Genomic DNA, 55,341 nt, shown 5'->3' with positions numbered 1-55,341 from the left:
GCTCGGGGACTGGTCAAGTGGCAGTTCGCCATGTATAAGCGCGCCAAATTTCCGTGATTAACATCTGTTTTATACGGCCATTTCGGCTGCTGAACAGTGTTTTGCCCGATAAGTGGAGAATGAAATGGCTGTACCTAAAAGAAAAACGAGCCCGTCCAAGCGTGGCATGCGCCGTTCTGCCGACGCCCTGAAGACGCCGACCTACATCGAAGACAAGAACTCCGGTGAACTGCGTCGTCCGCACCATATCGACCTGAAGACCGGCATGTACCGTGGTCGCCAGGTTCTGACCCCGAAGGAAAGCGCATAAGCGCTGACATTGGCGGACCGAGTTAAAGGGCTGGCTTTGCCAGCCCTTTTCTTTTGCGGGGCCTGACACCGTATCGACGGAGACGTTGGGTTATAGCAATACCGCTTGGTCCTGCAGCGCTGCGCGACCGTTCAGACGGGCAAGGATCGCTGTGGCACTTTGATTTGCTGCGCCATGCAGCAAGGAAGCTGGTGATCTCGGGCGTCACGGGGCGCATGGCGATCACGCATCGAAGAGGGAGCGCATTTTTCCATGCTTGCCGCCATTCCATTGCTGATCCTGCCCTTTGCCATCTACAATCTCGCCATGCTCGGCCTCTTTGGCGGCACGGCCGGGCTTGATGCCGGCGTGATGTCGCTGTCGATGCTTTCCGGCGCGACATGGGCGATGAGCTTCGGCGACCTCCTGATCGTCGTGGCCCTGCTTCTGCTTTTCGCGGAAATTCTGAAAGCGACCCGGACCGGCACGCGGGCACTGATGGACCATCTGCTGTCGATGGTGCTGTTCATCGCGTTTCTGGTCGAATTCCTGCTGGTTGCGCCTGCGGCCACCCAGATCTTCTTCATCCTGATGACGATCAGCTTCATTGACGTCATCGCCGGTTTCTCCGTGTCGATGCGCACGGCCGGCCGGGATGTCTCGATCGGTCTTTGAAGTGGACTGAGGAGCGTTCACGCCGCGCCTCGATGAGGATCGCGGCGTTGTCGCGACTGGCTTAGCCGAGATTGTCGAGTTTGGTCTGAAGGGCGCGCAATTGCTCCTTCAGTTCGTCGATATCCTTGGCTTCCGCCTTCTTGGTCTCCTTGACCGGAGGCGAAGCGATGAACGGCGAAAACATCTGCATCGCCTGATGGAACATCTCGGTGTTGCGGCGAACCTGTTCTTCGACCAGTTGCAGCGGGGCCTGCAGGTTCTTGCCAAGCGGCGTGTCGCCGAAGGCCTTGTTGATCTGCTCGCGCATCTGCACCTGCTGCTCGGTAAAGGCCTGCATCGAGTGCTCGAGATAGCTCGGTACGACCATCTGCATCTGGTCGCCATAGAACGAAATCAGCTGGCGCAGGAATGAGATCGGCAGCAGCGTGTTGCCGGTCTTGGATTCCTGCTCGAAGATGATCTGCGTCAGGACCGAATGGGTGATGTCTTCGCCTGATTTGGCGTCCTGTACGGTAAATTCGTCGCCCTTCTTCACCATCACTGCCAGGTCGTCGAGCGTGACGTAGGTGCTGGTCCCGGTGTTGTAGAGCCGCCGGTTCGCATATTTCTTGATTACGATCTGGCCGTCATTCTTCGCCATCAGGCTCTCCTCAATTACCCGCGGTCCGTCTTTTTCTACTTTTCAGAGTATCCGCAAACGAACACCGCTGACAATGTCTTTGTGCGATGCGACGACGCAAGTGCGAAATCTCACGGTCGGCGCGCCATGACGGTTTTGCGGCAGTGCATCAAGGCGTTTGACTTGCGCTCCGCGCTTTGCCAGTCTGCTGCCTGACCGCAAGAAAATCTGAGGAAACGTCCCCATGAGCAATCCCTCCATCGTGATCGCCAGCGCGGCCCGTACCGCCGTCGGATCCTTTAACGGTGCCTTCGGCAACACGCCGGCCCACGAGCTTGGCGCCGCCGTCATCAAGGCGGTGCTCGAACGCGCCGGCGTCGAGGCAAGCGACGTCGACGAAGTTATCCTCGGACAGGTGCTGCAGGCAGGCGAAGGCCAGAACCCGGCCCGCCAGGCCGCGATGAAGGCGGGCATTCCGCCGGAAAAAACCGCCTGGGGCATGAACCAGCTCTGCGGTTCGGGCCTGCGCGCCGTCGCGCTCGGTATGCAGCAGATCGCCAACGGCGATGCCGATATCATCATTGCCGGCGGCATGGAATCGATGTCGATGGCGCCGCACTGCTCGCACCTGCGTGGTGGCGTGAAGATGGGCGACTTCAAGATGGTCGACACGATGATCAAGGATGGCCTGACGGACGCCTTCTACGGCTACCACATGGGCATCACGGCAGAGAATGTCGCGCGCCAGTGGCAGCTCACCCGCGAGGAGCAGGACCAGTTCGCGCTCGCTTCGCAGAACAAGGCCGAGGCCGCCCAGAAGGCCGGCCGCTTCGCCGACGAGATCGTTCCCTTCGTGGTCAAGGGCCGCAAGGGCGACGTCGTCGTCGACCAGGACGAATATATCCGCCACGGCGCCACGCTCGACCAGATGACCAAGCTGCGCCCGGCCTTCGACAAGGAAGGCACGGTGACCGCCGCTAACGCGTCCGGCCTCAATGACGGTGCCGCCGCCACCCTGCTGATGACCGAGGCCGAGGCCGCCAAGCGTGGCATCAAGCCGCTCGCGCGCATCGTTTCCTGGGCAACGGCCGGCGTCGATCCGCAGGTGATGGGCACGGGCCCGATCCCGGCATCGCGCAAGGCGCTTGAGAAGGCCGGTTGGGCGATCGGCGACGTCGAACTCGTCGAAGCCAACGAAGCCTTCGCGGCCCAGGCCTGCGCAGTCAACAAGGACCTCGGCTGGGATCCGTCGATCGTCAACGTCAACGGCGGCGCGATTGCGATCGGCCATCCGATCGGCGCCTCCGGTGCCCGCGTTCTCAACACGCTGCTGTTCGAGATGAAGCGCCGCGGCGTTTCCAAGGGCCTCGCGACGCTCTGCATCGGCGGCGGCATGGGTGTTGCCATGTGCGTCGAGCGCCTCTGACCGGCCGCCGCATGCGTCATGTCAGCGGATTGATCCTTTCAGTCCTGTTCGTCGCCTCTTCGACGGGTCATGCGTTTGCGGCGTCCTCGCCGTTCGACCAGGAAAAGGTGGTACAGTGCATGCTGGACCACACGACGGCCGACGACGAAACCGTGTTCAAGAACCTGCTGGTCGCGGCGCTCAACGATGACACCAGCGGCGTCAAATCGCATATCGTGCAGGTGAGCAGCCTGTTGATGAACCTCGCGCTGACTAAGTGCGAGGTCGCAATGTCCATGCTTGCTGATCCGCAGTTTCAGGCCGCAGCCGCGACCTACGGGCAGCATCTGGGCGAAAAATTGATGAAGAAGGCCTTTGATAAACTGAATTAATCAAGCGGGAGGCGAACATGAGCAGGGTAGCATTGGTTACGGGCGGGTCACGCGGCATTGGCGCTGCGATTTCCATCGCGCTGAAGAATGCCGGATACAAGGTTGCTGCCAACTACGCCGGCAATGACGAGAAGGCAGAGGCCTTCAAGGCGGAGACCGGCATTCCGGTCTACAAGTGGGACGTCTCCAACTATCAGTCCTGCGTCGAGGGCATCGCGAAAGTCGAAGCCGACCTCGGACCGGTCGAGGTGCTCGTCAACAACGCCGGCATCACCCGAGACGCCATGTTCCATAAGATGACGCCGGAGCAATGGGGCGAGGTGATCAACACCAACCTGACCGGCCTGTTCAATATGACCCACCCGGTCTGGACGGGCATGCGCGACCGCAGCTTCGGTCGCGTGATCAACATCTCGTCGATCAATGGCCAGAAGGGCCAGATGGGACAGGCGAACTATTCCGCCGCCAAGGCCGGCGATCTCGGCTTTACCAAGGCGCTCTCCCAGGAAGGTGCTGCCAAGGGCATCACCGTCAACGCGATCTGCCCGGGTTACATCGGCACGGAGATGGTGCGGGCGATACCGGAAAAGGTCCTCAACGAGCGGATCATTCCGCAGATCCCGGTCGGTCGCCTCGGCGAGCCGGAGGAAATCGCTCGCTGCGTGGTTTTCCTCGCATCCGACGATGCCGGTTTCATCACCGGCTCGACGATCTCTGCCAACGGCGGACAGTTTTTCGTCTGATCCGCGCGATCGCTCACAGTTTCGACGGCGCTCCGACGTGGGCGCCGTTTTGTTTTTCAGCGGCTACTGCAGGCGACGTTGGAAGGTTAACGGCACACAGGAATTCCATCCGAGATCGGGAGAAAATTGGTCCTGGGCCTGTTACTCGCCATGGCACTGGATACTATATCTTGTGGAGAACAAAAATCGAACGTTGGGATGTCAGCGATTCGTCTCCGATTCGTTCCGGCTTTGGTCGATGTGTTAACGCAGCGATTCGCATTCCCCGATTCCGATGAATCAGCGAGATTCTTCGGTTAAAATTTCCTAAACTTTCCAGAGTCTTGGATTCCGAATCCTTTGCCTCTTTTAACGCTTCGGCAATAGCGATTAACGCCTGCCACACGCTCGGCACACCCCGTTGGCGAAGTGATTCAGCATCTGGTGCGACATTGGCAGTTGAAATCTATATGTAGCCGTGAACATACAGTGAATCGACTGGAGTCAGCGATTCGTCGCCGATTCGTTCCATGGCTGTTCCAGACCTTAATTTCGCACGTCCAGATATGGTGGTGCGGACTGGTTCGGATTTGTCTGGAAATGGTTTTAGTTGTCGGCGCCCCTTGCGTTTGCTGCGGTGCGTGGGCATGTGTTTGCCGCCGGCGCGTAAAGGCGCCTCTTATGTTTCTGAATGCCCGGGATCGATGACGTGTCCGTTCACCCCATGATCCTGAGCGGCCGCGGTGTCACCGCGGTGCTCGGGCCAACCAATACCGGCAAGACGCATTATGCGATCGAGCGCATGATCGCGCACGACAGCGGCGTCATCGGGCTGCCGCTGCGCCTTCTGGCGCGCGAGGTCTATACGCGCCTGGTCGAAAAGGTCGGTCATCACAACGTCGCGCTGATCACCGGTGAGGAAAAGATCACCCCGCACCGTGCCCGCTATTCGGTCTGCACCGTCGAGGCGATGCCGCGCGAGACGACGGCATCTTTCGTCGCCATCGATGAAGTGCAGCTTGCCGGCGATCTCGAGCGTGGCCACATCTTCACCGACCGGCTGCTCTATCTGCGCGGCCGCGGCGAGACGTTGCTGCTCGGGGCTGCAACGATGCGGCCGATCCTCGAGCAGCTGTTGCCGGGCATCACCGTCGTCGAGCGCCCGCGCATGTCCCAGCTGCTCTATGCCGGATCGAAGAAGATCACCCGCCTGCCGCCTCGTACGGCGATCGTCGCCTTCTCGGCCGACGAGGTCTATGCGATCGCCGAGCTGATCCGCCGCCAGCGCGGCGGTGCCGCCGTCGTGCTCGGGGCGCTGTCGCCGCGCACGCGCAACGCCCAGGTCGCGCTCTACCAGGAAGGCGACGTCGAATTTCTGGTGGCGACAGACGCGATCGGCATGGGCCTGAACCTCGATGTGGACCATGTCGCCTTTGCGCAGGACCGCAAGTTCGACGGCTACCAGTTCCGAAACCTCAATCCGGCCGAGCTGGCGCAGATCGCCGGACGCGCCGGGCGGCATCTGCGCGACGGTACCTTTGGCGTCACCGGCCGGGTCGATCCGTTCGACAACGAGCTGGTGCACCGCATCGAGGCGCATGAGTTCGATCCGCTCAAGGTGCTGCAGTGGCGCACCAAGGCATTCGACTATGCGTCGCTTGCCGCCCTGAAGCGTAGCCTCGATGCCGCGCCGACAATTTCGGGGCTTGCGCGCGCACTACCTGCGGTGGATCAGCAGGCGCTCGAACATTTGTCGCGTTATCCCGAAGTGGCGGATCTCGCGACCACCCCGGACCGGGTCGAGAAATTGTGGGAAGTCTGCGCATTGCCGGATTATCGCCGCATTACACCGGCTCAACACGCCGATCTGATCTCGACGATCTATGCCGATCTCGTTCGTCGCGGTACCGTGAACGAGAATTTCATGGCCGAACAGGTCAGGCGGGCGGATTTTACCGATGGCGAGATCGACACACTTTCGGCGCGAATCGCGCAGATCAGAACCTGGACTTATGTGTCGAACCGGCCCGGTTGGCTTGCCGATCCGACACACTGGCAAGAAAAGACGCGGGAAATTGAAGATCGATTGTCCGACGCACTACATGAACGGTTGACGAAACGCTTTGTTGATCGCAGGACATCTGTGCTCATGAAGCGCCTGAGAGAGAATGCTATGCTGGAAGCTGAAATCAGTGTGAATGGTGACGTCTTCGTTGAAGGCCATCACGTAGGACAACTAACCGGTTTCCGGTTTACGCTGGCGACCGGCGGAGACGGACCGGACGCCAAGGCTGTGCAGGGTGCTGCGCAGAAGGCGCTGGCGCTCGAGTTCGAAGCGCGTGCGGCGCGTCTGCACGCCTCCGGCAATGGCGACCTTGCGCTGTCGTCCGACGGCCTCGTGCGTTGGCTCGGAGATCCCGTGGCCCGGCTGACCGCCAGCGACCACGTCATGCGTCCGCGCGTCATCCTGCTTGCCGACGAGCAGCTGCAGGCCAATGCGCGCGAGCATGTCGTCGCCCGTATCGAGCGCTTCGTGAACCATCATATCGGCACCGTGCTGAAGCCGCTCGACGATATTTCGCGCGCCGAGGATCTCGAGGGTCTCGCCAAGGGCCTGGCATTCCAGCTCGTCGAAAATCTCGGTGTGCTGTTCCGTCGCGACGTCGCCGAGGATGTGAAGTCGCTGGACCAGGACGGCCGCGCTTCGATCCGCAAGTACGGTGTCCGCTTCGGCGCCTACCACATCTTCCTGCCCGCTCTGTTGAAGCCGGCTCCGGCCGAGCTGATCACCTTGCTCTGGGCGTTGAAGAATGACGGCCTCGACAAGGCGGGCTACGGCGACCTGATTCCGATGCTGGCTGCCGGTCGCACGTCTGTTGTCACCGATCCCTCGTTCGAGCGGACCTTCTACAAGCTCGCGGGTTTCCGTTTCCTCGGCAAACGTGCCGTTCGCATCGATATCCTCGAGCGTCTGGCTGATCTCATCCGTCCATTGCTGCAGTGGAAGCCGGGTGTGCAGCCGCGTCCGGAAGGGGCCTATGACGGACGCCGCTTTACCGCGACCACCTCGATGCTCTCCATTCTCGGCGCAACGCCTGACGATATGGAAGAAATCCTCAAGGGTCTTGGCTACCGTGCAGACAGCGTGAAGGCCGAAGACGCAGCCGCGTTCCTGGCAAGCCAGGGCGGCGCTGTCGCCGCTCAGGCAGAGCCTGCTGCCGAAGTGGCTGCCGATCACGACGATGCGGATGCAAGCGCAGACGCCGAGCCTGCGGCCGAAGCAGAGGCATCAGCCTCTGCCGAACCTGCGGCCGTCGAAGGCGAAGCGGTCGCTGTTCAGGCGCCCGCGGAAGACGGGGCCGAGGCTGTCGAAGCCAAGCCGGTACTCCTCTGGCGTCCAGGCACCCGCCAGGACAACCAGCGTCAAGGCGGCCGTCCTCAGGGCGATCAGCGCCGTGGTGGCGGTCCGCGCCAGGGCCAAGGTCAAGGCGAAGGACGTGAAGGACGCGAAGGCGGCCGCAAGGGCGGTGCACCCGCCCGCGGCAAGCGCCACGACGGCAAGCCCGAGGGTGGCCAGCGGCAGGATCGCCACGATCGTCACGATCGCGGCGGCAAGCCCAACGCTGCCAAGTTCGAAGCCCGGCCGCCGCGCAAGGAGAAGCCGATCGATCCGGATTCGCCCTTTGCCAAGCTTGCTGCTCTCAAGGAGCAGATGAAGAAGTAGGATCGCCATGGAGAAACAGTCAGCGTCCAACCCGGCATCACGCCAGCGTCTCGACAAATGGCTGTTCTTCACGCGCCTCGTGAAGTCCCGCTCGCTCGCCCAGAAGGCGATCGAGGCGGGGCATGTCACCGTCAATGACGAACGGGTCAAGCAATCCTCCGCCCAGGTGAAGGCGGGCGATATGCTGACCCTGTCTCTCGAGCGCCGCGACGTGATCGTGCGCGTGCTTCTGCCCGGCGAGCGCCGCGGTCCTTACGAGGAGGCGCGGTTGCTCTACGAGGACCTGACGCCGAACGAGCCGCGGGAAAAGCTGTCGGCTTTCGACCTGGCGACGCGCGAGCCTGGGGCCGGGCGCCCCACCAAGAAAGAGCGGCGTGAAATCGACCGGCTGAAGCCTGGTTTCAATCCGCTCGACGATTAGAAAACTCTGCCTTCAGCGCGGCGTTTCGCGCATTGAATATTCTTGCAAAGGGTCCATAAAGCCTTTACCTGACAACCCACGTTGGGTGCATCGGTCCTGCTTCGGCAGCTATGCGCGCCGGACATTCCTAGCATGCGCGGACACGAGCATCACCATTGATTGCGGTCTGCCATCAAACGTGAGCATTGGCTGGAGTACCTCATGACGTATGTCGTGACCGACAATTGCATTCGCTGCAAGTACATGGATTGCGTTGAAGTCTGCCCCGTGGACTGCTTCTACGAAGGCGAGAATTTTCTCGTCATTCACCCCGACGAATGCATCGATTGTGGCGTCTGCGAGCCGGAATGTCCCGCCGAGGCCATCAAGCCGGATACCGAGCCGGGCCTTGATATGTGGTTGAAAGTCAACGCTGATTTTGCCACCAAGTGGCCGAACGTCACCATCAAGCGCGATGCGATGCCGGAAGCCAAGGAAATGGACGGGGTCGAGGGCAAGTACGAGAAGTACTTCTCTGCCGAACCCGGCCAGGGCGACTGAGGCGTCCGGTTCCGGCCCGCTGATCGGGCGTGACGGAACCAAGACGGCCCCGGCGTCAAATCTGGGGAAAATCACACTCCGCCCTCGCAGATGCGAGAATGGCGGCTTGATGGCTGCCCTGCAGCAAATTATTGATTTCCGCAGTTTTTTGTGATAGGGTCCTTCTACTGATCCACACAGGGTGTTTTTGCGCGCCCGAAAACCTCACGAAAGCAAACGTTCTCCACACCGCGGCTTTTCTAGATACGCACCGTTGCGTTTCTCTTTTGTGACCGCGTTTGATGGGATTGTTTGCGTTCTTGGACGGACCAGGATGGACCCACCCGGCGGTATCCCCGTCTATCCCGGGCCTCACTGACCCGGCCCCGGCCAACAATGGCCGGGTGCGAAACAGGGAGTTTTTGAAACGAATGACGACCCAGCAGAAAAAATCTTCGACACGCCACGGCTTCAAGACCGGTGAATCGATTGTCTATCCGGCCCATGGCGTCGGACAGATTGTTGCTATCGAGGAGCAGGAAGTTGCCGGCATGAAGCTTGAGCTTTTTGTCATCGATTTCGAAAAGGACAAGATGCGCCTGAAGGTGCCGGTCGCAAAGGCCGTCAGCATCGGCATGCGCAAGCTCTCGGAGACCGATTTCGTCGATCGCGCGTTGAAGGTTGTGCAGGGCAAGGCTCGCGTGAAGCGGACCATGTGGTCGCGCCGCGCACAGGAATACGATGCCAAGATCAACTCCGGCGATCTGATCTCGATCGCAGAGGTTGTGCGCGACCTCTACCGCGCAGAAAACCAGCCGGAACAGTCCTATTCCGAACGCCAGCTCTATGAAGCTGCGCTCGACCGCATGGCGCGCGAAATCGCGGCCGTGAACAAGATGTCGGAGACCGAGGCGGTTCGCCTCGTCGAAGCCAATCTTAACAAGGGTCCGAAGCGGGGCAAGGCGATCGAAGAAGACGACGCACAGGACGAGGCAGCTTAAAGAGCGCCAGTCCTTCCCACCACGACAAGAAAAAGCCCGGCCATCGCGCCGGGCTTTTTCGTTCTCAGCGTTATCGCTCGCAGCTTTCTCGTCCGGGCGAGGGAACTTTTTCCGCCGCCGCGCATTTACCAAGGCCGGCAGGGATGCGCCGCCTTCCTGCCGGGGCGATCTGGGTCCTGTGATCTTTTGTCAGAATTCAGCTTCGTAGTTTGGAAGTAGGGCGCCTCACCGTTTCTTCAAGTTTCGGTGTCGCCGCATACGCCGCCGCCGGTCGGGTTTGCCCGTCCGGCCCTTGGACTTCACCCGCAAGCGGCGTCCAGGCGCCCGCCATGGAGCGATCGATGAGGACTCTCACAGCAGACAGGCGCATGATCAAGATTGCGATGGAGGCACCTTATCTCGAGCGTGAAGAAGAGCACGCCCTGGCAAAGGCCTGGCGCAACGATCATGATCAGGACGCCCGCAACAAGATCGCCATGTCGCATATGCGGCTGGTCATCTCCATGGCGGCAAAATTCCGCAATTTCGGCCTGCCGATGGGCGACCTCGTCCAGGAGGGGCATATAGGCCTGCTCGAAGCCGCAGCGCGCTTCGAACCCAGCCGCGAAGTCCGCTTCTCCACCTACGCCACCTGGTGGATACGCGCCTCGATGCAGGACTACGTGCTGCGCAACTGGTCAATCGTTCGCGGCGGCACCAGTTCGGCGCAAAAGGCACTGTTCTTCAATCTTCGCAGGCTGCGCGCGCGGCTGGCGCAAGGGGATCGTCAGCTGACATCGCAGGCGATGCATGAGGAAATCGCCGTGGCACTCGGCGTCAGTATCGCCGACGTGCAGACCATGGATGCTCGCCTGTCCGGCAGCGACACGTCGCTGCAGGCGCCCGTCGGCGGCCCGGATTCCGATGGCGGAGAGCGCCTCGACTTTCTTGCAAGCGATGCGCCCCTGCCTGACGAACAGGTGAGCGAGATGATCGACGGCGAGCGTGCCCGCATCTGGCTCCATGACGCCATGGGTGCGCTGACCGAGCGCGAAATGAGGATTATTCGCGCGCGGCGCCTGTCGGAAGAGGGGGCCACGCTGGAAGAGCTCGGTCTCGATCTCGGCATCTCCAAGGAGCGGGTCCGCCAGATCGAGACGCGGGCACTCGAGAAGCTGCGGGCGGCACTGGCAACCAAAGCACCGGCGCTGACATCGGTCGTGCATTGAGGCATTTCCGGAAGTTTCCGGGCGGCCCTCCGTCAGCGACGGATGGCGCATGCGAGGCAAGGCTCGTGATTGCGGCTGGACGCGAACGCGAAACGGCAGTGTGCGCAGCTCAAATGCATCTTCACGGCAAAGACATGGGACGGCGTCGAACCTGAGATGGGTGCGGCGCCGTCTGCGTCTATTCGGAAATGATCTTGACCCGATCGCCCGGCTTGATCGTCGAGGTGACCTGCATGGCGTTGATCAGCCGGAACAGATCGAGCTTGCGGTCGGTGCCCATCATCCGTGCGGCCAGGGTGGCGATCGTTTCTCCGGGCTTGACCACGGCGACGCGGATACGCAGCGGCTTCAGCGACTGGGCTTCAGCCGGGGTCATCTTGCGGAACGAGGTGCGCAGCTGGTTGGCTGTCGGCTCCAGCGCGCGCGATCCCTTCGGAACGGCGGTCAGGAAGCGGTAGATGCGATTGTCGATGCGGACCACGGTCACGTCGAAATCCCAGCGATCGGCGGACGCGCGCGCGGTTGCGGCCTCAAGGCCGTTGACGCTGATCGGGCGGATGGTTTCGGGCTGCAGGCCCGTTACCCAACCGCTGGCGATGTAGTCCGTCAGGCTCTTGCGGGCCGTGTCGGCAATGCCGTCGAACCGGACCGCCACGTCGCCGGGGCCTGTTGCCAGGACAGCCTCCGCCTTGTTGTCGATCTGGAAGCCGGCCGGCACATCGAAGCGGATGCCGAGCTGCCCGTGCATGAAAGTCTGGCCGCGGACATAGCCCTCCTGCGGGCTGTCGCCATAAAGCAGTCCGTCAATGCCGGCGAGGTAATAATCGCGCCCGCGGTCACCGCTGGTGCCCTCGGCGCCAAAGGCGCGCGCGTGTCGGCGCGCGAGATCGACGCGCTGCGGCGCATTCGGGTGGCTCGAGAGGAAGTCGAGGCTCTGGTCGGCTTCCGGATCAACGGCGGAGAAGCGGCTGTAGGCGGCCATCGAATCGAGGAAGCGCGCCGCCGCATAGGGGTCGTAGCCCGCCTCTCCGAGCATGCGCACGCCGATGACGTCGGCCTGGAGCTCCTGGTTGCGGGAGAAGGCGGCCAGCCGCAGTTTGCCCCGTGCCAGCGCCTGCTTGCCGGCGAGATCCGAGGAGAGCACTTCGGAGACGACGCGGCTGGCGATGACTTCCGCCTCCTCGCGTTGCTGGCGCTCGATGCCGTGATTGGCGGTGACGTGTGCCATTTCATGCGACAGCACGGCTGCAACTTCGGACGCGTCATTGGCGAGCGCTAGCAGGCCGCGAGTGACGTAGAGATAGCCACCGGGCAGCGCAAAGGCGTTGATCGCCGGAGAATTGAGAATAGTGATGCGGTAGGACTGCTGCGGATTTTCCGAAACGGCCGTCAGCGCGCCGGCGATGCGGGCGACCAGCCGCTCCGTCTTTGCATCCTTGTACTCTCCGCCGTAGCTGGCGACGATGCGCGGGTGTTCGCGCGCGCCGAGCTGGGCACGGGGGTCGTTCTTCTGGACTTCGTCGACGATCTGCGGATTGGAGGACGGCGATACGGTCGGCTCGTAAGTCTGCTCGATCACTGACTGGCAGGCGGAAAGCAGCGTTGTCGCGAGCAATGCAACCACAGCACGTGTCCGGAGGCCTCCGCGCTTGGGCGGGAACCGGTCGTTTCTGACTGTATGACTTTCCATGCCTCAGCCCGTTTCCCGTCCAACGCCACTCCACCCTGGGAACTCTGTGGCGTTGAAAGTCTTACTTTTTCAGCCGGATAGGTCCGCTCCGGCACGCGTATTCCAGCCCAGGTCTTGCTGTATCCATTTCAGCGCCACCTGCCTAGTTTACCCCCACAGAAATAGTTGCCCCGTGGTATCACGGCAACGGATACGCGAATATTCGTGCCTCGTGCGCCGGATAATCCGCGCGTCGCATGGCGCGACGGTCAAATTGTGGCGAAGTGCCTCGTACGGCACGATTCTAAGCCGCATTACTCGTTGCCGAGAAAGCGGTTGATCGCCGCCATGTCGCGACGCTCGAGGAAGCGTTCGACCGGATCATGGGCGATGATACGCCCCTGGTCCAGAAAAAGCACGCTATCGGCCAGCGCCCTCACGTCATCGGGATGGTGCGTGATCATCAGGATCGTATTGTTCTCCTGGCGATGCAGGTCCCGCAGCAGCGCCCGCATGCCGGCCCTCATGCCGGGATCGAGAGCGGCAAACGGCTCGTCCAGCAGCAACAGCGGGCGATGTCGCACCAGGGCGCGGGCCAGCGCCACACGCTGACGTTCGCCGCCGGACAGTGTCGGCGGCAGCCGCTTGCCGAAACCGTCGAGCCCGACGCGGCCAAGGGCATCATCTATCCGCGCCCGATCACCCGCGGAAAGGCGAAGCGAGGGGCTTATGCCGAAACCGACATTGGTGGCGATGTCGAGATGTGCAAACAGGTTGTTGTCCTGGAAGATGACGGATACCGGCCTTTCCGACGGTGCCTGTCCCGACATCGTCTTGCCGAGAATGCGAACCTCGCCCCGATCCGGCTCCTCGAAGCCGGCGATGACGTGAAAGAGCGTCGACTTTCCGGACCCGGATGCGCCGGCGACCGCGACGATGCCGCCGGGCGCAATGGCGCAGTCGAAGTGAAGCGCCGTTGTGTCGTAGAGGATATCGACGCCGACGAGCTCGACCGCGCTTCCCGGGTTCATGTGTTACGTCCTTCCGGCACGCGCCTGTCGCCGGCCGTGCCGAGCATGGTGAAGATCAGGCAGAGCAAGCCGAGGAATAGCGCCAGCCCGGCTGCATCCGCTGTGCGATAGCTGCCCATCCGGCTATAGAGCAGCCATGGCAGCGTGATCATGTCCTGCGAGCCGAATAGCGCCACGGCGCCAAGGTCGCCGAGGGATAGCGCCATGGCGAAGGAAAAGGCCATCAGCAATGGTTTCTTCAGCGGCGGCAGATCGATCCATCGCAGGCGATGGAGGCCGCGGATGCCGAGGCTTGCTGTCAGCCTGTCGGTGCGCGCCGCATGGGTTGCCATCGCCGGGGCCAGGATCCGATGGACGAAGGGCAACGCCATCAAGGCATTGATGGCAACAACGATGGCGGGGGCAAAACGGGCGACATCGCCGAAGGGGCGCAGAAGCAGGAACCAGCCCGCTCCAAGCACGACCGGCGGCACGAGCAGAACCAGGGAGGTGCTGGCCGTGACTGCGCCTGCAAAAAACCTTGCCAAGGTGGGTGCGTGGCGACCCGCCGTGACGGTACCAGCGGCCCGGATCATTGCAGCGGCGATACCGACACAAAGCAACGCTGAACCGACAGCAATGGCGATGCTGGTGATGAGGGCGCGATGCACGGTCGGATCGCCCGCCAGCTTCGGCAGGTCGGCGCGCAGGCCGGAACCGACAACGGCGGTCAGTGGCGCACCAATGAAGACGAGCGCGAACAGGATCCAGCCGGTATCGGACAGGCGGGAGAGGCCGGTATCTGCATCGTACCGCATTGACGCTCGACCGCCGGTGACGCTTTGCGCCGGCTCCGTCGCGACACGGGCGAGGACCAGGAGCAGCGCGCCGGTCATGACAATCTGCAGGGCAGAGAGTGCAATCGCCCTCTGAGGATCGAAGTCGAAGCGTAGCGCCTGATAGATTGCAACCTCGATGGTGCTGGCGGCCGGCCCGCCACCGAGCGTCAGCACCAGCGTGAAGCTGGTGGCGCAAAGCATGAAAACGAGGCCGGCGGCACCTGGCAGCAATCCGCGCAGGATCGGCCACTCGACAAAGCGGAAGAGTGCGGCGGGCGGCATGCCGAGATTGGCGGCGGTTCTCCAGTATTCCGAGGGGATGCGCTCCAGCCCGGCAAGGAAGAGGCGTGCGACCAGCGGCATGTTGAAGAAGACGTGAGCAAGCAGGATGCCGAAGAGGCCGTAGATGCTGACAGGCTGTTGAAGCCCGAGCCCGGCCAGAGCCGTATTGAGTACACCCTGCCGGCCCCAGATCTCGATTAAGCCCAGGGCGCCGACCAGAACAGGAAGGCCGAGCGGCAGGGCCATGAGCCGCAGCACCCAGACGCGGCCGGGAAAACGCGCCCGACGTGCCAGTGCGCGGGCGATCGGAATGGCGAGCAGAACCGAGAGCAGCGTCGAAAGGCTCGCCTGCAGCAATGTGAAGCGCGTCACCCGCCAGATATAGGCATCGAACAGCACGCCATTGCCGAAGCCGCCGCCCTGAAACAGAAGCGCTGCGACCGCCAGACAGACGAACAGAAGGATGCCGCCGAGACTTAAAGTCCCGGCGGTGATCGTGATCCTGTTTTCGGCAGGCGCGAACAAGCGCGCCTCAGTTCTTGCTCATGGCCGCGAGCCATTCGTCGATCCAGGCCTTGCGGTTTGCCGCCACGTCTCCCGACGGCAGCAGGAAGGTCTTGGCCGGATTGACCAGCTTGCCGAAGGCTTCAGGCAGCGGTTCCTTGGTGGCGGCGACAGGCATCATCCAGTTGGTGGTCGGGATGATCGACTGGAACTCCGGACCGGTCATGAAGCCGAGAAATTGCTTGGCAAGCTCCGGCTCCTTGGCGCTCTTGGTCATGCCGGCGACTTCGATCTGGATGTAGTGGCCTTCCGAGAATTCGGCCGCCTGGTAGCGGTCGGTGTTCTCAGCCACCATGTGGTAGGCGGGAGACGTGGTGTAGGAGAGCACCATCGGTGCTTCGCCCTTGGTGAAGAGACCATAGGCTTCCGACCAGCCTGGCGTCACGGTCAGAACCCGATCCTTGAGCTTGGCCCAGGCGGCACCGGCTTCGTCGCCATAGACGGCCTTGACCCACAGGAGCAGGCCGAGACCCGGCGTCGATGTGCGCGGATCCTCGATGACGATCTTCTGCGACGGGTCGCCTTCGACCAGGTCCTTCAGGCTCTTCGGCGGGGTTTTCAGGGTCTGGGTGTCGTAGACGACGGCGAAATGGCCGTAATCATAGGGAAGGAAGGTGTCGTCGGTGAAGTCGCCGGGCACCTTGACGTCCTTGGCCTCGATGCCGTGCGGCGCGAAGAAGCCGGTGGCCTTGGCTTCGGCGACGAGGTTGGTGTCGAGGCCAAGCACGATGTCAGCCTTGGAGGCAGCACCCTCGAGTTTCAGGCGGGTCAGAAGCTCCACGCCATCGGCGACGCCGACATAGGTGACCTTGCATTCGCAGGTCTTCTCGAAGGCTTCGGCGACCTTGGCGCCCGGGCCCCATTCGGTGATGAAGCTCTCATAGGTGTAGACGGTCAGAGTCTTGTCTGCGGCAGACGCGCCGGTCGTAAAGACAAGGCTGGCGGCAGCGGCAAGCGCTAGCCGGCTAAGGAACTTCAGTTGCGATGATTTGGACATGGCAGGCACCTCTCCCTAAAAATAATGTTGCATGGGAAAAGGGCGTATCGATCCGATCGCGTCTAATCCCTCCGCCGGTATGAGCCGGATCAGGTTCCGCGGGTTGGCGTTAAACGCCTCTCAGCCTTCGGCCAGCATGTGGTCGGAAGGCACCCCGTTAGAGCGGGTAGAGATTTACCGCCGTGACGGTTTGATGGCAAGCGGAGTTTGAACGCGGTATCCGGCAGCCCGACGCTCGCCGATGCTGCCAAGCCTGATGACATCAACGCAAAATCGCCGGATCGCCCCCTCGTTCGGTTTTCTTGCTTTTCCTTGGCAGTGCCTTTGCGCTATGGGCTTTGCCATGGCCCGATCCACCTTCACCATTCTGCTCGGCGGTGCACTGACCCTTACCGATCGCCTTGCGCGCCAGCTTGCCGGCAGCCGCTTCGTTGCGGCCGATGGCGGCATGCGGCATGCGCGCACCCTGTCGGTAATCCCCGACGTCTGGGTTGGCGATTTCGATTCGACCGAGGAGACGCTGCTTGCCGAGTTTGCCGGCGTCCCGCGCGAACCCTATCCCGCCGCCAAGGCTGCAACCGATGGTGAAATCGCCGTCGAGGCTGCGCTTACGCGCGGTGCGGGAGCCCTGATCTTTGCCGGTGCGCTCGGAGGATCCCGCAGCGATCATGCCTTCCTGCACCTGCTTCAGGCCGCTTCGCTGGCCGAACGCGGCTTGCCGGTGTTCATGACGTCGGGCGAGGAAGAGGCCTATCCGCTGCTTTCAGGCGAGATCGAGATCGATCTGCCGAAGGGCAGTCTGTTTTCGATCCTCGGACTGACCGATCTCTTCGGCCTGACGATCGTCAATGCGCGCTATCCGCTCACCGATTTCACCTTGCCGTTCGGGTCGTCCCGCACCGTTTCCAATGTTGCGGAGGGTCCCCTTCGCATTTCCCTCGACACCGGCCGGGCGATTGTTCTCGCTCGCCCCTATGACCTTTCCGGAGCCTGAGCCTTGGCGCCTCCCATTCTGAAACTCGACGATATCTTCCTCACCTTCGGGGGCACGCCGCTTCTGGCCGGCGCCAACCTGCAGGTGGAGCCGGGTGATCGCATCTGCCTTGTCGGGCGCAACGGTTCCGGCAAATCGACGCTGATGAAGATCGCTGCCGGTCTTGCCGAGGCGCAATCGGGTGAGGTGTTCCGCCATCCGTCCTCGACGGTCCGTTACCTGCCCCAGGCACCGGATTTCGAAGGCTACGACACGGTGCAGGCCTATGCGGAATCGGGTCTTGGTCCGAGCGACGATCCGTACCGCGTCACCTATCTGCTGCAGCATCTGGGCCTGACCGGCGAAGAAGACCCGTCGCGCCTTTCCGGCGGCGAGGCGCGCCGCGCAGCACTTGCGCGCGTGATGGCGCCGGAGCCGGATATTCTTCTGCTCGACGAGCCAACCAACCACCTCGACCTGCCGACGATCGAATGGCTCGAAGACGAGCTGACCCGCAGCCGCTCGGCCCTGGTGCTGATCTCGCACGACCGGCGGTTCTTGGAAAAAGTATCGACAGCAACCGTCTGGCTCGACCGCGGCCAGTCGCGCCGGCTCGACCGGGGTTTCGGCCATTTCGAAGCCTGGCGCGACGAGGTGCTGGAGGCCGAAGAGCTGGAACAGCACAAGCTCGGCAAGGCGATCGAGCGTGAGGAGCACTGGCTGCGCTACGGCGTGACCGCCCGGCGCAAGCGCAACATGCGCCGTCTCGGCGAGCTGCAGGACATGCGCTCGCGCCATCGCGGCCACAAGGGGCCGCAGGGCTCCGTCCAGGCGACGGCCTCCGACGCCAAGGAATCCGGCAAGCTGGTCATCGAGGCGGAAAAGATCACCAAGGCTTACGGCGATCGGACGATCGTCGCGCCGTTTTCGATCCGTGTGCATCGCGGCGATCGGATCGGCCTCGTCGGCCCGAACGGTGCCGGCAAGACCACGCTGTTGAAAATGCTGACCGGGCAGATCGAGCCGGATACCGGCACTGTGAAGCTCGGCACCAACCTGGAGATGGCGACGCTCGACCAGAAGCGCGAGGATCTCAACCTCGAGGACACGCTGGCCCATTACCTGACCGACGGACGCGGCGAGAGCCTGATCGTCAACGGCGAGCAGCGCCATGTGACGGGTTACATGAAGGACTTCCTGTTCCAGCCCGAGCAGGCCCGCACCCCTATTCGCGAGCTTTCGGGCGGTGAACGTGCGCGGCTGATGCTGGCGCGCATTCTTGCCCGCGCCACCAACTTGCTGATCCTTGACGAGCCGACCAACGACCTCGACATCGAGACGCTCGATCTGCTGCAGGAAGTCGTCGCCGGCTTTGCCGGAACCGTCATCCTCGTCAGCCACGACCGTGACTTCCTCGACCGCACTGTCAGCTCGACCATCGCGCCGGGCAATCCGGAAGCGCCTGATGGTCGCTGGATCGAATATGCCGGCGGCTATACCGACATGATGGCGCAGCGCAAGGGCGCGATCGAGGAGCGACGCAAGGCCGAGAAGGCGGAAAAGGCGAAGGTGTCCGACGCCGCGGCCCCTGCAGGCGAAACGTCGAAGGCCAAGGGCAAGCTCTCCTACAAGCAGAAGTTCGCGCTTGAAAACCTGCCGAAGGAGATCGCCAAGGCCGAAGCGGAGGCTGCCAAGCGCGAGGAGCGGATGGCTGATCCCAATCTCTTTGCCAAGGATCCGAACACGTTTGCGAAGCTGGCGCAGGAGCTGGAGAAGCTCCGCGGCGATCTCGCGCGCATGGAAGAGGAATGGCTGGAGCTGGAGATGCTGCGCGAGGAACTGGAAGGCTGAGGCTCACCGGCCCCCCGCGTTGAAAGTTGGCAAGGAGTATGATAAGGAAAGCTTATTATATCTCTTGTGAACGATCCTGATGCCGACAAAACTCGAATCTGAAACCATCGGCATGTTGCTGACCGATGTCTCCCGCCTTTTGCGCGGCGCCTTTGACCGCAAGGTCAACGCGCTCGACCTCGGCATCACCCCAGGCGAAGCCCGCACACTGATCCAGGTGGCGCTGACCGAGGGCATCAAGCAGGCGGAAATCGCTACGCGCATGGGCATAGAGCCGATGACGCTGTCGGCCTATCTCGACCGGCTGGAGGCAATGGAGCTTGTGGCCCGGATGCCCGACCCGGCCGACCGCCGGGCCAAGAACGTTGTCATCACCGACAAGGCGGATCCGCTGCTCGCCGAGCTGATGGCGGGCCTGCGTGAAATGATGAATGCCTATACGGCTGGGCTCGACGAGGCGACGCGCGAGATGCTGCGCGGCAACCTGCGCATCCTGCGTGACAATCTGCGCCGCCTCGACCCCTGCGTCGCCGGCAAGGACAAGGGTGCAAAGGAATGACGCGCCGCATGAGCGAACGGCGCACCAGCATCATCGGTGCCTTCCTGGTGGCGCTCGGCCCCGTTTCCATGGCGCTCTATACGCCGGCGATGCCCGAACTGGTGCGGGCCTTCTCCTCCAGCGAGGCGGCGATCAAGATGACGCTGTCGCTCTATTTCGCCGGCTTTGCCTTTGCGCAGCTGGTATCGGGCACGCTTTCCGATGTCATCGGCCGCCGGCGCACGACGCTGATCTTCATGGCCATCTACCTTGCCGGCAGCCTGATGGCGGCCTTTGCGCCGTCGGTTGCGGTTCTGCTCGCGGGACGCCTGGTGCAGGGCATCGGCGCCTCGGTGGGCATGACGGTTGCGCGCGCCATCGTGCGCGACCAGTTTACCGGCCTGCAGGCAGCAAGGATCATGAACATGATCGGCATGATGCTGGCGATCGGCCCGGCGGTGTCGCCGACGCTCGGCGGCCTGGCGCTCGGCCTCTTCGGTTGGCAGTCGATCTTCTTCCTGATGGTCGGCTTTGCGCTGATGGCCTGTGTCAGCGTTCAGTTCTTCATGGCCGAAACCGCGACGCCCGATCCGGCGAAGGGGCATCTGCGCCCGATCCTTGCCGCCTATCGCGAGCTTGTGACCGACAGCCGCTTCGTCTCCTCGACCCTTGTGATCGCCGGTGCCGTCGGTGCGCTCTATGCCCAGGCGACCATGCTGCCCTTCGTCCTGATCGGGACGGTCGGGCTGACGCCCACCCAGTTTGGCGTCGGCATGCTGATGCAATCCGGTTTCTTCTTTTCGGGTACCGTCACGGTCAGGCTGCTGATGCGGAAATTCACGCCGCAAGCGCTGGTGCCGGCGGGGCTATGTTTCATTGCCATCGGCAGCGTGGCGCTTGCCTACACCATGCATGCGCTCGAGCCGAGCTTCCTGTCGGTGATGGCGCCGGTCGGCGTCTATGCCTTCGGCATCGCCTTCGTCATGCCTTACATGATGACGGCGGCCATGGCGCCTTTCCCGCATATTGCCGGCACGGCCTCGGCGATGATGGGGTTCATCCAGATGGGCGCCGGCCTTCTCGGCGGTGCCCTGGCGGCGGTCGTCGGCGTACCGGTGCTGGCGCTCGGCACGATCATACCGAGCTTCGGCCTTCTCTGCGTGCTCAGCTATCTCTGGTACCGCCGCACCGTCCGCCTGGCGCCAGCGGCGGCGCTGGCCGATGGCAAGCAGGCCCTGCCGGAGGCGGCTGAGTAACAACGGCTCTGCCTGAACAGGACGCATAAAAAAGCCTCCGCGACCCAGGTCGCGGAGGCTTTGTATTAGGCTCTCGCAGTTTAGCGGTTGCGCGCGGCCAGCGTGCGCAGACGCAGCGCGTTGAGCTTGATGAAGCCGGCTGCATCCTTCTGGTCGTAGGCGCCCTGGTCGTCCTCGAAGGTGACCAGCTTGTCGGAATAGAGCGACTTGGCGCTTTCGCGGCCGGTAACCATGACGTTGCCCTTGTAGAGCTTCAGTGTCACTTCGCCTTCGACATGTTCCTGGCTCCGGTCGATCGCCGCCTGCAGCATTTCGCGCTCCGGCGAGAACCAGAAGCCGTAATAGATCAGCTCGGCGTAGCGCGGCATCAGCTCGTCCTTGAGGTGGGCAGCACCTCGGTCGAGCGTGATCGATTCGATCGCGCGGTGGGCGGCAAGCAGGATCGTGCCGCCGGGGGTCTCGTAGACGCCGCGCGACTTCATGCCGACGAAGCGGTTTTCGACGAGGTCGAGGCGGCCGATGCCATTGTCGCGGCCATAGTCGTTGAGCTTGGCCAGCAGGTTTGCCGGCGACAGGCGCTCGCCGTTGATCGAGACGGCGTCGCCGCGCTCGAAGCCGACCTTGATGACGGTTGCCTTGTCGGGGGCCGCTTCCGGCGAGATCGTGCGCATGTGCACGTACTCAGGAGCTTCCTGCGACGGATCTTCCAGAACCTTGCCCTCGGACGAAGAGTGCAGCAGGTTGGCGTCGACGGAGAAGGGCGCCTCACCCTTCTTGTCCTTGGCAACCGGGATCTGGTGCTTCTCGGCGAATTCGAGCAGGTCGGTGCGGCTCTTGAACGACCAGTCGCGCCAGGGCGCGATGATCTTGATGTCGGGGTTCAGCGCATAGGCCGACAGCTCGAAGCGGACCTGGTCATTGCCCTTGCCGGTGGCGCCATGGGCGATGGCGTCAGCGCCGGTCTTCCTGGCGATATCGATCAGGTGCTTGGAAATCAGCGGCCGGGCGATCGAGGTGCCGAGCAGGTATACGCCTTCGTAAACGGCGTTGGCACGGAACATCGGGAAGACGAAATCCCGGACGAATTCCTCGCGCACGTCCTCGACGTAGATTTCCTTGATGCCGAGCATCTCGGCCTTCTTGCGCGCCGGTTCCAGTTCTTCGCCCTGGCCGAGGTCGGCCGTGAAGGTGACGACTTCGGCGCCGAGTTCGGTCTGCAGCCACTTCAGGATGATCGAGGTGTCGAGACCGCCCGAATAGGCGAGAACGACCTTTTTCACGTCTTTATGCGATGCCATGGTTTCCGTCCGTCTGGTCTTGGGAGAGGGCGGCGTGCCGCCTTGGAAATTCTGCGGCACTTTATCCAGAACACGCCTGGATACAAGCGGAACAACGCTGCAACAGCCGAATCCGCTCGCAAAAGCCGACGAGGCGGAATAGACCGGGCGACCGAGTGTTCCGGGGATCGCATACATGGACTTCCTTCCCAGCCTGCCAACGCTGTTCGGCTTTGCCGCAGCCACCCTTCTGCTTGCGGCAACGCCCGGTCCCGACATGACGCTGTCGATCAGCCGGGCGCTGTCGCAGGGCAAAAAAGCGGCGCTGTTCGTGGTGCTCGGGACAAGCTTCGGCATTGTCGTCCATACGTTGCTCGTTGCCTTCGGCATCTCGGCGCTGATCACGGCCTCGCCGACGGCGTTTCTGGTGCTGAAGACCGGCGGTGCCGCCTATCTGCTCTGGCTTGCAGTGCAGGCGATCCGGCATGGATCGACGCTCTCGGTCAAGACGGTCGATAGCGCGGCGGGCACCGCGCTTTCCAACATTTCCTCGGGTTTCTGGGTGAACCTGCTCAACCCCAAGGTCATCATCTTCTTCATGACCTTCCTGCCGCAGTTCGTCAGCGCCGGCGATGCGTCGGTGACAGGCAAGCTTCTGTTTCTCGGCGCGCTGTTCATCGTCATCGGCATGCCGGTGAACATGCTGGTGGTCTTTACCGCCGACTGGCTGTCCGCCTGGCTGCAACGCAACAAGGCTTTCATGCGGGCGCTCGACTACAGCTTTGCCGGCGTCTTCTCGGTCTTTGCCGCGAAGATTTTTATGGCGACGGCACGATAGGTTTCAGCAAAGAGACCGCCCCTCATCTGCCTGCCGGCATCTTCTCCCCGCGCGCGGGGAGAAGAGCGTTTGCCGCATCGTTTGACGGCAACAGCGGTCGTTGGAACAGCGTCGGGGGGAACCGTCTTTGGGTGTGCAACCGACGCCGTTGGCCGGAGAGGGCTGAGAGATCGCCGCGTGTCTTTTCTCCCCGTCTTGACGGGGAGAAGATGCCGGCAGGCAGATGAGGGGCAAGTTCGTGCGACGCGATCAGCCGATCAGCAGAGCGTCGTCGTCGAGCGTCTGGCCGCGGATGCGGCGGAACATGGCGATGAGGTCCTCGACCTGCAGTTCCTTGCGGCTGTCGCCGGCAACGTCGAGCACGATCTCGCCACCGTGCAGCATGACGGTGCGGTGGCCATAATCGAGCGCCTGGCGCATCGAGTGGGTGACCATCATCGTCGTGAGCTTGCGTTCCGACACGATCTTCTGCGTGAGGTTCATGACGAACTCGGCCATGCCGGGGTCAAGGGCTGCGGTATGCTCGTCGAGCAGCAGCACTTCGGAGCCGGCAAGCGTCGCCATCACCAGCGAAACCGCCTGGCGCTGTCCGCCCGAAAGCAGATCCATGCGGTCGCCCATGCGGTTTTCAAGGCCGAGATTGAGTTCGGCGATGCGCTCGCGGAAATGCTCGCGGCGCTTGGGTCCGAGCGCTGCCATCAGCCCGCGCTTCTCGCCGCGCTTGGCGGCAAGTGCCAGGTTTTCTTCGATCGACAAGGCGCCACAGCTGCCGGTCAACGGATCCTGGAACACGCGGGCGACGAGGCCGGCGCGGGCGGCTGTGCCCTTGCGGGTGACATCGGTCTTGCCGATCGTCACCTGGCCGGCGCTCGGCAGCACGTCGCCGGCGAGAACGCCGAGCAGCGTCGACTTGCCGGCACCGTTTGAGCCGATGACGGTGACGAAGGAGCCTTGCTCGATCGTCAGGTCGACGCCGTTCAGCGCCTGCTTCTGCAGTGGCGTTCCCTTGCCGAAGACGACCTGGATGTTCTTGACGCTGATCATGCCGCACCTCCGCGACGAAGACGGGGAAGGATGAGGGCAAAGGTCACGAGCACGGCGGTGACGAAATTGAGGTCGGAGGCCTGCAGGCCGAGCATGTCGGTCGACAGCGCCAGCTGGATGGCGATGCGGTAGAGGATCGAGCCGAGCACGCAGCCGATCAGCGCGATCAGAATGCCGCGGGCGCCGAGCAGCGTCTCGCCGATGATCACCGCTGCAAGACCGACGACGATGGTGCCGACCCCCGAGGTGACGTCGGCAAAACCGTTGGTCTGGGCAAAGAGCGCGCCGCCGAAGGCAACGAGCGCATTGGAGATCGCCATGCCCAGATAGATCTGCTTGTTGGTGTCGACGCCCTGGGCGCGGGCCATGCGGGCATTTGCGCCGGTCGCGCGCATCGCAAGGCCGGCATCGCTTTCAAGGAAGCGCCAGACGACGATGACGGCCACGAGCACGAGCACGCCGATGAAGAGCGGGCGAACGTAGAACTCACGCAGACCCAGTCCGAAGAACGGCGAAAGCATGGTGTCGGCGTTGATCAGTGCGACGTTGGGTTTGCCCATGACGCGCAGATTGACCGAGAACAGCGCGATCATCGTCAGGATCGAGGCCAAGAGGTTGAGGATCTTGAAACGCACGTTGAGCATGGCCGTGACGATGCCGGCGGCAGCCCCTGCCACCATGGCGACGCCGGCCGCGATCCACGGATTGACGCCGGCGATGATCAACACGGCGGTAACCGCAGCACCGAGCGGAAAAGACCCGTCGACTGTCAGGTCAGGGAAATCGAGAACCCGGAATGCGAGAAAGACGCCGATGGCGACGAAGGCGTATACCAGCCCCAGCTCGACGGCTCCCCATAAAGCGATTTGACTCAAATCCCCGACCCTCTTTTCCTGCCGCCCGCCCCAAGCTTCTTATATCGGCGCGGCGTCCCCGGTTGGCGCATGACGCCCGAAGATCCGGCGTCGGCGCAGTTTCAAACTGTCTGAGCGTATCTTGCGTAGCGCAAGGCAACCGCAGCGCTCCAATAACGAACCGCCCTCGTATGGAACGAGGGCGGCCAAAACGCAATAAACTTGAACCTGAAAAGGCTCGAAGCCTTATTCTACAACGCGTGTAGCGCGCTTGACGACACTTTCCGGAAGGGTGACGCCCATCTTTTCAGCGGCCTTCTTGTTGATCACCAGGTCGGAACCGGCGGCAACCTTGACGGCGATATCACCCGGGTTTTCGCCCTTGAGGATGCGAACGACGATTTCGCCGGTCTGCTTGCCGACGTCATAGTAGTTGAAGCCGAGGGCTGCGAGCGAGCCGCGCGAGACCGAATCCGTGTCGGCGGTGAAGAGCGGCAGCTTGGCTTCTTCGGCCACGGCAACCGCACCTTCAAGTGCGGAGATGATGGTGTTGTCGGTCGGAACGTAGATCGCGTCGGCACGGCCGACGAGCGCACGGGCAGCGCCCTGGACTTCAGCGGACTTCGTCGCGGCGGACTCGACCACCGTCAGGCCGGCCTTTTCGGCTTCCGTCTTCAGTACCGCCAAAAGCGATACCGAGTTGGCTTCGCCGGAGTTGTAGAGATAGCCGATCGACTTGACGTTTGGCAGGATCTCCTTGATCAGCGCCACGTGCTCGGCGACCGGAGACATGTCGGAAAGACCGGTGACGTTGCCACCCGGCTTGTCCATGTCCTTGACCAGCTGCGCGCCGATCGGGTCGGACACGGCGGTGAAGACAACCGGGATGTCACGCGTCGAGGAAACGACGGCCTGGGCCGACGGGGTGGAGATCGGGACGATGACGTTCGGCGCTTCGCCGGCGAACTGGCGGGCGATCTGTGCGGCGGTTGCCGGGTTGCCCTGGGCCGACTCGTAGAGGAACTTGAGGTTCTCGCCTTCCTTGTAGCCGGCGGCCTTCAGCGCATCCTTCACACCGTCGCGCGCAGCATCAAGAGCCGGATGCTCGACGATCGCGGTTACGGCGACAGTCACCTCATCGGCGCGTGCGGGCAGGGTAAATGCCACCGTGGCGGCAAGGGCGATGAGAAGTGAGCGCATGGGTGTCCTCCTAGATTGATTGCCCGCTTTCTTAGGAAACCGGGACCATGAAATCAATCGATAGGAATTGCATCACCCATCAAAGTTCTTCATCGATCAGGATATGCTTGCGGTTGAAGCGGCGGGTCGCACATACCCGCTGCCGCCGTTATCGTCTTGAACTTGGATAGCGCCGAGATGCGGACGGAAAACCGGGCCGCACCCGCCGCATGCCTCAGTCCTCGCCGTGATTGGCGATCATCATCGCTTCGAAGGCGAGACGGTCGACCTTGCGCATGCGCTCGGACTCGGACTTCAGCTGGCCGCACGCGGCAAGGATGTCGCGGCCGCGCGGCGTGCGGATCGGCGAGGCATAGCCCGCCTGGTTGATGAAGTCGGCAAACTTCTCGATCTGCTCCCAGTCGGAACACTGGTAGTTGGTGCCCGGCCAGGGGTTGAACGGGATGAGGTTGATCTTCGCCGGCACGCCCCTCAAGAGCTTGATCAGCTCCTTGGCGTCCTCGAGGCTGTCGTTGACATCCTTCAGCATCACATATTCGAAGGTGATGCGGCGCGCATTCGACAGGCCCGGATAGGCGCGGCAGGCGTCCATCAGTTCCTTCAGCGGGTATTTCTTGTTGATCGGCACCAACATGTCGCGCAGGTCGTCGCGCACGGCATGCAGCGAGATCGCCAGCATGACACCGATCTCTTCGCCGGTCCGGTAGATCTCAGGCACGATGCCGGAGGTCGAAAGCGTGATGCGGCGCTTGGAGAGCGACAGGCCCTCGCCGTCGGAGGCGATCAGAAGCGCGGTCTTGACCTCTTCGAAATTGTAGAGAGGCTCGCCCATGCCCATCATGACGATGTTGGTGATCTTGCGGCCTTCGGCCGGCACGATCGCGCCCTGGGGCGTGTCGCGCTCCGGGAAGTCGCCGAGCCGGTCGCGCGCCAGAAGCAGCTGCGCCAGGATTTCCTCGGCCGTCAGGTTGCGCACCAGCTTCTGCGTGCCGGTGTGACAGAACGAACAGGTCAGCGTGCAGCCGACCTGGCTGGAAATGCACAGCGTGCCACGGCCTTCCTCAGGAATATAGACCGTTTCGATCTCGACCGGACGGCCGGCGCCGCGGGCGGGAAAGCGCAGCAGCCATTTGCGGGTGCCGTCGCCCGAGGTCTGTTCCTCGACGATCTCAGGCCGGGCAATGGTGAAATGCTGCTTCAGCATCTCGCGCATGTCCTTGGACACGTTCAGCATCTCGTCGAAATCGGAAACGCCGCGCACATAGAGCCAGTGCCAGAGCTGGCTGACGCGCATCTTGACCTGACGCTCGGGAACGCCCTTTTCGACGAGCGCCTTGGCCATGTCCTCGCGCAACAGCCCGATCAGCGAAGGCTTCTCGGTCTGCGGGGCGATGCGCGCCTGCGGTGCCCTGACGGTATCCACCCGGTTCAAGATTTCAGTGGCTGCCATGCTGTGGTGTCCTGTCGTACAGAAAACGCCCGTCCGGAGAAGGGGTCCGGAGATTGTCCTGATGCTCGAATTGAAATCGGTCGAGCCTTCAAGCGCAGCCATTGGGGGCGCGGGGCTCTGAATTTTCCGGGGCTTTAGCATTGTTTTGGCCCGGAGTCACGCGCAGTCGATCCTGAATGCAAAAAGGCCGGCGTCGAGCGCCGGCCTTCGACTTTGCCTCAAAGGCGAAAGCTTACTTGCAGGCTTCGATCTGCTTCAGTGCAGCCGAAATGCCCGACAGAGAATAGGCGTAGGTGGTCGTCGTGCCCTTGCGGGATTTGGCGTTGACCGACATCGCCTTGCCGGTTTTCATCGCCGCGACGAGCGCCGGCTCTTCGGCCGCGTTCTCGACCCAGGCGGAGTTGCCCTTGGTGAACATCACGAAAGTGCGGCCGTCGATGACGACGTTGACCTTGGAGTTCTCCTGCAGCGGATAGCCCATCATCGCCTGCGGCTCATAGCTGATGTTCTGGCCGGGGCGCTGGGAAACCAGGAAGAAGATGTCGCCGTGGTCGACGCCGGCCGGGCTCTTTTCCTTCGGAACCGACAGGACATAGCAGACCTTGCCGCCGCCGGAATTGTAGGAATAGGCGCCCCAGGCATTGAACTGCTGGATGCGCGTCGGCGACTGGGCGGCAGCCATGCTGGCGGTTGCCAGAACGAGTGCGATTGCAGTTGCGATCTTTCTTACAAACATGAGGTCCTGCCGCTTTTCTTGCTTTTCGATCACCCGAAACAGGTCAGACGGGCGACGCGTAGTCATGATTTCATTTGTTGTGACTTAATTCAGGTTACCAAACCGTCAACGAAGGCCAAAATCCGCTGATTCCAGCCCCGAAACGAAGCATTTGTGGCCTTCGCTCCGGCGTCGCCAGATCTGCCGTCCATTCATCTATCCAGCGCTCTGCTGGCTTCGAATGCTCGGCGCCTCGGGCCGTTGTTCCGGATTGTTTACCGCCTAAACCATTTCAGACGACGCCCGTCTCGACGAAGACGTCCCAACGCGCGCTGTTCTCAAATGTCTATGCCACAAAGATTCGGGCAAGAGTTTGACTTTTGGGCAGGAATACGGCGCGGTTGCGGATATGCTGCGTTTCCCTCGGTCAATCCTGCGGATTGTCGGCCAGCGTTTCGTCGGCCTTGAGATAGTGGGCTTCCTTGATCTGCCCGCTGATGGCGGCGAAGGCGGCGGTCAGAACCGCGACGTCATCGGAAAAGCCGACGACGGCGAGAAAATCGGGAAGGAAGTCGAGCGGCAGCACGAAATAGGCGAGCGCCGCCAGCAGGATGCCGCGTGTGCGCGTCGGGGTCTTCGGGTCGATGGCGCAATAATAGGCGGCGACGAGTTCGCGGCTGAACGGTATCTGACGGGCGGCGCGGCGGAAGGTCGGCCAGAAGCGCCGCTTGACGCGCTTTTCCCTGCGCTCCTGTTCGGATTCTTCGCCGGGCAGGAGAATTTCACCAATCTTTACGTCGTCCATCGCCTCTTTCCGATGTTGCAACGCTCACAATATGGGACGTGCCGGCGTTATTTCAAATGGTCGGGCATGCGACCCGCCGCTGCCTTGTCCATCCTGGCGGCCAGCTTGAAGTCGAGATCTGTCAGGCCGCTGGCGTCGTGCGTCGTCAGCGTGACGTCGACGCGATTGTAGACGTTGAACCATTCCGGGTGGTGATCGAGCTTTTCGGCAACGATCGCCATCTCCGTCATGAAGCCGAAGGCTTCGACGAAATTCTTGAAGCGAAAAGCCTTCCAGATGGAGGCGCCGTCTTCGGCCCTGACCCACCCTTCCATCTTGTGCAGCTGTTCGGCGATCGTCGCCTCGTCGAGTTTCTCCGGCCTCATCCGTTCCTCCCAACTCAATCCCTGTTCGAAGGCTGCATGGCCGCGTATATATCGACCTGCCCCTATCTCCTTGAAATGGATAGCATGAAACCGATCCGAATTCTTTTTGTTTGTCTCGGCAATATCTGTCGTTCACCGCTGGCCGAAGGCGTGCTTCGCGAATGCGCCGCACGGCAAGGGTTGGCGTCGCAGATCACCATCGATTCGGCGGGCACGGGCGCATGGCATATCGGCGATCCGCCGGACAGCCGGTCGATCGAAGCGGCACGCCGCCACGGTATCGATATAGCGGCGCTTCGCGGGCGCAAGGTTTCGAAGGCCGATTTCGAGGCTTTCGATCTCATTCTCGGCATGGACGGAGAAAACGTCAGTACTCTTCGCCGGATCGCGCCGGCCGGTCTGGCCGGAAAAATTGACCTGTTTCTCGCTTACGCTTCGGGGCGGGACCAGGACGTTCCTGATCCCTATTATGACGGCCCTGAAGCATTCGAACGGCTTTACCAGATGTTGGAAGCCGGATGCTCGTCGTTGCTCGACAGGCTCGAAGAGCGGGCTTCGTGAAGCGGAAATACCTCTTCGGTGAGGTAGGGGCCACCGCCGACTGAATCGCGCGACGACAAGAGCACGAAGCGTGAAACGGTGAAGGGCGAGGCCATGAAGTTGCCGCGGCCGGAGAGATATTCGACTACATCCTCGACGCGGCTGGAGCGCAGCCTTGCAAGCGTGACATGCGGCGTGAACTTGCGCGGATCCGCCGGCAGCCTGAGCCTCTGGCAGATGCGCTCGATTTCGGCCTGCAGCGCGTACATTTCCGGATGATTGCTGACCCCGGCCCAGACGGAGTGCGGTTTCTTCGAGCCGAAGGCGCCGGTGCCTGTGAGCTGCAACTGGAACTCCGGTCTTTCGATCCGGTCGAGCTTGTCGATGATCTCGTCTGCGGTGCGCCAGTCGACGTCACCAATAAAGCGCAAGGTGATGTGGTAGTTCTCCACATCGATCCAGCGAGCTCCGGGAAGACCTCCGCGCAGCAATGAAAGACTCATCGCAACATTGCGCGGAATTTCGAGGGCGGTGAATAGTCTCGGCATGGCGAGCTCCCCGAATCTCTTGCAGATGTCTCAGCGAATCACGCATCGAGTCTGCAGGCAACTACTATTTGACGCTTGCGAATATTAACACTCTCTTAACTGTGGATGATTTGTTCACTCCGCCTTTCCCAGTGTTGCGATGAAACGTTCGACGGTGGGCAGGGCCTTTTCGACCATCGTGCCGACGCCATTGCCGTTCGGGTGCATGCCGTCTTCAAGCTTGAGTGCCGCGTCGGTGACGACGCCATCGAGGAAGAACGGGTAGAGCTCCAGCCCGTATTTCTCTGCAAGGTCCGGATAGATCGGGTTGAAGCGGGCGGCATAGTCGGCGCCCATGTTCGGCGGCGCCATCATGCCCGCGAGCAGGACAGCGATGCCGCGCTCCTTCAGCCGCGCGATCATCGCCTCGATGTTCTTGCGGGTTTCCTCCGGCGGGATGCCGCGCAACGCGTCGTTGGCGCCAAGCTCAAGGATCACGCCCTTGGTGCCGTCGGGGATCGACCAGTCGATGCGCGCGAGCCCGCCGGAACTGGTGTCGCCGGAAACGCCGGCGTTGGCCACGGTGACGTCGAGACCCTTTTCCTTCAGCGCCTTTTCAAGCCGCGCCGGGAAGGCATCCTCGGGGGGCAGCTGGTAGCCCGCCATCAGGCTGTCGCCGAAGCCGACGAGGCTGATCGTTTCCGCCCGTGCGGTCGCCGATAACGCAATTGTCATTGCGAGCCCCAAGAAAAACCGTTGAAAACCTTTTAATGCCATGGGTCTGTTCCTAAATCGCGGGAGCCGTTTTCTTTCTCTCTTTCCGTTTCATATAGGGTTATTTCGCTTGGCCAGTACCATCATCGAGCTCAAAAATGCCGACCTCACCCTCGGCGAGGCCGCAGCCTCGGTGCATGTGCTGAAAGGCATGAGCCTGACCATCGATGCGGGAGAGTCCGTCGGCATCGTCGGGCCCTCCGGTTCAGGCAAGTCGACGCTGCTGATGGTGCTGGCCGGTCTCGAACGGTTGGACCGCGGCGAAATCGTCATCGACGGCACGCCGCTGCACCGGCTGAACGAGGACCGGGTCGCCGATTTTCGCGGGCGCAACATCGGCATCGTCTTCCAGTCCTTCCATCTCATCCCCAATATGACGGCGCTCGAAAACGTCGCCGTGCCGCTCGAGCTTGCCAACGTTCCCGGCGCCTTCGACATCGCGCGCAAGGAACTCGTCGCCGTCGGCCTCGGCGAGCGGCTCAGCCACTATCCCGGCCAGCTCTCCGGCGGCGAGCAGCAGCGCGTGGCGATTGCACGCGCGCTTGCGCCGTCGCCGAAGTTGCTGATCGCCGACGAACCGACCGGCAATCTCGATGCCGAGACGGGCCGGCAGATCGCCGACCTGCTTTTCGCCGAACAGCGTGACCGTGGCATGACACTCGTGCTGGTGACCCATGACGCGGCCCTGGCGGCCCGTTGCTCGCGGCAGGTGCGGGTGCGCTCCGGCGAGATCATTTCCGGCGGCGCGCTCGAATCCGTCGTTGAAGCACAGCGACAGGAAGCGGCATCCGCATGAGCGAGGCTGCTTCGATCCGTTTGCGTCCTCTGCTTGCCCTGCGGCTGGCGCTGCGCGAAATGCGCGGTGGCCTCAAGGGGTTTTACATCTTCCTCGCCTGTATCGCGCTCGGCACGGCGGCGATCGCCGGGGTCAACTCGCTGTCGCAATCGATCACCGCGACGATTGCGTCTCAAGGTCGCGAATTGCTTGCCGGCGACATTCGCTTCGAGCTCAACAATCGTGTGGCGACGGTCGAGGAGCGGGCGTTCCTCGACGGGCTCGGGCCGGTCTCGGTTTCGGCCGGGCTGCGCTCGATGGCCCGTTTGCCTGACGGTTCCAACCAGGCGCTCGTCGAATTGAAGGCTGTCGATGCGGCCTATCCGCTCTACGGCAAGCTCGAAAGCCAGCCGGATCAGCCGCTTGGCAGTCTGTTGGCGCGCCAGGGCGACGGGTTCGGCGCGGTTGCCGCACCCTTGCTGCTCGACCGTCTTGGCATTTCCGTCGGCGACGACATTCTGCTCGGCAATGCCCGCATCAGGATTTCAGGCACGATCGTGCGCGAGCCGGATGCACTCTCCGATGGTTTCGGCTTTGCGCCGCGGTTGATGGTGTCTGCCGAAGCGCTCGACGCCTCGCGTCTTGTGCAGACGGGAAGTCTGGTCGAGCACGGCTACAAGGTGAAGATCAGTGATCCCACACAGGTGGCCGCTGTGCGCACCGATGCCGAGAAACGTTTTCCCGCCGCCGGCTGGTCGATCCGTACCAGCTCCAATGCCGCGCCGTCGCTGACGGCCAATATCACCCGCTTCTCGCAGTTCCTGACGCTTGTGGGCCTGACGGCCCTGATCGTCGGCGGCGTGGGTGTTGCCAATGCCGTGCGCGCGTATCTCGATCAGAAACGCAGCGTCATCGCCACCTTCAAGTGCCTCGGCGCGCCCGCCTCGCTGGTGGCCATGATCTATCTCGCGCAGATCCTGCTGATCGCGCTGATCGGCATTGCGATCGGGCTTGTTCTCGGCGCGCTCATCCCCTTCGTCGCCGCGCAGTTCCTGGCCGATCTGCTACCGATTTCGACCGAGTTCCGCCTCTATCCGGGCGCGCTCGGGATCGCCGCTCTTTTCGGTGTGCTGACGGCGCTTGCCTTTGCCATCCTGCCGCTCGGCCGGGCACGTGGCATTCCGGCAACGGCGCTCTTTCGCCAGCAGGGCTTTGATCCCTCGGGCTTTCCCGCGTGGCCGTATCTCACCGGTGCGCTCGCCTGCCTTGGTGCGCTTGCGGGGCTTGCCATCTTTACCGCCTATGACCGCTACATCTCGCTGGTCTTTCTGGGCGCGATCGCCTTTGCCTTCATCGTGCTGCGGCTCGTTTCGCTGCTGATCTCCTGGCTTGCGCGCCGCAGTCCGCGGGTGAGTTCGCCGGCGTTGCGGCTGGCGATCGGCAACATCCATCGGCCAGGGGCGCTCACGCCCTCGGTGGTGCTGTCGCTCGGCCTCGGGCTTGCGCTCCTCGTCACGCTTGCGCTGATCGACGGCAATCTTCGGCGCGAACTGACCGGCAGCATGGCAGAGCGTGCGCCCAATTTCTTTTTCGTCGATATCCAGGGAAGCGAAATCGAAGGGTTCCGTACGTTGCTTGAGGGCGCGATGCCGGACGGCAAGGTCATCGAAGTGCCGATGCTGCGTGGCCGGATCATCGCCTTCAACGGTGAGGACGTGAACGCCCGGAACGTGCCGCCGAGCGGCCAGTGGGTGCTGCGCGGCGACCGCGGCATTACCTATGCCAAGAACAAGCCCGAGAATTCGACGCTGGCCGAGGGTACTTGGTGGGCGCCCGACTACAGCGGCGAGCCGCTGGTGTCGTTCTCGGCCGAAGAGGCGGGTGAACTCGGGCTGAAGATCGGCGATAGGGTCACCGTCAACGTGCTCGGCCGCAACATCACCGCCAGGATCGCCAATTTCCGCAATGTCGAGTGGGAATCGCTGTCGATCAACTTCGTCATGGTGTTCTCGCCCAACACCTTTGCCGGTGCGCCGCATGCGTGGCTGGCAACGGTGATCGATCCGGGTGCCACGCCCGAGGAGGAGGCGACAGTGCTGAAGGCGGTCACGAACGCCTATCCGACGATCACCAGCGTTCGGGTGAAGGACGCTCTCGACATTGTGAACGCGCTTCTCGGGCAGCTGGCAACGGCGATCCGTGCCGCGGCGGCCGTGGCCCTGGTGGCGTCCGTACTGGTGCTGGCCGGCGCGCTTGCCGCCGGCAACAGGGCACGCATCCACGATGCCGTGGTGCTGAAGACGCTCGGCGCCACGCGCACCACGCTGATCCGTGCCTTCAGCTACGAATACATCATCCTGGGCCTTGCAACCGCGGTTTTTGCGCTGTTTGCCGGCGGTGTTTCCGCCTGGTTCGTCGTCAGCCGGATCATGAAGCTGCCGTCAAGTTTCCTGCCGGATGTCGCGGTTGCGACCGTTGTCATCGCGCTGGTGATGACGGTCGGCATCGGGCTTGCGGGTACCTGGCGTGTGCTGGGCCAAAAGGCGGCGCCGGTTCTGCGGGAGCTTTGAGCGGCGAAGTTAACCGTAAATCCCTGTCCTACAAGGCCATAAACGCTAAGGCTGTACCGAATCAGGGGGCCAAAGGTCTTGTACCCAAAGGCTTTCGGCATCATATTTATCCACAGGCATGCTGGAGCCCCGCAGCGGCGCCTGGGCATGGGATGGCGACCTCTCGTTGGGTCTGAGGTCATCCGCCCGACACCGTAAGTTCAACCGGGGCTTAAATGAGGAAACAATGGCTGATCTGAGAAACTACCAAACCCGAATGTCGCCTGCCGGCGCGCAGGCGGGTGCCATGATCGACGAAGGCCTTCGCACCTACATGCTGAAGGTCTACAACCTGATGGCCCTGGGCCTGGCGATCACCGGCCTGGCAGCTTACGGAACATTCGCGCTTGCCGTCTCCAATCCGGCATTCGCCCAACTTCTTTATGCGTCGCCCCTGAAATGGGTCGTCATGCTCGCTCCTTTGGGTCTCGTGTTCTTCATGAGCTTCCGCATCAATAGCATGAGCGTTTCTGCCGCGCAGATGACGTTCTGGGTCTATGCGGCGCTGATGGGCGTTTCGCTGTCGTCGATCTTCATGGTCTTCACCGGCCAGAGCATCGTGCAGACGTTCTTCGTGACCGCCGCTTCCTTCGGTGCGCTGTCGCTCTACGGCTACACCACGAAAAAGGACCTGTCCGGCATGGGCTCGTTCCTGATCATGGGTCTGTTCGGCGTCATCATCGCGTCGATCGTCAACATCTTCCTCGCCTCTTCGGCGCTCGGCTTCGCGATCTCCGTGATCGGCGTGCTGATCTTCGCAGGCCTTACCGCCTACGACACGCAGAAGATCAAGGAAATGTACTACGATGCCGATGACAGCACCGTTGCCGGCCGCAAGGCGATCATGGGCGCCCTGACGCTCTACCTCGACTTCATCAACCTGTTCATGTTCATGCTGCAGTTCATGGGCAACCGGAACAACTAAGCTTTGACTGGCTTGACGGAAAAGGCGGCTTCGGCCGCCTTTTTTGTTGCCCGGAAAGGGCTTGATCCACGGCTGCGATCCGTGTGACTGAATGGAAAAACGAACCTTCAAGATCTTCCCATGCCATTGACCTTGCGCGACGCCACCGTTTCCGATCTCCCCGCCATCACCGAAATCTATCGCGAATCCGTTCTGAACGGTGTGGCGACCTACGAGATCGTGCCTCCCTCGGAGGCGGAGATGACGACGCGCTTCGCAACCATCGCCAGCCACGGTTATCCCTACATCGTTGCGACTGACGCGGCGGGCACGATCGTCGGCTACGCCTATGCCTCCGCCTTTCGCACCCGCGCTGCCTACCGCTTCCTGGTCGAGGATTCGATCTATCTGGCGCCGTCGGCGCGGGGGAAGGGAGCCGGCAAGATGCTGTTGGTCGAGCTTGTCCGTCGCTGCACAGAACTCGGGTTTCGCCAGATGGTGGCGGTCATCGGCGGCGCTCATCCCGCATCGATCGCGGTCCACCGCTCTGTTGGCTTCGAAGATCAGGGGTTGATGAAGGCGACAGGCTTCAAGCATGGGCGCTGGCTCGATACAGCGATCATGCAGCTGGCGCTTGGCGATGGCTCGACGAGCGACCCCTCTGCGGGCGTCTACCCGGATACGCTTTACCAGGGCTGAGAACGGGCGTCAGCAAGCGCGCGAGGCAATTCCTTCGGGAAATGGCTTGAAAACATGCGGCCGCCGCACTTTCGGGACATTGTCGAAGGAAGGGGATGCCAGTGCATCCAACCTCGGCTGGTTGCCCCGCTCGCATCTCCGATCGGCTTGGAACCGGTCTCTCAGGTTTCGATCAGCTTCAGAACCTTGTCAAAAACCTTCAGCACCTGCCCGAGTTCGTGTCCACGCTTCAGGATCGTCCCGTGCACGTTGAGAACGCTGAAGGCACCTTGCTTGGCAGCGAGTTTCGGGTTTTTCTCGATGCGGTAGAGCGGCATCTCGCCCGATCGCTTGAACACGGAGAAGACGGCCCGATCCTTCAGGTGATCGATGGCGTAGTCGCGCCATTCGCCTTCGCCGACCATGCGGCCATAGACCCACAGGATCTGGTCGAGTTCGCGGCGATGGAAGGTGATGGGAGGAGCGTTCCGGGCGTTCTTGTATTCCGAGAGATCAACGACCACTTCGGACGCGGTCTGGCGCTGATGTCGCGCCTCGCCTCGCGGCAAATCCGGCTCATCGGTCATCGGCAATCCGGCCTTCTGTTGTGACAGAACGATAACAGTTTGCCTGACACGAGCCGAAAAGCAAGCCGGAAGCAGCCAGAGCCTCTGGGCGCAGACGGCATTTCTTGCCTCCGCCCCATTTCAGTCAAATCGGCGCCCCAATTCACCGCAAAACTCGCGGGCGCTGACGGACAGAGTCGTTGCCACCGTATGTCCGTTCAGATCGTCATGCTGCGTGACCTTCAAAGAACGCAGTCATGGCCGGTTCGGTCCGGTAACTTCGAACCCTCAGCCCCAGCCCCTCGATGCTGCCGGGCCGAACCACCCCTTATGGCTTCAGGCGCCACCTTCGGCGCCGTGAAGCCGGTACGGCACCTTCGTCTTTCTGCTGCGTATTCCTTGAACCGCTCGCGGCCCCAGACGCTCCGCCGTTCGCTAGAGCTTGCCTTGAGGGCCTGCGAGCACGGCCGTGGCTCCGATGATCGGACCCGGGGTTTCGGCATCTTTCATCGACTGCAACAGCACCGCGCAGCCGCTTTTGCCACGCTGCTCCGTCAGCACCGTTGCAGGCAGGGTGAAGGTCGCGGGCTTGCCATCCCACATGCCGATGGTCTGGATGTCGCGCACCGCGTGCCAGTAGGAAATCTTCTTGCCGCTGTTTTCGCCCTTCTCGACATCGACGACCCTCGCGCGGTCGAAATAGACGACGACGACATTGGCCTTGCCGTCACCGGCGCCGACCTTGATCGAGATCTCATCGCCGTTGATCTTGGCATCGACGGGAACGGCAAGCCCCTTGCCATCTGCCTTCATGGCGTCGAGGCGGGATTTGATCGCCTGCAGGTTGGCGCCGTTGACATGGTCGCGGCCGTTGAGGATCGCCTGTGGCGTGTAAACGCCGTTGCGACCCAGCATGCGGGCATAGGCATATTGCCGGTCGGTGTTGTCGCTCGAGGCGAGCGTGTCCTTCCAGCCGAGATAGTTCCAGTAGTCGACGTGATAGGACAGCGCCACCACGTCGCCGTCATCCACCAGCTTCTTCAAGGCGGCATCAGCTGGTGGGCACGAAGAGCAGCCCTGACTGGTGAAGAGTTCGACGACGCCTTTGATAACCTTGCCGTCTTCCGCCATCGCCGGAACCGACGCTGCCGCAAAGAGCCCGAAAGCCAGTGCAACAGGGCGAAGGAAATATCTGTCTGCGAATGTCATGGCGTCACTTCATTGGCGGCCGACAGGCCTACTTCACGGGGAAGTCCATTACATACGACGCCGTTGCTTCAACGGGAAGTCACGTTGGAGTGAGGATATGGACAGGCAACCTGCAGGAAACGTGAAAGGGCCGGGACACCTTGCGGTATCCCGGCCCCTCTATGCCTCAGGCAAGCTGAACGATCAGGCGGCGAGGTCGCGCAGAACCGTCTGCAGGATGCCGCCGTTGTTGACGTAGGTCACTTCGTCGAGCGTATCGATGCGGCAGACCAGCGGAACGTCCTTCACGGTGCCGTCGCCATAGGTGATCTTGGCGACGCGCTTTTCGCGCGGCTGGACCTTGGCGAGGTTGTCGATCGTGACGATCTCGTCACCCTTCAGGCCAAGCGATTCCCACGTCGTTCCTTCTTCGAAGACGAAGGGGATGACGCCCATGCCGACCAGGTTCGAGCGGTGAATACGCTCGAAGGACTGGGCGATCACGGCCTTGACGCCGAGCAGGTTGGTGCCCTTTGCGGCCCAGTCGCGCGACGAACCGTTGCCGTATTCGACGCCGGCGAAGATGACGAGCGGAACGCCCTCTTCCTTGTACTGCATGGCAGCGTCGTAAATCGACATCTCTTCCTTCGACGGGTAGTGGATGGTGTAGCCACCTTCCTTGCCGTTCGGGCCGAGCATGTGGTTGCGGATGCGGATGTTGGCAAAGGTGCCGCGCATCATCACCTCATGGTTGCCGCGACGCGTACCGTACTGGTTGAAGTCGGCAACGCCAACGCCATGACCGATAAGGTATGCACCGGCCGGCGAGGCAGCCTTGATCGAACCGGCCGGCGAGATGTGGTCGGTGGTGATCTTGTCGCCGAACAGGCCGAGGACGCGTGCGCCCTTGATGTCGGAGATGCCCGAGCCGGACTTGCCCATGCCAACGAAGTAGGGCGGGTTCTGCACGTATGTCGAACCGTCGTCCCAGGCGTAGGTCTGGCCCGGGGGAACCTGAACGGCCTGCCAGTTTTCGTCGCCCTTGAAGACGTCGGCATACTTGCTCGCGTAGAGTTCGCGCGTGACGTACTTGAAGATGAACTCCTGGATCTCCTTGGAGGTCGGCCAGATGTCCTTGAGGAAGACCGGGTTTCCGTCCTTGTCTTCGCCGAGCGGCTCGTTGGTCAGGTCCTTCTGGACCGTACCGGCGAGTGCGTAGGCGACGACGAGAGGCGGCGAGGCGAGGTAGTTCGCCTGGACATCAGGCGAGATGCGGCCTTCGAAGTTGCGGTTGCCGGAGAGAACGCCGGCAGCAATCAGGCCCTTGTCGTTGATCGTCTTGGAGATCGGCGCCGGCAGCGGACCGGAGTTGCCGATGCAGGTGGTGCAGCCGAAACCGACGAGGTTGAAACCGAGCGCGTCGAGGTCCTTCTGCAGGCCGGACTTTGCCAGGTATTCGCCGACGACCTGCGATCCCGGTGCAAGCGAGGTCTTGACCCACGGCTTGGACTTCAGGCCCTTGGCAACGGCGTTGCGGGCGAGAAGGCCGGCAGCGATCAGAACCGATGGGTTGGAGGTGTTGGTGCACGAGGTGATCGCAGCGATGGCAACGTCGCCATGGCCGAGATCGAAATCGGTGCCTTCGACGGCGTAGCGGTTCGAAAGCTGGCCCGGCTTCTTGTAGTCGCCTTCGAGTGCGGTCGCGAAGCCCGATGCGATGCTTTCGAGCGGGATGCGGCCTTCCGGACGCTTCGGGCCAGCCATGGCCGGAACGACGTCGCCGAGGTCGAGTTCGAGCGTGTCGGTGAAGACGAGCTCCGAGCCGTCACCGTCGCGCCACATGCCTTGTGCCTTGGAGTAGGCTTCGACGAGTGCGATGCGTTGCTCTTCGCGGCCCGACATGGTGAGGTAGTTGATGGTTTCGCTGTCGACCGGGAAGAAGCCGCAGGTGGCGCCGTATTCCGGACCCATGTTGCCGATGGTGGCGCGGTCGGCGAGCGTCATGTTGTCGAGGCCTGGGCCGAAGAATTCGACGAACTTCGAGACAACGCCCTTCTTGCGCAGCATCTGCACGACCATCAGCACGAGGTCGGTCGCGGTGACGCCTTCCTTGAGCTTGCCGGTCAGCTTGAAGCCGATGACCTCGGGCAGGAGCATGGAGACCGGCTGGCCGAGCATGGCCGCTTCAGCCTCGATGCCGCCGACGCCCCAGCCGAGAACGCCCAGGCCGTTGATCATCGTGGTGTGGCTGTCGGTGCCGACGCAGGTGTCCGGGTAGGCGGTGATTTCGCCGTCTTCTTCACGGGTCCAGACGGTCTGGCCCAGATATTCCAGATTGACCTGGTGACAGATGCCGGTGCCGGGCGGTACGACGCGGAAGTTCTTGAACGCCTGCTGGCCCCACTTCAGGAAGCGGTAGCGCTCGCCGTTGCGCTCGTATTCGAGCTCGACGTTGCGGGCAAAGGCGGTCGGCGTGCCGAATTCGTCGACGATGACGGAGTGGTCGATGACGAGGTCGACAGGCACGAGCGGGTTGATCTTTTCCGGATCGCCGCCGAGCGAGACCATGGCGTCGCGCATCGCTGCGAGGTCGACGACGGCGGGAACGCCGGTGAAGTCCTGCATCAGAACGCGGGCCGGGCGGTAGGCGATTTCGTTTTCGGCGGTGCCCTTGTCGTTCAGCCAGGCGGCGACGTTCTCGATGTCCTTCTTGGTGACGGAGCGACCGTCTTCGTTGCGCAGCAGGTTTTCGAGCAGCACCTTCATCGAGTAGGGCAGCTTCGAAACGCCGGCGAGACCGTTCGCCTCAGCCTTGGGAAGGCTGTAATAGACGTAGTCGACACCGTTGACGGTGAGCGTGGAGCGACAATTAAAACTGTCTAGGGATTTGGACACTGGATAATACCCCGTTTCCGTCTGATCGCCAAAAACTGACGTACGAACGCCCGAGCGCAATGAAGCGCGAATTGGGATGCGGGTGCGGCCATTTCCGCTGTCCGTACGTGGAAATTCATTCCATGTTCGGCGCTAGGATGAAATTCACGCCGACCGCTGGCGTGTTGGCCGCCTTATAGATAATTTCTCCAAATCGTGCCAGACCAACCAAGGTCCAATCGGGACTTTTTTTTGCCTCGCGGCAAAGAGCGTAAAGGGAAGCTGAAAATTCATGCGCCTGGTGGCTGAAGGTCTGAGTGCGAGGCGCGGTGAGGATCTGATTTTTAACGATATTTCCTTTGCTCTGGGTGCCGGCGAAGCCCTTGTGGTGACGGGGCCGAACGGGTCTGGAAAGTCGACTTTGCTGCGTGTTCTGGCCGGTCTTTTGATGGCTGAAAAAGGCAGTCTCAAACTTGAGAATGGCCCTCCTGAAATGCGTCATCCGTCGGAGCTCAGCCACTATCTCGGCCACCGAAATGCGATGAAGCGCGAACTCACCGTCGCGGAAAATCTTTCCTTCTGGAAAAACTTCATGGGTGATTCGCCCGGCGGCTCGGGCAGGGATCTCGCCGAAGCTGTGGAGGCCGTCGGCCTTCCCGGCATTGCGCATCTGCCCTTCGGTTATCTTTCGGCCGGCCAGCAGCGCCGCATGGCTATGGCCAAGTTGCTTGTCGCCCACCGCCCCATCTGGATCCTCGACGAACCGACGGCGGCGCTCGACGCTGGCGCCGACAAGCTTTTTGCCGGATTGGTCAATGCACATCTCGACAAGGGCGGCATCGTCATCGCCGCGACACATCAGCCGCTTGGGCTTGAGCGTATCCAGGAATTGCGCATGACCGGCTTTTCCGGCGTCGATGGAGGCCTCTGGCATGACGCGTGATCCAGCTGCTGGCGACAAAGAGATGAAGGGCGCAGGCAAATGATCGCGCTCTTTCTCCGCGACCTCAAACTGTCCATCCGCGCCGGCGGTGGCGCGATGATCGGCGTGCTGTTTTTCATGACCGTCGTCGCCGTCATTCCCTTCGGTGTCGGCCCCGACCTCAACCTGCTCGCGCGCATCGGCCCTGCCATCCTGTGGATCGGCGCGTTGCTTGCGTCGCTGCTCGGCCTCGACCGGCTGTTCCAGGCCGAGCGCGAAGACGGGTCGCTCGACCTGATGCTGATGCAGGAAACGCCCCTGCTCGTTACCGTGTTCGTCAAATGCGCTGCCCATTGGGCGGCCACCGGCCTGCCGCTGGTGATCGCCGCACCCCTTCTCGGCCTGTTCATGAACATGGACGAGCTTGCGATCGGCGCTACCATGCTGACGCTCTTGGTGGGGACGCCGGCGATCACCTTCATCGGCGCGGTCGGCGCGGCGGTTGCCGTGTCGCTGCCGCGCGGCGGCCTGCTGGTGTCGATCCTGGTGCTGCCGCTTGCCATCCCGGTGCTGATCTTCGGCGTCAGCGCCGTCTATGCGGCGATCGAGGATCCCGCTCCGTTCCTGCCACCCTTGATGATCCTTGCGGCAATCACCCTGTTTTTCGCCGTTATCGGGCCGGTGGCTGCTGCCGCTGCGCTTCGTCATGCGTCCGACTGACGCGGATCAAGCGGGATAAGGATAAACTGTTTGCTGATTCCGGGCGCATCTCGCGCTAACCTTCTAGAATCCAACGTGTTTATGTCGGCTAGGCTGGCGGCGCGCAAAACTCATCGTGATCGCGTGTTTGACGGGGATCAATTGCAGCAACAGGCCTTAAGCGTTAAAGAGCGATCATGAGCGAAAACAGCCTTGCCATCCGCAAATTCAGCGATCTCGCCAACCCGACGCGGTTCCTGGCGCTGGCCGATCGCGTGCTGCCATGGCTTGCCGTGCTGACGGCACTTTTCTTCGTCGTCGGCCTGTGGTTGTCGCTCACGACGGAAGGCGATTATCAGCAGGGCGAGACGGTGCGCATCATGTATGTGCATGTGCCTGCCGCCTGGCTGTCGATGATGTGCTACTCGGTGATGGCTCTCGCCGCCCTCGGCACGCTCGTCTGGCGGCACCCGCTTGCCGACGTGTCGTCGCGGGCAGCCGCCCCGATCGGTGCCTGCTTCACCTTTCTCGCGCTCGTCACCGGCTCGCTCTGGGGCAAGCCGATGTGGGGCGCCTGGTGGGTCTGGGACGCGCGGCTGACGTCCGTCTTCGTGCTGTTCCTGATGTATCTCGGGCTGATGGCGCTGAACCGCGCCATGGACGATCCGGCGCGCTCGTCGCGGGTCTCGGCGGTGCTGGTGCTGGTCGGCTTCGTCAATATTCCGATCATCAAGTTTTCGGTCGAATGGTGGAACACGCTGCACCAGCCGGCAAGTGTTTTGAGGCTCGACGGCCCGACGATCGACCCGGAGTTTCTCCGGCCGCTCGTCGTGATGGCAATCGCCTTCACGCTACTGTTCTTCACGCTGCATATCGCCGCCATGCGCAACGAGATCTGGCGCCGGCGCGTGACGTCGCTTCGCCGTCTCGCAGCCCGCAGCGCCGGCCGGGAGGTGTAATCTGATTATGAGCCATGCGGCCTATGTTCTTGCCAGCTACGGCATTGCGACGCTGACGGTCGTCGGCCTCTGTCTCTGGGTGATCGCCGATGGGCGGGCGCGCCAGCGCGAACTGCGCGAACTCGAAGCGTCGGGTGTGCGCCGGCGCTCGGCGGAAGCATCAAACGGAGAGACACGATGAGCAGCACCCCCGCGCCCGGCAGCGAGGAGCGCAAGCCGGGGCTCTTGCGCGTCGGGCTTGCCCTTCTACCGCTCGCGATCTTCGCAGCCCTTGCCGCCATCTTCTGGAGCCAACTCAACTCGGGCAAGGATGTGAGTGAGATCCCCTCGGCGCTGATCGGCACCAAGGCGCCGACACTCGACATGCCGCCGCTTGATGGCGCGACCCGAAACGGCCAGCCGATGCCGGCGCTGACGGATGCGGCAATCAAGGGCAAGCTGACGCTGGTCAATGTCTGGGCCTCCTGGTGCGTGCCGTGCCGGCAGGAGCATCCGTTCATTCTCGAACTGTCGAAGGACGAGCGGCTGACGGTGGTCGGCATCAACTACAAGGACCAGAACGAAAACGCGCTGAGGTTCCTGGGCGAACTCGGCAATCCCTTTGCCGCAGTCGGCGTCGATCCGCGCGGCAAGGCGGCGATCGACTGGGGCGTCTATGGTATCCCCGAATCCTACCTCGTCGGTGCCGACGGTACGATCCTCTACAAGCGCGTCGGGCCGTTCGACGAGAGGAGCGTGAAGGAAGGGCTGATGCCGGCGATCGAAAAGGCTACTGCCGGGTCGTAAGAGCCTTAGCGCTGTCGTCGGAAAATGCCCCTCATCCGGCCTGCCGGCCACCTTCTCCCCGCATGCGGGGCGAAGGCTACTCGCGGGATCTGCCTGCCCAAATCTCGTCCGCTATGCACCAAGACGATGCGCCAAGTTCTTTCTGCTCAAGTGTGAGGAGGAGGGTAGCGGGTGACCCAAGTTCCTTCTCCCCGCTCGCGGGGAGAAGGTCGCGGCAGCGGGATGAGGGGCAGCGGCGAACTCTGAAATTCCGTTAAATCCCCGCCTGCCACTCGCGGACCGCATCGAGCGGCCAGACGAGCATCAGCACGTTGAGGGTGAGGTTGTCGCGGATCAGCCAGCCGGTGAACAGTTCGAAGCCGATGGCAATCAGCACCGTCAGCCAGACGGGCATGCGGGCCGCGAACATAAAGCCGGCGACCATCGCCAGCGTATCCATCGTCGAGTTGAGGATGCTGTCGCCGAAATAGTCGAGCGAGATCGTCGCCGAGCGATAGCGATTGATGATCATCGGCGTGTTTTCGGCAATCTCCCAGGCGGATTCGATGACCATCGCGAGGAACAGCTTGGCGGTCAGCGGCTTGCCGCGCAGAAGCAGGTGGCTGAGGCCATAGAACAGGAAGCCGTGGATGATGTGGGACGGCGTGTACCAGTCGGCGATATGTTGGGAGTTGCCGCTGGATTTGACGACGGGTTCGAACAGTTTGACGTAGCCACAGTCGCAGATCCAGATCCGGCCCATCAGATGCTGGGTGATGACCTGGATCGCGAGAACGCCGATGCAGGCTATGAACCAGAGGAGCGCATGCCGGTTCTGACTGTCGTTGCCGTCGATGGCTGTGCTCACTTGGCGTTATCCTGATCGAGCGAATGCTTCATGATCAACGGCATCTGCGCCAGTGTAAACAGGATGGTGATCGGCATCGTGCCCCAGACCTTGAATGCGACCCAGAAATCGGTGGAGAACGAGCGCCAGATGACCTCGTTGAGCACGGCGAGCACGAGGAAGAAGAAGCCCCAGCGCAGCGTCAGCTTGCGCCAGCCGTCTTCGTCGAGCTTGAAGGCGGAGTGGAAGACGTAGCCGAGCAGCGACTTGCCGAAGAGCAGGCCGCCGAGCAGGATCGTGCCGAACAGCGTGTTGACGATCGTCGGCTTCATCTTGATGAAGGTGTCGTTCTGCAGCCAGAGCGTCAGCGCGCCGAAGACGAGGACGACGATACCCGAAATCAGCGGCATCATCGGCAGCGTGCGGGTCAGCATCCAGGAAACGATGAGCGCGATGGCGGTGGCCGCCATGAACAGGCCGGTCGCGATGAAGATCGGGCCGCCGAGTTCGGAGAGCGTCGGAAAATGCCCGGCCAGCCACTCGCCGCGGGAGTTGGCGAAGAAGAAGACCATCAGCGGTCCCAGTTCCAGCACCAGCTTCAACAGCGGGCTGACTTCCTTCTGCGGCTTTGTAGCCTCGATCGTCGACATCTGGGGATCCTGTTTTTGCATCTGCCTGCCGCTCATAACACCAGCTTTGCGGCAAAACCATATCAAGGCAGCCAGCTTGCGCAAACGCTTCCGGACGATTCCGTAAATCGGAGACGATTTACGGACAGATCATAGGTCGCCGTGTGGCGGTGCGCGTCGTGTGGCGCGCGCGGACATCTGGCGTCAGGCGGCAACGCCAGCGATCGCCTCGGCGAAATCCTTGGCTTCGAAGGGTTCGAGATCGTCGATGCCTTCGCCGACGCCGATGAAATAGACGGGCAGCTTGTGCTTGGCGGAGATGGCGACAAGAATGCCGCCCCGCGCCGTGCCGTCGAGCTTGGTCATGATCAGCCCACTGACGCCGGCGACGTTGCGGAAGATCTCCACCTGCTGCAGCGCGTTCTGGCCGGTGGTGGCGTCGAGCGTCTGTAACACCGTGTGCGGCGCATCCGGGTCGAGCTTGCCGAGCACGCGCACGATCTTTTCGAGTTCCGCCATCAGCTCGGTCTTGTTCTGCAGCCGGCCTGCGGTGTCGATGATCAGCACGTCGGCCTTCTTTTCGCGTGCCTGCTGAAACGCCTCGTAGGCAAGGCCGGCGGCATCGGCGCCGAGCTTGGAGGAAACGATGTCTGACTTGGTTCGCTCGGCCCAGATCTTCAGTTGTTCGATTGCCGCGGCGCGGAAGGTATCGCCGGCGGCGAGCATCACCTTGAGGCCGGCACCCGACAGCTTGGCCGCGAGCTTGCCGATCGTCGTGGTCTTGCCGGTGCCGTTGACGCCAACCACCAGAATGACATGCGGCTTGTGGCTGAGATCGAGTTCCAGCGGCTTGGCGACGGGCGACAGCACCTTGGTGATTTCGCCGGCCATGATGCGCGAGACGTCCTCGCCGGACACGTCCTTGCCGTAGCGCTCGGAGGCGAGCGTATCGGTGATGCGCATGGCGGTCTCGACGCCGAGGTCGGCCTGGATCAGCAGATCCTCCAGATCCTGCAGCGTCGCCTCATCGAGCTTGCGCTTGGTGAAGAGGCTGGCGATCTGGCCGGTCAGTTGCGACGACGTGCGGGCAAGGCCGCGACGCAGGCGCTGGTACCAGGTGAGCTTGGCCTGTGGCGCGGCAACGGGCTCTTGCCCGGCGCGCTCGGCAGCGCTGGCAAAACCCTTTGGCAGGCTGGTTGCTGCGGGAAGTTCGGAAACAGGAGTTTCGAGGGCTGGCTCTTCGAGAGCCGGCGTTTCGACGACGGGCGCCTCGGAAGCATCGTCGATTGCCGCGGCGACGTCCTCGATCGGCTCGGCGTCGGCGGCCGGTGTAGCGCTCGTTTCGTCGCTAACCGGTTCGGCTTCCACGGCTGCGATTTCTGCCTGCTCGGCCAGCGCTTCCGGCGTGATATTCGGCTCTTCGGGGGCAGTTTCCTGAAGCGCTGCGTAGGTGTCGAGCGCTTCTTGCGCGGCCTCAGAGAGCACTTCCGGCTTCACGGCTGCTTCGACAGGCGCTGCTGCGTCTTCGTCGGTCACGGGCGTGTGGCGGTGGGCGTCGTCCGGTGCTGGTCCGCCTGCGGTCTCGATCTCGGCCGGCCGGATCGGGTCCTCGGCCGCAAGCGGCAGCGCTTCGATGTCAGACAACGGCTCAAGCAGCTCTTCGGAGGCCTCTTCGGCGCTCGGCTGCTCGGCAACGGGCTCATCGACGGCGACGTCGACCGGGGCGATCTCCTCGGCGAGGGCCGGCTCCGGAGCGGGCAGCGCTTCGGCGGCAACCGCAGCTGCGATCTCCGCTTCCGGCGCGGCATCCTGCGGCTTGGCTTCCTCGACAGTGCCCTTGCCGAAGTTGAAGATCTTCTTGATGAAACCGATTGCCATTCAGGGATTCCGCATGAGTCAGGCCGCAGCCATCTGTTTTACCTGCATCGTCAGGTGCTTGCCATTGTGGCCGGTGATCGTGACCGGCACAAGCGCACGGGGTTTTAGACCGGCGGCATCGACGAGCGTGAAATTTTCGGTGTGGGCGAGGCCGTTGTTTTCGACCAGCAATGTCTGTTCGCTGCCGACCATGCCGTCGAGGTGGCGGGCATGCAGCGCCGCGCCCGTAGCGCGAAGCCGCGCGGCGCGATCCTTGACCAGCGCCCGGTCGAGCTGCGGCATGCGCGCGGCCGGCGTGCCGGGGCGGGGGCTGTAGGGAAAGACGTGCAGATGGGCGATGCCGCAATCCTCGGCCAGCCGCATCGCATTCTCGAACATCTCTTCGGTTTCCGTCGGGAAACCCGCGATCATGTCGGCGCCAAGGCTGATCTCCGGGCGAAGGCGCCGGACCTGATCAGCAAAGGCGCGGGCGTCGGCGCTCGAATGGCGACGCTTCATGCGCTTCAGGATCATGTCGTCGCCATGCTGCAGCGACAGGTGCAGGTGCGGCATGAAGCGTGTTTCGCCGGCGATCAGATCGAACAGATGGCTGTCCGCCTCGATGCCGTCGATGGAGGAAAGGCGCAGACGACGGATATCCGGAACCTGCTTCAGCAGTGTCTTTGCCAGCAACCCCAGTGTCGGCGTTCCCGGCAGGTCGGCGCCGTAGCTGGTGGCATCGACGCCGGTCAAAACGATCTCGCAGTATCCGCCATCGACGAGCTTGTGCGCCTGGTCGACCACGGCCCCCATCGGCACCGAGCGTGAATTGCCGCGGCCGTAGGGGATGATGCAGAAGGTGCAGCGGTGATCGCAGCCGTTCTGGACCTGGATGAAGGCACGCACGTGGCCGTCGATATGCTTGACCATCTGCGGTGCGGTGGCGCGCACACTCATGATGTCGTTGACGCGCAGTTTTTCTTCTGCCGAGACGCCGAAATCAGGCAGGGCGCGATAGGAGGCGCTTTTCAGCTTCTCCTCGTTGCCGAGCACGGCATCGACCTCGGCCATGCCGGCGAAGGTTTCCTTCTCCGTCTGCGCGGCGCAGCCGGTGACGATGATGCGGGCATGCGGGTGGTCGCGGCGGGCACGGCGGATGGCCTGGCGCGCCTGGCGCACGGCCTCACCGGTCACCGCACAGGTGTTGACGAGAATGGCGTTATTCAGCCCCGCCTTTTCGGCTTCCGCCCGCATCACTTCGGATTCGTAGGTATTGAGACGGCAGCCGAAGGTTATGACCTCGACGCCGCTCAAAGCGCCCGGGCCTCGGCGGTTCCCGGTTGGGTCTCATCGCGTTGCCACGCGCCGGTTGCCGGATCGACGGTTCCAGACCATTCCCATTCGGCAGGCCCGGTCATGACGACATGGTCGTCGTCGCGCCACTCAATTGTCAGCCGGGCCGGCGCGGGGGCGGAGGCGACGTCGATCGCCACCTTGCGACCGGTGCGACCGGTGCGCGCGGCACTGACGGCAGCCGCACAGGCGGCCGAGCCGCAGGCAAGCGTCAGTCCGGCGCCGCGTTCCCAGGTGCGAGTGCGCAGCGACGAGGGCGAAAGCAGCTGTGCCAGCGTGATGTTGGCGCGCTCGGGGAACATCGGATGGTTCTCGAGGAGCGGGCCGAACCGATCGAGGTCGAAGGACATCGGGTCCTTGTCGACCCAGAAAACCGCGTGCGGATTGCCCATCGACATGGCCGACGGCGAATGCAGGACGGGACTATCGATCGGCCCGATCTGCAGTTCGATACGGCTGGTATCGGCAAACTCCTCGGCAAGCGGGATCCTGTCCCAGGCAAAGACCGGCTTGCCCATATCGACGGATATCGTGCCGTCCTCGTGTTCCCGGGCGTTCAGGATGCCGGCGATGGTCTGGAAGGTGAATGCCTTCTTGCCGGTCTCGGCGGCGAGCGCCTGGACGACGCAGCGGGTGCCGTTGCCGCAGGCCTGCGCCATCGAGCCGTCGCAATTGACGATATCGATCCAGGCGTCGGTGCCGGCAGCCTTGGGATCGTGGATCGCCATGATCTGGTCGAAGGCGGTTGCAGGGTCGGCGTTGAGCGCGATGGCTGCGTGCGGCGTCACGCGGTCTCGGCGGCCGCGCATGTCGACGACCAGGATCTTGTTTCCAAGCCCGTTCATTCTGGCAAATTGCACGTTGTCGGCCATGTCGCGATTGTCCAAACCGGCCTCGCCAAGCGGAGGCACCCTTCATTCGGGCTGTATATGGCGGAAAAGCCCGGAAATTACCAGTGCCGGCTTCCCTGTGTCGGCTTCATTGGCCCGTGAGTGGAGAGGGCGGTACATCGAAGATTTCGCCGGGGCGCAGGGCCCTGAAGCGGGTGCGCGCAATTTCGGCTTCATCAAGCGCCTGCTCGAGGGCGCGCACCGGAGCATCGACACCCTCGTCTGTCAGGCGGAACGTTCCCCAGTGGTGCCCGGCCACATGTTCGGCAGCGCAGTCGAGCATACCCTGGACCGCCTCCTCCGGATTCTGGTGATGGTCCTGCATGAACCAGCGCGGCTCATAGGCGCCGAAGGGCAGGTTGGCGAGACGGAAGCCGCCATGTTTTTCGCGCGCTGCGCGATAGTTGATGCCGCCGTGAAAGCCGGTGTCGCCGACATGGTAGATCTTGCCGACCGGCGTTTCGATGACGAAGGCCGCCCACAGCGCCATGCGGCGGTCGCCGGAGCCGCGCGCCGACCAGTGATGGCAGGGCTCGGCATGGATCACGAGCTCGTCTTCGAGGCCCAGCCGGCCACCCCAGTCGAGAACCGATATGTTGGCGTCCGGTGCTGCGCGGCGGATGATCGTATCGTTTCCGAGCGGCGTGACGATCAGCGGACTGTGCTCCTCGTTGAGCGCTGCCAGCGTGTCGAGGTCGAGGTGGTCGTAGTGGTTGTGGGTGACGAGCACGAGATCGATCGGCGGAAGATCGTCCATCTCGATGCCGGGCGGATTGCGCCGCGATGGGCCGACAAGGGCAAAGGGGCTCGCCCTGTGCGCCCAGACGGGGTCGGTCAGGATGTTGAAGCCGTGCACCTGGATGAGTAGCGTCGCATGCCCCACCATCGTCACCCGCAGGCGGGCGGCCTCGACGCTCAACTCCGGCTTTGCCTGCTGAAATGGGCTTGGATAATGTGCCGGCCACTTCACTTTGCCGCGGCCGAGCTGCCAGCGCAGGAGGTCGGCCATGCCCCGCGGCTGCCGGCCGTTGGGGTTGAAGAATCGCGTTCCGTCGAAGTGGTCGGAGGTGGGTCCCCGATAATAGGCATTGACCTTCGGCATCGTCGTTCTCTCGGCGATTGTTCGGTAGCTTTCGATGGAAAAAGATAGGCGCTTTGAAGCCGTCGTCACAGGGTGCAGGCGAAGAGCTTAAGAATTTCTTGAATAGAGCAACTCGATTGCTATTGTTCCCTATGCTGGTTCGCTTCGACAAACAGGAACGTCTCTACAAGGCCATCAAACTGGTTCGGCCGATCCATCTCAATGTGCACCGTTCGATCGAACACATGCTGGAAGGTTCGGGCATATCGGTTGCCGAAAGAGCGGTGCTCGAGCTTCTCTGCGGGGAGCCGCTGACGGTGCCGGAAGCGGCCCGGCGATTGTCGATGAAACGGCAGTTCGTGCTGCGCGTCGTCGGCGGCCTCTTGGAAAAGGGGCTTCTGGAAAAGCAACCCAATCCGGAACATCGGCGTGCCTATTTCTGTGCGCCGAGCGCTGCCGGTCGCGACCTGTTCGAGGCGATCCACCGGCGGGAACTCGAGTTGCTGCACGCGGTTCTGGGCGATATCAACCAGACCGAAGTGGTGGCGGCGCTCAGGGTCATGACGCGCGTCGCGACTGCCTTTGAAGACCTGGCGCGCGAACTCGCGGCACCGGATACCGACGAAGGCCCATGATCGCAGCTCTGCTGGCTTGGTGCGGTCGTAACCGGCACCGCTGACACCAATGTGTGAAGTCGCTGCTCAGGGATTTGCCCGCCGTTCTTGACTTTTCGGCCGCTTTCCTGTTTATCGCGGCAAATTCCTTCGCAAGTGATGACTTCGAAGCCACCGACCCGGCCCCGTAAAGGTATAAAGAGAGCCAGGAGGTCAACATCCGACAGCGCGTTGCGCCCTCGGGTGGTTTTTGGCTTTGCGCCTTGTTTTTCAGGCGAAGGAACCCACGTTTCCGGCTAGTTTGCATGCTACCGGAAACCAGAAGGAAGTGAGAATGTTCGAGAGCCTCCAGGACCGCCTTGGTTCCATATTGAATGGACTGACCGGCCGCGGCGCATTGTCGGAAGCAGATGTTTCCGCGGCGCTTCGCGAGGTTCGCCGTGCGTTGCTCGAAGCCGACGTCGCGCTCGACGTCGTGCGCTCCTTCACTGAAAAGGTTCGCGAGAAGGCGGTTGGCGCCGAGATCCTGAAATCGATCAAGCCTGGGCAGATGGTCGTCAAGATCGTCCATGACGAGCTGGTCGACATGTTGGGCTCCGAGGGCGTCACCATCGACCTCAATGCGCCTGCCCCGGTTGTCATCATGATGGTCGGTCTGCAGGGCTCGGGCAAGACGACGACCACCGGCAAGATCGCCAACCGGATGAAGACGCGGGACAAGAAGAAGGTCCTGATGGCTTCGCTCGACACGCGTCGTCCGGCCGCTCAGGAGCAGCTTCGCCAGCTCGGCGTCCAGACCGGCGTCGATACGTTGCCGATCATTGCCGGCCAGTCGCCGACCGATATCGCCGCGCGCGCCGTGCAGGCCGCCAAGCTCGGCGGCCATGACATCGTCATCCTCGACACCGCTGGCCGCACGCATATCGACGAACCGCTGATGATCGAGATGGCGGAAATCAAGCGGAAGTCCAATCCGCATGAAATCCTGCTGGTCGCCGATGCGCTGACCGGTCAGGACGCCGTCAATCTTGCCCGCAACTTCGACGAACGCGTCGGCATCACCGGCCTCGTGCTCACCCGTATGGACGGCGACGGCCGCGGCGGTGCAGCGCTTTCGATGCGCGCCGTCACCGGTAAGCCGATCAAGCTCATCGGCGTCGGCGAAAAGATGGGCGAACTCGAAGAGTTCCATCCGCGCCGCGTCGCCGACCGCATCCTCGGCATGGGCGACATCATCTCGCTGGTCGAGAAGGCTGCCGAGAACATCGACGCCGAAAAGGCGGCGGCCATGGCCGCCAAGATGGCCAAGGGCAAGTTCGACCTGAACGACCTCGCCGACCAGCTGCGCCAGATGCAGAAGATGGGCGGCATGGGTGGTATCATGGGCCTGATGCCCGGCATGGCCGGCATGAAGGACAAGATGGCGTCGGCCGGTCTCGACGACAAGCTGTTCGGACGCCAGATCGCCATCATCTCCTCGATGACCAAGGCCGAGCGCGCCAACCCCGACATGCTCAAGCATTCCCGCAAGAAGCGCATCGCAGCCGGTTCGGGCACCGATGCCGCCGACATCAACAAGCTTCTGAAGATGCACCGCCAGATGGCGGACATGATGAAGATGATGGGCGGCAAGGGCAAAGGCGGCATGATGAAGCAGATGATGGGCGGCCTTGCCAGCAAGATGGGCCTCGGCGGCCTTGGCGGCGGCGGCATGCCCGATCTGTCGAGCCTCGACCCCAAGCAGCTTGAAGCACTTCAGAAGCAGGCGGAAGCCGCCGGCCTCAAGCCCGGTGGCATGCCGGGCCTTGGCGGCGGTGGCCTTCCCGGTCTCGGCGGCGCCAAGCTTCCGGGCCTTGGCGGTTTCGCCGGCCTTCCCGGCCTGCCGAAGAAGAAGTGAGGATCGGTGAGAGATGATTGATCCCGAGATCAAACGAGAATTGGCGGGTTACCGGCAGTCGATCGACAACATCGATGCCGCGCTCGTCCACATGCTGGCCGAACGGTTCCGCTGCACCCAGGCGGTCGGCGTTCTCAAGGCCAAGCACAATCTGCCGCCGGCCGATCCGGCCCGCGAAGAATACCAGATCGAACGCCTCCGCCATCTGGCGAAGGATGCCAATCTGGATCCGGATTTCGCCGAGAAGTTCCTGAACTTCATCATCAAGGAAGTCATCCGGCATCATGAAGCCATCGCCGCCGATCGCACGCAGTCCGCGGGCACCGTCGGCACCACCCATTCCGCTTGAACGAAGCGGTCAATAAAGCCTGCAAGGAGTTACTCAAATGGCACTGAAAATTCGTCTCGCCCGTGGCGGTTCCAAGAAGCGTCCTTACTACCAGATCGTCGTTGCCGACGCCCGCAGCCCGCGTGACGGCCGCTTCCTCGAGAAGATCGGTTCCTGGAACCCGATGCTCGGCAAGGACGACGAAAAGCGCGTCGAGCTGAACGCCGAGCGCATCAGCCACTGGATCGCCCAGGGCGCCCAGCCGACCGACCGCGTTCTGCGCTTCCTCGACCAGGCTGGTATCGCCCAGCGTCCGGCTCGCGCAAACCCGAACAAGGGCCTGCCGGGCAAGAAGGCTCAGGAGCGCGCTGCTGAAGCCAAGCAGAAGGCCGAAGACGCCGCTGCTGCTGCTGCCGCAGAATAAGTTCCGGTAAACGGATGAAGGAAACGGGCGGCATTTCCATGCCGCCCGTTTTCCGTTATGTGCACGCTGAAATCCCGAAACGGATGCGGATGATGAGCAAAATCGAAAACCCGGTTCTGATGGCGACAATCGGTGCGGCCCAAGGCCTGCGCGGCGAGGTCAGGGTGAAGTCGTTCACCGACGACCCGACGGCACTCGGCGACTATGGCCACCTTCATAGCGCCGACGGGCGCTTGTTCGAGGTTCTGGAAGTCCGCGAAGCCAAGAACGTGGTCGTCGTCCGCTTTCGCGGCGTCAACGATCGCAACGCCGCGGAGGCGCTCAACGGTCTCGAACTGTTCATCGACCGGGACAATCTGCCCGATGACGATCTCGACGAAGACGAATTCTTTTACGCCGACCTCGAGGGCCTGGAGGCCGTCGACGGCAGCGGCAAGAGCTATGGCACCGTGACCGGCGTGTTCGATTTCGGTGCCGGCGACCTGCTCGAGCTCAAGGGGCCGGGCAAGCGTCCCGTGCTCATCCCCTTTACCGAATGGTCCGTTCTGGAAATCGACCTTGAAGGCGGCAAGCTGCTGGTGGATCCGCTGGCCGCTGGTCTCATCGACGACAAGGACGAGCCCGGTAGCCCGTTTTCGGCCAAGCGCAAGTGAGCGGCAAGGCAATGTCCTTCCGCGCAACGGTGCTCACGCTTTATCCTGAAATGTTTCCCGGCCATCTCGGCGCCTCGCTTTCCGGCCGGGCGCTGGAGCGCGGCCAGTGGTCGATCGATGCCGTCCAGATCCGGGACTTTGCTGAAGACAAGCATCGCACAGTCGACGATACGCCGGCCGGCGGCGGCGCCGGCATGGTGTTGAAGCCCGACGTTCTCGCCCGCGCGATCGACGCGGTGTCCAGGGACGATCATCGCCCACGACTGTTGATGAGCCCGCGCGGAAGGCCGTTGACGCAGAAGCGCGTGCGCGAACTTGCCGATGGCCCCGGCGTGGTGATCGTCTGCGGCCGGTTCGAAGGCGTCGACCAACGCGTCATCGACGGGCGCGAACTCGAGGAAGTGTCGATCGGCGATTACATTCTTTCGGGCGGCGAGCCGGCGGCGCTGACACTGCTCGATGCCGTCGTTCGCATCCTGCCAGGGG

The 55,341-nt window shown here is 62.6% G+C and carries 55 protein-coding genes and 1 riboswitch (1 of these 56 running past the window's edge); of the genes, 31 read left to right on the top strand and 24 right to left on the bottom strand.

What is annotated here, in order from left to right; translation table 11 throughout:
- The first annotated feature begins 124 nt into the window (after window positions 1-124).
- Window positions 125-310 (top strand): 50S ribosomal protein L32, encoded by a 186-nt coding sequence (rpmF, locus tag AC07UR_RS15040; RefSeq protein ID WP_025425225.1) that lies wholly within the window; start codon window positions 125-127, stop codon window positions 308-310.
- A 252-nt stretch (window positions 311-562) separates the two neighbouring features.
- Window positions 563-964 carry a hypothetical protein gene (locus AC07UR_RS15035; RefSeq protein ID WP_173418388.1) on the top strand — a complete coding sequence of 134 codons (402 nt, stop codon included), beginning with the start codon at window positions 563-565 and terminating at the stop codon, window positions 962-964.
- 61 nt (window positions 965-1,025) lie between these two features.
- Here AC07UR_RS15035 and phaR read toward each other — a convergent pair whose 3' ends face one another.
- Window positions 1,026-1,604 (bottom strand): polyhydroxyalkanoate synthesis repressor PhaR, encoded by a 579-nt coding sequence (phaR, locus tag AC07UR_RS15030; protein WP_077500885.1) that lies wholly within the window; start codon window positions 1,602-1,604, stop codon window positions 1,026-1,028.
- A gap of 223 nt (window positions 1,605-1,827) precedes the next feature.
- Here phaR and AC07UR_RS15025 point away from each other — a divergent pair, with 223 nt between their 5' ends.
- From AC07UR_RS15025 to AC07UR_RS14990, 8 genes are all read left to right on the top strand, one after another.
- On the top strand, window positions 1,828-3,009 hold the full coding sequence (locus AC07UR_RS15025) for an acetyl-CoA C-acetyltransferase (RefSeq protein WP_173418387.1): 1,182 nt from the start codon (window positions 1,828-1,830) through the stop codon (window positions 3,007-3,009).
- Window positions 3,010-3,020: 11 nt separating this feature from the next.
- Window positions 3,021-3,380 carry a hypothetical protein gene (locus AC07UR_RS15020; protein WP_209790396.1) on the top strand — a complete coding sequence of 120 codons (360 nt, stop codon included), beginning with the start codon at window positions 3,021-3,023 and terminating at the stop codon, window positions 3,378-3,380.
- Between the two features lie 17 nt (window positions 3,381-3,397).
- Window positions 3,398-4,123 carry a beta-ketoacyl-ACP reductase gene (locus tag AC07UR_RS15015; protein WP_209790397.1) on the top strand — a complete coding sequence of 242 codons (726 nt, stop codon included), beginning with the start codon at window positions 3,398-3,400 and terminating at the stop codon, window positions 4,121-4,123.
- A gap of 688 nt (window positions 4,124-4,811) precedes the next feature.
- Window positions 4,812-7,826 (top strand): helicase-related protein, encoded by a 3,015-nt coding sequence (locus AC07UR_RS15010; RefSeq protein WP_209790398.1) that lies wholly within the window; start codon window positions 4,812-4,814, stop codon window positions 7,824-7,826.
- Between the two features lie 7 nt (window positions 7,827-7,833).
- The gene (locus AC07UR_RS15005) at window positions 7,834-8,247 is read left to right on the top strand and encodes an RNA-binding S4 domain-containing protein (RefSeq protein WP_173418384.1); all 414 of its coding nucleotides are present in this window, start codon (window positions 7,834-7,836) and stop codon (window positions 8,245-8,247) included.
- A gap of 201 nt (window positions 8,248-8,448) precedes the next feature.
- Window positions 8,449-8,787, top strand: a complete 339-nt coding sequence (gene fdxA / locus AC07UR_RS15000) for a ferredoxin FdxA (protein WP_025425217.1) — start codon at window positions 8,449-8,451, stop codon at window positions 8,785-8,787.
- Window positions 8,788-9,197: 410 nt separating this feature from the next.
- Entirely contained in the window at window positions 9,198-9,767 is a 570-nt protein-coding gene (locus AC07UR_RS14995; RefSeq protein ID WP_025425216.1) for a CarD family transcriptional regulator, read from the top strand.
- 341 nt (window positions 9,768-10,108) lie between these two features.
- A complete protein-coding gene (locus AC07UR_RS14990) occupies window positions 10,109-10,975 on the top strand; it encodes an RNA polymerase factor sigma-32 (protein WP_173418383.1) in 867 nt (288 codons plus the stop codon).
- Window positions 10,976-11,153: 178 nt separating this feature from the next.
- Here AC07UR_RS14990 and AC07UR_RS14985 read toward each other — a convergent pair whose 3' ends face one another.
- The 4 genes from AC07UR_RS14985 to thiB form a co-directional block, all read right to left on the bottom strand.
- Window positions 11,154-12,665: a M48 family metalloprotease gene (locus AC07UR_RS14985; RefSeq protein WP_173418382.1), complete on the bottom strand. Its 1,512-nt coding sequence runs from the start codon at window positions 12,663-12,665 to the stop codon at window positions 11,154-11,156.
- 293 nt (window positions 12,666-12,958) lie between these two features.
- Window positions 12,959-13,675, bottom strand: coding sequence for a thiamine ABC transporter ATP-binding protein (locus tag AC07UR_RS14980; protein WP_209790399.1), 717 nt, complete (start codon window positions 13,673-13,675; stop codon window positions 12,959-12,961).
- Window positions 13,672-15,276: a thiamine/thiamine pyrophosphate ABC transporter permease ThiP gene (thiP, locus tag AC07UR_RS14975; RefSeq protein WP_209790591.1), complete on the bottom strand. Its 1,605-nt coding sequence runs from the start codon at window positions 15,274-15,276 to the stop codon at window positions 13,672-13,674. Before thiP ends, AC07UR_RS14980 begins: the two co-directional genes overlap by 4 nt.
- Window positions 15,277-15,307: 31 nt before the next feature.
- Window positions 15,308-16,336, bottom strand: a complete 1,029-nt coding sequence (gene thiB / locus AC07UR_RS14970) for a thiamine ABC transporter substrate binding subunit (RefSeq protein WP_209790400.1) — start codon at window positions 16,334-16,336, stop codon at window positions 15,308-15,310.
- A 49-nt stretch (window positions 16,337-16,385) separates the two neighbouring features.
- Window positions 16,386-16,503, bottom strand: a riboswitch (TPP riboswitch).
- A gap of 176 nt (window positions 16,504-16,679) precedes the next feature.
- Between thiB and AC07UR_RS14965 the strand changes: the two genes are divergently transcribed.
- The 4 genes from AC07UR_RS14965 (at window position 16,680) to AC07UR_RS14950 (ending at window position 20,954) form a co-directional block, all read left to right on the top strand.
- A complete protein-coding gene (locus AC07UR_RS14965) occupies window positions 16,680-17,330 on the top strand; it encodes a thiamine diphosphokinase (RefSeq protein ID WP_173418379.1) in 651 nt (216 codons plus the stop codon).
- Window positions 17,331-17,333: 3 nt separating this feature from the next.
- Window positions 17,334-19,160: an ABC-F family ATP-binding cassette domain-containing protein gene (locus AC07UR_RS14960; RefSeq protein WP_209790401.1), complete on the top strand. Its 1,827-nt coding sequence runs from the start codon at window positions 17,334-17,336 to the stop codon at window positions 19,158-19,160.
- 79 nt (window positions 19,161-19,239) lie between these two features.
- Window positions 19,240-19,719, top strand: coding sequence for a MarR family winged helix-turn-helix transcriptional regulator (locus AC07UR_RS14955; protein WP_209790402.1), 480 nt, complete (start codon window positions 19,240-19,242; stop codon window positions 19,717-19,719).
- Window positions 19,716-20,954 carry a multidrug effflux MFS transporter gene (locus tag AC07UR_RS14950; protein WP_209790403.1) on the top strand — a complete coding sequence of 413 codons (1,239 nt, stop codon included), beginning with the start codon at window positions 19,716-19,718 and terminating at the stop codon, window positions 20,952-20,954. The genes AC07UR_RS14955 and AC07UR_RS14950 overlap by 4 nt, the downstream gene beginning before the upstream one ends.
- An 80-nt stretch (window positions 20,955-21,034) precedes the next feature.
- Here AC07UR_RS14950 and AC07UR_RS14945 read toward each other — a convergent pair whose 3' ends face one another.
- Complete coding sequence (locus tag AC07UR_RS14945) at window positions 21,035-22,252, bottom strand: argininosuccinate synthase (RefSeq protein ID WP_173418375.1); 1,218 nt, start codon at window positions 22,250-22,252, stop codon at window positions 21,035-21,037.
- A 175-nt stretch (window positions 22,253-22,427) separates the two neighbouring features.
- Here AC07UR_RS14945 and AC07UR_RS14940 point away from each other — a divergent pair, with 175 nt between their 5' ends.
- The gene (locus AC07UR_RS14940) at window positions 22,428-23,069 is read left to right on the top strand and encodes a LysE family translocator (RefSeq protein ID WP_173418374.1); all 642 of its coding nucleotides are present in this window, start codon (window positions 22,428-22,430) and stop codon (window positions 23,067-23,069) included.
- A gap of 249 nt (window positions 23,070-23,318) precedes the next feature.
- On the opposite strand, the gene AC07UR_RS14935 is transcribed toward AC07UR_RS14940, so the two are convergent.
- From AC07UR_RS14935 to AC07UR_RS14905, 7 genes are all read right to left on the bottom strand, one after another.
- Window positions 23,319-24,113, bottom strand: a complete 795-nt coding sequence (locus tag AC07UR_RS14935; RefSeq protein WP_053251658.1) for an ABC transporter ATP-binding protein — start codon at window positions 24,111-24,113, stop codon at window positions 23,319-23,321.
- The gene (locus AC07UR_RS14930) at window positions 24,110-24,988 is read right to left on the bottom strand and encodes an ABC transporter permease (protein ID WP_173418373.1); all 879 of its coding nucleotides are present in this window, start codon (window positions 24,986-24,988) and stop codon (window positions 24,110-24,112) included. Before AC07UR_RS14930 ends, AC07UR_RS14935 begins: the two co-directional genes overlap by 4 nt.
- Window positions 24,989-25,213: 225 nt before the next feature.
- Complete coding sequence (locus AC07UR_RS14925) at window positions 25,214-26,167, bottom strand: ABC transporter substrate-binding protein (protein ID WP_077500869.1); 954 nt, start codon at window positions 26,165-26,167, stop codon at window positions 25,214-25,216.
- Between the two features lie 214 nt (window positions 26,168-26,381).
- Window positions 26,382-27,617: a dual-specificity RNA methyltransferase RlmN gene (gene rlmN, locus AC07UR_RS14920; RefSeq protein ID WP_209790404.1), complete on the bottom strand. Its 1,236-nt coding sequence runs from the start codon at window positions 27,615-27,617 to the stop codon at window positions 26,382-26,384.
- 232 nt (window positions 27,618-27,849) lie between these two features.
- A complete protein-coding gene (locus AC07UR_RS14915) occupies window positions 27,850-28,353 on the bottom strand; it encodes an invasion associated locus B family protein (protein WP_025425200.1) in 504 nt (167 codons plus the stop codon).
- A 406-nt stretch (window positions 28,354-28,759) separates the two neighbouring features.
- Window positions 28,760-29,137: a YkvA family protein gene (locus AC07UR_RS14910; protein ID WP_173418370.1), complete on the bottom strand. Its 378-nt coding sequence runs from the start codon at window positions 29,135-29,137 to the stop codon at window positions 28,760-28,762.
- A 47-nt stretch (window positions 29,138-29,184) separates the two neighbouring features.
- Window positions 29,185-29,502: a 4a-hydroxytetrahydrobiopterin dehydratase gene (locus AC07UR_RS14905; protein WP_173418369.1), complete on the bottom strand. Its 318-nt coding sequence runs from the start codon at window positions 29,500-29,502 to the stop codon at window positions 29,185-29,187.
- Window positions 29,503-29,586: 84 nt separating this feature from the next.
- Between AC07UR_RS14905 and AC07UR_RS14900 the strand changes: the two genes are divergently transcribed.
- Window positions 29,587-30,063, top strand: coding sequence for a low molecular weight protein-tyrosine-phosphatase (locus tag AC07UR_RS14900; RefSeq protein ID WP_209790405.1), 477 nt, complete (start codon window positions 29,587-29,589; stop codon window positions 30,061-30,063).
- On the opposite strand, the gene thpR is transcribed toward AC07UR_RS14900, so the two are convergent.
- Both thpR and AC07UR_RS14890 read right to left on the bottom strand, forming a co-directional pair.
- Window positions 30,000-30,590 (bottom strand): RNA 2',3'-cyclic phosphodiesterase, encoded by a 591-nt coding sequence (gene thpR, locus AC07UR_RS14895; RefSeq protein WP_077500866.1) that lies wholly within the window; start codon window positions 30,588-30,590, stop codon window positions 30,000-30,002. The genes AC07UR_RS14900 and thpR overlap by 64 nt on opposite strands.
- A 114-nt stretch (window positions 30,591-30,704) precedes the next feature.
- Window positions 30,705-31,346 carry an arylesterase gene (locus AC07UR_RS14890; RefSeq protein WP_209790406.1) on the bottom strand — a complete coding sequence of 214 codons (642 nt, stop codon included), beginning with the start codon at window positions 31,344-31,346 and terminating at the stop codon, window positions 30,705-30,707.
- Window positions 31,347-31,413: 67 nt separating this feature from the next.
- Here AC07UR_RS14890 and AC07UR_RS14885 point away from each other — a divergent pair, with 67 nt between their 5' ends.
- From AC07UR_RS14885 to AC07UR_RS14870, 4 genes are all read left to right on the top strand, one after another.
- A complete protein-coding gene (locus AC07UR_RS14885) occupies window positions 31,414-32,139 on the top strand; it encodes an ABC transporter ATP-binding protein (protein WP_209790407.1) in 726 nt (241 codons plus the stop codon).
- On the top strand, window positions 32,136-34,688 hold the full coding sequence (locus tag AC07UR_RS14880; protein ID WP_209790408.1) for an ABC transporter permease: 2,553 nt from the start codon (window positions 32,136-32,138) through the stop codon (window positions 34,686-34,688). The genes AC07UR_RS14885 and AC07UR_RS14880 overlap by 4 nt, the downstream gene beginning before the upstream one ends.
- Before the next feature lie 226 nt (window positions 34,689-34,914).
- Window positions 34,915-35,652, top strand: a complete 738-nt coding sequence (locus AC07UR_RS14875) for a Bax inhibitor-1/YccA family protein (protein WP_077500863.1) — start codon at window positions 34,915-34,917, stop codon at window positions 35,650-35,652.
- A 120-nt stretch (window positions 35,653-35,772) separates the two neighbouring features.
- A complete protein-coding gene (locus tag AC07UR_RS14870) occupies window positions 35,773-36,330 on the top strand; it encodes a GNAT family N-acetyltransferase (RefSeq protein ID WP_209790409.1) in 558 nt (185 codons plus the stop codon).
- A 161-nt stretch (window positions 36,331-36,491) separates the two neighbouring features.
- Here AC07UR_RS14870 and AC07UR_RS14865 read toward each other — a convergent pair whose 3' ends face one another.
- The 3 genes from AC07UR_RS14865 to acnA form a co-directional block, all read right to left on the bottom strand.
- Window positions 36,492-36,896 carry a DUF2794 domain-containing protein gene (locus AC07UR_RS14865; RefSeq protein WP_173418363.1) on the bottom strand — a complete coding sequence of 135 codons (405 nt, stop codon included), beginning with the start codon at window positions 36,894-36,896 and terminating at the stop codon, window positions 36,492-36,494.
- Between the two features lie 414 nt (window positions 36,897-37,310).
- The gene (locus tag AC07UR_RS14860; protein ID WP_173418362.1) at window positions 37,311-38,084 is read right to left on the bottom strand and encodes a DUF1223 domain-containing protein; all 774 of its coding nucleotides are present in this window, start codon (window positions 38,082-38,084) and stop codon (window positions 37,311-37,313) included.
- A 183-nt stretch (window positions 38,085-38,267) separates the two neighbouring features.
- Entirely contained in the window at window positions 38,268-40,958 is a 2,691-nt protein-coding gene (acnA, locus tag AC07UR_RS14855; RefSeq protein ID WP_173418361.1) for an aconitate hydratase AcnA, read from the bottom strand.
- A 271-nt stretch (window positions 40,959-41,229) separates the two neighbouring features.
- On the opposite strand from acnA, the gene ccmA reads away from it, so the two are divergent.
- The 5 genes from ccmA to AC07UR_RS14830 all read left to right on the top strand — a co-directional run bounded on the left by ccmA (window position 41,230) and on the right by AC07UR_RS14830 (window position 44,303).
- The gene (ccmA, locus tag AC07UR_RS14850; RefSeq protein WP_173418360.1) at window positions 41,230-41,880 is read left to right on the top strand and encodes a heme ABC exporter ATP-binding protein CcmA; all 651 of its coding nucleotides are present in this window, start codon (window positions 41,230-41,232) and stop codon (window positions 41,878-41,880) included.
- Between the two features lie 39 nt (window positions 41,881-41,919).
- Window positions 41,920-42,579, top strand: a complete 660-nt coding sequence (ccmB, locus tag AC07UR_RS14845) for a heme exporter protein CcmB (RefSeq protein WP_173418359.1) — start codon at window positions 41,920-41,922, stop codon at window positions 42,577-42,579.
- A gap of 176 nt (window positions 42,580-42,755) precedes the next feature.
- Window positions 42,756-43,517, top strand: a complete 762-nt coding sequence (locus tag AC07UR_RS14840; protein WP_209790410.1) for a heme ABC transporter permease — start codon at window positions 42,756-42,758, stop codon at window positions 43,515-43,517.
- Between the two features lie 4 nt (window positions 43,518-43,521).
- Window positions 43,522-43,698: a heme exporter protein CcmD gene (gene ccmD / locus AC07UR_RS14835; RefSeq protein ID WP_173418357.1), complete on the top strand. Its 177-nt coding sequence runs from the start codon at window positions 43,522-43,524 to the stop codon at window positions 43,696-43,698.
- The gene (locus AC07UR_RS14830; protein WP_209790412.1) at window positions 43,695-44,303 is read left to right on the top strand and encodes a DsbE family thiol:disulfide interchange protein; all 609 of its coding nucleotides are present in this window, start codon (window positions 43,695-43,697) and stop codon (window positions 44,301-44,303) included. Before ccmD ends, AC07UR_RS14830 begins: the two co-directional genes overlap by 4 nt.
- A gap of 253 nt (window positions 44,304-44,556) precedes the next feature.
- Here AC07UR_RS14830 and AC07UR_RS14825 read toward each other — a convergent pair whose 3' ends face one another.
- The 6 genes from AC07UR_RS14825 to AC07UR_RS14800 all read right to left on the bottom strand — a co-directional run bounded on the left by AC07UR_RS14825 (window position 44,557) and on the right by AC07UR_RS14800 (window position 50,960).
- A complete protein-coding gene (locus AC07UR_RS14825; RefSeq protein WP_209790413.1) occupies window positions 44,557-45,150 on the bottom strand; it encodes a DUF2585 domain-containing protein in 594 nt (197 codons plus the stop codon).
- Window positions 45,147-45,779, bottom strand: coding sequence for a septation protein A (locus AC07UR_RS14820; protein ID WP_173418354.1), 633 nt, complete (start codon window positions 45,777-45,779; stop codon window positions 45,147-45,149). The genes AC07UR_RS14825 and AC07UR_RS14820 overlap by 4 nt, the downstream gene beginning before the upstream one ends.
- Before the next feature lie 183 nt (window positions 45,780-45,962).
- Window positions 45,963-47,636, bottom strand: coding sequence for a signal recognition particle-docking protein FtsY (gene ftsY / locus AC07UR_RS14815; RefSeq protein ID WP_209790414.1), 1,674 nt, complete (start codon window positions 47,634-47,636; stop codon window positions 45,963-45,965).
- Window positions 47,637-47,654: 18 nt separating this feature from the next.
- Entirely contained in the window at window positions 47,655-48,929 is a 1,275-nt protein-coding gene (mtaB, locus tag AC07UR_RS14810; protein WP_209790415.1) for a tRNA (N(6)-L-threonylcarbamoyladenosine(37)-C(2))-methylthiotransferase MtaB, read from the bottom strand.
- A complete protein-coding gene (dapF, locus tag AC07UR_RS14805; RefSeq protein ID WP_209790416.1) occupies window positions 48,926-49,840 on the bottom strand; it encodes a diaminopimelate epimerase in 915 nt (304 codons plus the stop codon). Before dapF ends, mtaB begins: the two co-directional genes overlap by 4 nt.
- A gap of 106 nt (window positions 49,841-49,946) precedes the next feature.
- Window positions 49,947-50,960: an MBL fold metallo-hydrolase gene (locus AC07UR_RS14800; RefSeq protein WP_173418350.1), complete on the bottom strand. Its 1,014-nt coding sequence runs from the start codon at window positions 50,958-50,960 to the stop codon at window positions 49,947-49,949.
- 116 nt (window positions 50,961-51,076) lie between these two features.
- Between AC07UR_RS14800 and AC07UR_RS14795 the strand changes: the two genes are divergently transcribed.
- The 6 genes from AC07UR_RS14795 to trmD form a co-directional block, all read left to right on the top strand.
- On the top strand, window positions 51,077-51,574 hold the full coding sequence (locus AC07UR_RS14795) for a MarR family winged helix-turn-helix transcriptional regulator (RefSeq protein WP_234941820.1): 498 nt from the start codon (window positions 51,077-51,079) through the stop codon (window positions 51,572-51,574).
- A gap of 313 nt (window positions 51,575-51,887) precedes the next feature.
- Entirely contained in the window at window positions 51,888-53,450 is a 1,563-nt protein-coding gene (gene ffh, locus AC07UR_RS14790) for a signal recognition particle protein (protein ID WP_209790417.1), read from the top strand.
- 13 nt (window positions 53,451-53,463) lie between these two features.
- Window positions 53,464-53,799, top strand: a complete 336-nt coding sequence (locus AC07UR_RS14785) for a chorismate mutase (RefSeq protein WP_173418348.1) — start codon at window positions 53,464-53,466, stop codon at window positions 53,797-53,799.
- Window positions 53,800-53,836: 37 nt separating this feature from the next.
- Window positions 53,837-54,202: a 30S ribosomal protein S16 gene (gene rpsP / locus AC07UR_RS14780; protein WP_173418347.1), complete on the top strand. Its 366-nt coding sequence runs from the start codon at window positions 53,837-53,839 to the stop codon at window positions 54,200-54,202.
- Window positions 54,203-54,294: 92 nt separating this feature from the next.
- Entirely contained in the window at window positions 54,295-54,855 is a 561-nt protein-coding gene (gene rimM, locus AC07UR_RS14775; RefSeq protein WP_209790418.1) for a ribosome maturation factor RimM, read from the top strand.
- A gap of 11 nt (window positions 54,856-54,866) precedes the next feature.
- A protein-coding gene (gene trmD, locus AC07UR_RS14770) for a tRNA (guanosine(37)-N1)-methyltransferase TrmD (RefSeq protein ID WP_209790419.1) crosses the window boundary here: on the top strand, window positions 54,867-55,341 show its 5' portion. 218 nt of this gene lie beyond the right edge of the window; only the first 475 of its 693 coding nucleotides appear in the window; it begins with the start codon at window positions 54,867-54,869; its stop codon lies off the right edge, out of view.

It is taken from the genome of Ensifer sp. GW821-FHT05G01, from assembly GCF_059419585.1.
Note: the sequence above shows the minus strand (reverse complement) of the source record. Positions and strands in the feature narration are given on the sequence as shown.

Excerpts from the sequence above, each read along its gene's own strand:
- AC07UR_RS14945 (WP_173418375.1), bottom strand. The coding sequence starts at position 22,252 with ATGGCATCGCATAAAGACGTGAAAAAGGTCGTTCTCGCCTATTCGGGC.
- AC07UR_RS15020 (WP_209790396.1), top strand. The coding sequence starts at position 3,021 with ATGCGTCATGTCAGCGGATTGATCCTTTCAGTCCTGTTCGTCGCCTCT.
- AC07UR_RS14800 (WP_173418350.1), bottom strand. The coding sequence starts at position 50,960 with ATGCCGAAGGTCAATGCCTATTATCGGGGACCCACCTCCGACCACTTC.
- AC07UR_RS14840 (WP_209790410.1), top strand. The coding sequence starts at position 42,756 with ATGAGCGAAAACAGCCTTGCCATCCGCAAATTCAGCGATCTCGCCAAC.
- AC07UR_RS14785 (WP_173418348.1), top strand. The coding sequence starts at position 53,464 with ATGATTGATCCCGAGATCAAACGAGAATTGGCGGGTTACCGGCAGTCG.
- AC07UR_RS14870 (WP_209790409.1), top strand. The coding sequence starts at position 35,773 with ATGCCATTGACCTTGCGCGACGCCACCGTTTCCGATCTCCCCGCCATC.
- AC07UR_RS14890 (WP_209790406.1), bottom strand. The coding sequence starts at position 31,346 with ATGGCATTAAAAGGTTTTCAACGGTTTTTCTTGGGGCTCGCAATGACA.
- AC07UR_RS15025 (WP_173418387.1), top strand. The coding sequence starts at position 1,828 with ATGAGCAATCCCTCCATCGTGATCGCCAGCGCGGCCCGTACCGCCGTC.
- ccmB (WP_173418359.1), top strand. The coding sequence starts at position 41,920 with ATGATCGCGCTCTTTCTCCGCGACCTCAAACTGTCCATCCGCGCCGGC.
- AC07UR_RS14830 (WP_209790412.1), top strand. The coding sequence starts at position 43,695 with ATGAGCAGCACCCCCGCGCCCGGCAGCGAGGAGCGCAAGCCGGGGCTC.
- AC07UR_RS14935 (WP_053251658.1), bottom strand. The coding sequence starts at position 24,113 with ATGATCAGCGTCAAGAACATCCAGGTCGTCTTCGGCAAGGGAACGCCA.
- dapF (WP_209790416.1), bottom strand. The coding sequence starts at position 49,840 with ATGGCCGACAACGTGCAATTTGCCAGAATGAACGGGCTTGGAAACAAG.
- AC07UR_RS14860 (WP_173418362.1), bottom strand. The coding sequence starts at position 38,084 with ATGACATTCGCAGACAGATATTTCCTTCGCCCTGTTGCACTGGCTTTC.
- ftsY (WP_209790414.1), bottom strand. The coding sequence starts at position 47,636 with ATGGCAATCGGTTTCATCAAGAAGATCTTCAACTTCGGCAAGGGCACT.
- rpmF (WP_025425225.1), top strand. The coding sequence starts at position 125 with ATGGCTGTACCTAAAAGAAAAACGAGCCCGTCCAAGCGTGGCATGCGC.
- AC07UR_RS14910 (WP_173418370.1), bottom strand. The coding sequence starts at position 29,137 with ATGGACGACGTAAAGATTGGTGAAATTCTCCTGCCCGGCGAAGAATCC.
- AC07UR_RS14990 (WP_173418383.1), top strand. The coding sequence starts at position 10,109 with ATGAGGACTCTCACAGCAGACAGGCGCATGATCAAGATTGCGATGGAG.
- AC07UR_RS14915 (WP_025425200.1), bottom strand. The coding sequence starts at position 28,353 with ATGTTTGTAAGAAAGATCGCAACTGCAATCGCACTCGTTCTGGCAACC.
- ccmA (WP_173418360.1), top strand. The coding sequence starts at position 41,230 with ATGCGCCTGGTGGCTGAAGGTCTGAGTGCGAGGCGCGGTGAGGATCTG.
- AC07UR_RS14875 (WP_077500863.1), top strand. The coding sequence starts at position 34,915 with ATGGCTGATCTGAGAAACTACCAAACCCGAATGTCGCCTGCCGGCGCG.
- phaR (WP_077500885.1), bottom strand. The coding sequence starts at position 1,604 with ATGGCGAAGAATGACGGCCAGATCGTAATCAAGAAATATGCGAACCGG.
- ffh (WP_209790417.1), top strand. The coding sequence starts at position 51,888 with ATGTTCGAGAGCCTCCAGGACCGCCTTGGTTCCATATTGAATGGACTG.
- AC07UR_RS14880 (WP_209790408.1), top strand. The coding sequence starts at position 32,136 with ATGAGCGAGGCTGCTTCGATCCGTTTGCGTCCTCTGCTTGCCCTGCGG.
- AC07UR_RS14980 (WP_209790399.1), bottom strand. The coding sequence starts at position 13,675 with ATGAACCCGGGAAGCGCGGTCGAGCTCGTCGGCGTCGATATCCTCTAC.
- AC07UR_RS15015 (WP_209790397.1), top strand. The coding sequence starts at position 3,398 with ATGAGCAGGGTAGCATTGGTTACGGGCGGGTCACGCGGCATTGGCGCT.
- AC07UR_RS15005 (WP_173418384.1), top strand. The coding sequence starts at position 7,834 with ATGGAGAAACAGTCAGCGTCCAACCCGGCATCACGCCAGCGTCTCGAC.
- thpR (WP_077500866.1), bottom strand. The coding sequence starts at position 30,590 with ATGCCGAGACTATTCACCGCCCTCGAAATTCCGCGCAATGTTGCGATG.
- fdxA (WP_025425217.1), top strand. The coding sequence starts at position 8,449 with ATGACGTATGTCGTGACCGACAATTGCATTCGCTGCAAGTACATGGAT.
- AC07UR_RS14995 (WP_025425216.1), top strand. The coding sequence starts at position 9,198 with ATGACGACCCAGCAGAAAAAATCTTCGACACGCCACGGCTTCAAGACC.
- AC07UR_RS14955 (WP_209790402.1), top strand. The coding sequence starts at position 19,240 with ATGCCGACAAAACTCGAATCTGAAACCATCGGCATGTTGCTGACCGAT.
- AC07UR_RS14925 (WP_077500869.1), bottom strand. The coding sequence starts at position 26,167 with ATGCGCTCACTTCTCATCGCCCTTGCCGCCACGGTGGCATTTACCCTG.
- rpsP (WP_173418347.1), top strand. The coding sequence starts at position 53,837 with ATGGCACTGAAAATTCGTCTCGCCCGTGGCGGTTCCAAGAAGCGTCCT.
- rlmN (WP_209790404.1), bottom strand. The coding sequence starts at position 27,617 with ATGGCAGCCACTGAAATCTTGAACCGGGTGGATACCGTCAGGGCACCG.
- AC07UR_RS15035 (WP_173418388.1), top strand. The coding sequence starts at position 563 with ATGCTTGCCGCCATTCCATTGCTGATCCTGCCCTTTGCCATCTACAAT.
- AC07UR_RS14950 (WP_209790403.1), top strand. The coding sequence starts at position 19,716 with ATGACGCGCCGCATGAGCGAACGGCGCACCAGCATCATCGGTGCCTTC.
- AC07UR_RS14820 (WP_173418354.1), bottom strand. The coding sequence starts at position 45,779 with ATGTCGACGATCGAGGCTACAAAGCCGCAGAAGGAAGTCAGCCCGCTG.
- AC07UR_RS14965 (WP_173418379.1), top strand. The coding sequence starts at position 16,680 with ATGGCCCGATCCACCTTCACCATTCTGCTCGGCGGTGCACTGACCCTT.
- AC07UR_RS14905 (WP_173418369.1), bottom strand. The coding sequence starts at position 29,502 with ATGAGGCCGGAGAAACTCGACGAGGCGACGATCGCCGAACAGCTGCAC.
- AC07UR_RS14985 (WP_173418382.1), bottom strand. The coding sequence starts at position 12,665 with ATGGAAAGTCATACAGTCAGAAACGACCGGTTCCCGCCCAAGCGCGGA.
- rimM (WP_209790418.1), top strand. The coding sequence starts at position 54,295 with ATGAGCAAAATCGAAAACCCGGTTCTGATGGCGACAATCGGTGCGGCC.
- thiB (WP_209790400.1), bottom strand. The coding sequence starts at position 16,336 with ATGTCCAAATCATCGCAACTGAAGTTCCTTAGCCGGCTAGCGCTTGCC.
- AC07UR_RS14865 (WP_173418363.1), bottom strand. The coding sequence starts at position 36,896 with ATGACCGATGAGCCGGATTTGCCGCGAGGCGAGGCGCGACATCAGCGC.
- AC07UR_RS14900 (WP_209790405.1), top strand. The coding sequence starts at position 29,587 with ATGAAACCGATCCGAATTCTTTTTGTTTGTCTCGGCAATATCTGTCGT.
- AC07UR_RS14940 (WP_173418374.1), top strand. The coding sequence starts at position 22,428 with ATGGACTTCCTTCCCAGCCTGCCAACGCTGTTCGGCTTTGCCGCAGCC.